This is a genomic window from Pseudonocardia autotrophica, from assembly GCF_003945385.1.
Classification (GTDB): Bacteria; Actinomycetota; Actinomycetes; order Mycobacteriales; family Pseudonocardiaceae; genus Pseudonocardia; species Pseudonocardia autotrophica.
This window is the reverse complement of sequence record NZ_AP018920.1, coordinates 1245689-1301770: the sequence shown is the minus strand read 5'-3', so window position 1 is coordinate 1301770 and position 56082 is coordinate 1245689. Positions and strand designations below refer to the sequence as shown.

The following is a 56082-nucleotide window of genomic DNA, read 5'->3' as shown; positions in this document are numbered from 1 at the left end:
CCAGTACTCGGGCACTGCCGGGCGGGTGGAGAATTGCCAGCTCGGGGTGTTCTGTGCCTATGCCACGAGCAAAGGCCGCACGTTGATCGACCGGGAGCTGTATCTGCCGAAGTCCTGGGTCGGTGACCGCGAGCGCTGCCGGGAAGCGGCGGTACCCGACGAGGTCGAGTTCGCCACCAAGGCGACGCTGGCCAAGAGCATGCTCGCCCGAGCCCTCGACGCCGGTGTCCCCGCGTCCTGGGTGGCCGCCGACGAGGCCTACGGACAGGACTGCAAGTTCCGTTCCTGGTGTGAGCAGCGCCGGATCGGCTATGTCGTTGCCGTACCGCGTAGCCAGTCCATCCCGCTCTCGCCCGGTGCCGACCTCACAGCTGACATCGCTGGGTTGGTCGGGTCACGACGTGCTGATGACCTGGTCGCACGGGCCCCAGAGCAGGCGTGGAAGCGCCGCTCTGCCGGGCCCGGAGCCAAGGGCGAGCGGCTCTATGACTGGGCGGTGGCCGGCCTGCACCCGCCCCCGGATGCGCCCGCTGGGTGGGGACGCTGGCTCTTGGTCCGGCGCCAGATCCTCACCGACACCCAACTCGAGTCCGGTATGGAGCCGGAGTTGGCCTACTACCTGTGCGCCGGCCCGCCCGGCACCACCGACGACGACCTCATCCGGGTCGCCGGCGCCCGCTGGGCGATCGAGGAGTGCTTCCAGACCGCGAAGAACGAGGTCGGGCTCGACCAGTACCAGGTCCGCCGCTACGACGCCTGGTACCGCCACATCACCCTGGTCATGCTCGCCCACGCCTACCTCTCGGTCACCGCGGCGATCGCCCCAAAAGACCTGGTAACGGGCTCATCCCGCTCACCCTCGCCGAACTCCGACGTCTCCTGGCGCCCCTGATCCACACCCCCGCCCGGGCCGTGGGCTGGGCCTGGTCGATCTGGCGCCGCCGTCACCAACACCGAGCCCGCGAAAGCCACTACCGACGAAGACGGATCAGATAACAAACTGCGGCTGGAGTACTAAGCCGCAGCGTGATCTACGAGCAGCTCCGCAGCGGCCGCCTCCGGTCGGTCCGTGTGGGGCGCACCCGGCTCATCCCGAGGTCGGCGATCGCCGAGTACGTCGCTCTCCTGGAGCGCGAAGCCGCTGACGCCGACCACTTCCAAGCCGCGTCATGACCGCCCGGAGAAGCCGCGGAGAGGGGGGACTGCACTGGGACGAGTCCCGCCAGCGCTGGATCGCCACCGCCACACTCGGGTTCGACGGGCGGGGCAAGCGGATCACGCGCAAAGCCAGCGGCACCACCAAGACCGCCGCCAAGGCGAAGCTGCGCGAGATTCTGCGTGACCAGGAGAACGGCACTGTTGTCCCTGCCGGCAAGTACACCGTGGCCGACGCCGTACGCGACTGGATCGCCTACGGGCTCACAGGTCGCTCCCCCGCGACCCTCTCGAACTACACGACGATCGCGAACAAGCATATTGTCAGCCAGCTCGGCGCCCGCAAGCTGCGCGATCTGACGGCTGATGACGTCGATCGTTGGCTTCGTGCCGAATCCCGGGTCGTCAGCACTCGGACCCTCCGGTTGATGCACTCGTTGCTGAACCGGGCCGTCCGTCACGCGATGGCCCGGGACAAGGTCATGCGCAATGTCGTCGAGCTGTGCTCGGTCCCGACCGGGCGCGAGGGACGACGGTCCAAGTCGCTGACCTTCACCCAGGCCGAGAAGCTGCTCAGGGCCGCGGAGGCCAGCTCAATGCGCGCCTATGTCGTGCTGTCGCTGCTCACCGGAGCACGGACGGAGGAGCTGCGCGCGCTGCGTTGGGAGGATGTCGACCTGGTCGGGTCACCTGATGAGGATCCACCGGTGCCGCCGTCGATCTCCGTTCTGCGCTCAGTACGCATGGACGGCGACACCAAGACCCGCAGGTCCCGACGTCGTCTGGCGGTGCCGTCCCGGGCAGTCCGCGCGCTCGCTGCACACGCCGAACGGCCGGAGGTCTCCACGGGGCAGGCCGATCTCGTGTTCGCCTCCCGCAACGGCACGGAGTTGGACGCGCACAACGTCCGCCGGTCGTTCCGACGCGTCGCCGCTGACGCAGGCCTCGATGCGGCCGAGTGGACGCCACGCGAGCTACGCCACAGCTTCGTCTCGCTGCTCTCCGATTCCGGAGTGCCGCTGGAGCACATCTCTCGGCTGGTCGGCCACAGCGGCACGGCCGTCACCGAGGCTGTCTACCGACAGCAGCTCCGCCCGGTACTGGAACACGGCGCCATCGCGATGGACGGGATCTTCCCTTCCGACGATCACGCAGACGACCGCTGAACACCCCTGTAGATGAGCACGCCCAGATAGACGCTCATCACGAGCGCGATCATGATGCTCAGGCTGATTCGGCCGGCGTCGAGCGGTGCGTCGCCCCACAGCAGCGCCGGGCCGAGCTGGGCCAGAATAAGCAGCGACATCGCGAACGCCCTGGCCCCACAGCGACACGGTCGGGAACTGCTGCCGCACCTTCCGCTCCATCCGACGCACTGCCCGATCGTCCGCGGTCCCAGCGACGATCGCCGTCACCAGCGGAGCCACCTGCCTACCGTGATTGATGCCGACCCTCAGCGGATCCTCGCGCCCCTGCGCCTCGATGCACAGCACGCGATAGCTGCCCCACGTCGTCGGTCTACGCGCGCTCCGGCGCTCGACCGCTACCGACCGGACGTCGCGTGCCGGGACCGAGAAGACGTCGGCGTGAAGCCGCTTCTCGGCCGCGTTCGGCTCGAAGGCCACTTCATCCGGGGTCACCGTCAGGACACCAGTGCGCGGCCATCGACCGACGTAGCTCGTCGCCGGAACCCGCACCCTCTGCACCTCCAGCAGATCACGGACCCTGTCCGCCCATCGGTGCACCATGATCTCGTCGGGGGGGGGGCGGCACGAGTCAGCCGCCGATCGGACCGCCCGACATAGACACTCAGCTAGTCACTCGCCACGACTGCGTCCTGGCAAGAAAAAAGCCAGGACCGAAGTCCTGGCCTGGTGAAGAAGGGTGGAGCTGAGGGGATTCGAACCCCTGACCCCTTGACTGCCAGTCAAGTGCGCTACCAGCTGCGCCACAGCCCCTTGCGACATGCAGAACAGTACACGGCGCCCTGTGGGCCCCGGACAGGGGGGTGCCCGTCCGGACGCGACCACCTAACGTCCTCCCGGTGCTGCCCTCCGACATCGGACGACTGGTCACCCTCGGCTCTCCCGCGGTCTCCCCGGACGGCGCATCGGTCGCCTTCACGGTCCGCCGGGTCGATCTCGAACGCAACAGCTACCCGACCTCGGTCTGGCTGGCCGCCGTCGACGGGAGCTCCGCGCCGCGCCGGCTGACCGGCTCCGAGCACGGCGACCGCTCCCCCGCCTGGTCGCCGGACGGGACCCGGCTGGCGGTCGTCACCGGCCGCGCGGACGGCGGATCGGTGCTGCGGGTGCTGCCGATCGGGACCCCGGGTGAACCGGTCCCGCTCTGCGAGCGGGACGAGGCCGTCAGCGAGCCGGCATGGTCACCGGACGGGACCCGGATCGCGTTCGTCTCCCGGGAACGCACGGCCCGCTGGTCCACCGGCGACGACGACCGCGCACGCGAACCGCGCCGGATCGACCGCCTGTTCAGCAGGCTGGACGGCGAGGGCTGGATCGTGGACCGTCCCTCCAGCGTGTTCGTCGTGGACGCCGCGGGCGGCGGGGCACCGTGGATCGTCGCCGGTGGGCCGTTCGAGCACTCGGGGCCCGCCTGGTCACCGGACGGTCGCACGCTCGCCGTCGTCTCGTCCCGGGAACCGGACTGGGATCTGTCCTCCGCGACCGGGATCTACCTGGCCGACGCCGACGGCGCCGCCGAGCCCCGCAGGCTGACCGCCCCGGGCCCCACCCACCACTCGCCGTCCTGGTCGCCGGACGGCAGCCGGATCGCCACCCTGGCGGCTGACGAGCATCTCGCCGCGCCCGCGCACGGACACCCCTGCGTCGTCGACGTCGGCACCGGCGCCGAGCGCGTCCTCGCGACCGCTCTGGACCGGCAGTGCAGCCCGATCCCGGGCGCCCGCGCTCCCGTCTGGGACGGTGCCGACCTGCTGTTCACCGTGGAGGACCGCGGCGGGGTGCACCTCTACCGGGTCGGTACCGGCGACCACGACGCCCCGCAGCCGCTGCTCACCGGGGACCGTGTGGTGGCCGCGTTCGACCGGGCGGGCGGCAGCACGGTCGTGCTGCTCGGTGACCCGGCCCGCATCCCGCAGCTGCACGTGCTCGACGACGGTGCCACCCCCGGCGCCGCCCCACGACGGCTGACCGGACTCGCCGACCCGTTCCACGCGGCCGTCCCCGCGCCGGCCCCCGCCCACCTGGCCGTTCCGTCGCCGGCCGGGGACGGCGACATCGACACCTGGGTGTTGCTCCCCGAGCACGTCGCGGACGGTCCGGTCCCGGTCCTGCTGTCGATCCACGGCGGCCCCGCGACCCAGTACTCGTCGGTGTGGTTCGACGAGTTCCGGCTCTGGGCGGCCGCCGGGTACGCGGTCGTCTGGTGCAATCCGCACGGCTCGACCGGCTTCACCGAGGCGTGGTCCCGGGCGATCCGGGCTCCGGAGGCCGAAACGGCACCCGGCACCGGCTGGGGCGGGATCGACGCCGACGACGTCCTGGCCGCGCTGGACGGCGCGCTGGACGCGTTCGGCGAGCTCGACCGCGACCGGGTCGGGGTGCTGGGCGGCTCGTACGGCGGTTACCTGACGACCTGGCTGTCGGCCCGTCACCCCGGCCGGTTCCGCGCCGCCTGCAGCGAGCGCGCGGTGAACAACATCGAGTCCAACGAGTGGCACTCCGACGTCGCGGGCTGGTTCCACGAGCAGTTCGGGGTGACCCACCTGCGCGACCCCGGCCGGTACCGGGCGATGTCGCCGGTGTCGTACGCGGCCGACATCGACGTCCCGATGCTGCTCCTGCACTCCGAGGACGACCTGCGGTGCCCACCGGAGCAGGCCGACGCGCTGTTCGTCGCGCTCCGGATGCTCGGGAAGCCGGTGGAGTACTGGCGGTTCCCGCAGGAGAGCCACGGGATGTCCCGCGACGGGTCACCGCGGCACCGGATGCAGCGGGCCCGGATCATCCTGGACTTCTTCGGCAGGCACCTCGGTGGCACCCGCCCGGACGAGGTGCCCCGCGGCTGACCGGCCGGCCGGGACGATCAGCCGGTCCGTTCCCGGCTCGGGTCGGCGGTGCCGCGCAGCAGCCGCAGCGCGTGATCGTCGGACCAGAACTCGTCGAACCCGTGCTCGGCGTAGCGGTCGGCCACGACGTGCATCGCGATGTCGTGCCGCACGTAGTCGAGCGCGAGCAGGACGGCCGCCGGGTCGTCGGTGTACAGGCCCCAGGTGCGGTCGGTGGTCAGCCCGCCGATCACGGCCTGGCTGCGGTCCGCGACGACGACGAGCAGCCGCTGCCCCAGGTTCGCCTCGACCGTCTCCGGGCTGGAGTAGCGGTGCTCGGTGGTCCAGCCGACCCGATCACCGTCGTGGCCGAACACCACTCGGCGCACGGCGACGCCACGCTCCTCGGCGCGCCGGGCCCCCGGCGTGAGCACGTCGAGATCCTCCGGCCAGCCCGACATGTACAGCTCGCCCTCGGCAACGGTGACGATGTCCTCGGCCCGCTCCAGCAGCGTGCTGCGCTCGCCCAGCGAGTGCACCAGCCGCGCCGGCGGCGGCGACGCCAGGCGGGGCAGCTCGTCCTCCAGGACCCCGATGGTGCGGTCGAACTCGCGGCGCATCCGTTCCAGCAACGACCGGGGCGGGAGCGGGACGTAGCCGATCGCGTCGTCGTCGGTGCGCACCTCGTAGGCCGCACCGCGCCCGACCAGCTTGCCGAGGGTCTCGTACACGGTGCTCCGCGGAACCCCGGAGCGCTTGGCCACCTCGTAGCCGTTGACCGGTTCGGCGGCGAGGACCAGCGCCACATAGGCCTTGGCCTCGTAGCCGGACATGCCGAGGCGTTGCAGCTCCCCCGTCACGTTGTGCACGGCCATTTGCGAGATCATCTCAATCGTTCGACGGCATCGTGCGTCCGGTGACGCCACCGCGACGCGCCCCCCGGCAGTGTGGGGGCCCGCGGGTGAATCGATCGTGAACGATCGAATGCTACGGGACCCCCGCCCCTTCATCACAATCATCGATCCCGCGCGTCCCCGCTGTCCATCCTCGTCGCCGACGCGGCCCCGCTGTCCATCCTCGTCGCCGACGCGGCCCCGCTGTCCATCCTCGTCGCCGACGCGGCCCCGCTGTCCATCCTCGTCGCCGACGCGGCCTCGGTGTCGATCCTCGTCGCCGACGCGGCCTCGGTGTCGATCCTCGTCGCCGACGCGGCCTCGGTGTCGATCCTCGTCGCCGACGCGGCCTCGGTGAGGATCGCGCGCATCGCCGTCTCGGCAGCGGTGCCGTCCCCGCACCGGATCGCATCGGCGACGTCGCCGTGCAGCCGGATCGCCGAGGGCTCCGGATGGGCAGGCATCAGGTGGTGCCGGATCCGCCCGGCGAGCACCTCGGCGACCGTCCCGCCCAGCGCGGCCAGCATCTCGTTGCCGGACGCGGCGAGCAGGGTCCGGTGGAACCGGATGTCGGCCTCGAGATAGGCCGCGAGATCCCCGCTGCGGGCGTACACCGCCATGTCCATCACCGCGCCGACCAGCTCACCGCACTGCTCGGGGGTGGCCCGGGCGGCCGCCAGCGACGCCGCGACCGGCTCGACCCCGCGGCGCAGCTCGGCCAGCGACCGCAGCTGCTCGGCCCGCTCCGAACCGTCCAGCCGCCAGCGGATCACCTGCGGATCGTGCACGTTCCAGCGTTCGCGGGGAGCGACCGTCGTGCCGACCCGGCGACGGCTCTGCACCAGCCCCATCGACTCGAGGACCCGCACGGCCTCCCGCACCACGGTCCGCGAGACCCCGTAGCGCTCGCCCAGCTCGTCGGCCCGCAGGACGGTTCCCGGCGGCACACCACCTCCGGCGACGAGTGCGCCGATCCGGTCCACGACGTCGGCGTGCAGGCCCGCTCCGTTGCCTTCGATCCCGACGTTCATCCGGCGCATGATCGCATAATCGGCATATCTGAATCGATCCGTTCTTGAATACGTACTACCAATGCCGCAGGCTGGCGTCGCCGGCCGGGCAGGCCGGATCGCGTGCCCAGGCCGCCACCCCGAGGAGACGTTGCAGTGACGCACCCGCCGCACGACCTGCAGCGACCGCCGTTGATCGTGGCGATGGGTGTGTCCGGATCGGGCAAGTCCACGGTCGGCGAGGCGCTCGCCGAGCGGCTCGACATCGCCTTCACCGACGCCGACGGCCTGCACCCCCCGGCGAACGTCGCGAAGATGAGCTCCGGTGTCCCCCTCACCGACGACGACCGGTGGCCCTGGCTGGATCTGGTGGGCGCCGAGCTCGCCGCGCACGACGCCGACGGCCTGGTCGTCGCGTGCTCGGCGTTGCGCCGGAGCTACCGCGACCGGATCCGGTCGCACGCCCCGCGCACCGCGTTCCTGCACCTGGCCGGTGCACCCGAGGTCCTCGCCGCCCGGATGGCCGGGCGGGCCGGTCACTTCATGCCGCCCGCGCTGCTGTTGTCCCAGCTCGACACCCTCGAACCGCTCACCGCCGGGGAGACCGGGGTCACACTGGACATCGACGCACCGGTCGACGAGCTGGTCGCGGCCGGCGCCGCGGCCCTCGCCTGAGGCACTACACGACGAGCCTGGCCGGCTCACCCGTCCGGCCGGCGTCGACCGGCGTCCCGACGACATCGTCCAGCACCCGGCGGAGCCGCCGGACCGCTTCGGTGAGCACCGGCTCGGGATGGACGAAGGGCAGCCGCAGCCGATCCTCGAAGGCGTAGCCGGTACCGAACCTCGGGCCCGGCGCGAGCGTCAGGCCGTGCCGCGGCGCGACCGCCGTCAGCGCCGTCGACAGGTCAGCACCGAGATCGCACCAGAGGACCAGACCTCCGTCGGGGACGACCGGCCGCCACTCGGGAAGCACCACCGCGAGCTCGCCGACCAGCCGGTCCCGGCGCAGCCGCAGCTCGGCGGTCCGCCGGCCGCGGATCTCGTCGAGCGCGTCCAGCACCTCGACCGCGATCAGCTGTTCCAGCACGGGCTGCGCGATCTGGGCCCGGGCCAGCCGCCGCCGCATCCGCGCGGCGGGTTCGCGGGCCGCCCGGATCCAGCCCAGCCGCAGCCCACCCCAGGCGATCTTGCTCGCGCCGCCGACGGTGACGACGTCGTCCTCCCGCAGCGCGTGCGCCGCGCACGGCAACGGCGCCGTCGCCCCCTCCCGCAGGTCGAGCTCGGCGAACGTCTCGTCGACGATCGCGACGGTCCCCTGCCGGGCGAGCCGGTGCAGCAGCCGGGCCCGGACGTCGTCGTCGAGGAGCCGGCCGGTGGGGTTCTGGAAGTCCGCCATCAGGTAGGCGGCCCGGGCGGCCGTCTGCCGGGAGGCCCGCGGCAGTGCGTCCTCGATCCCGGGGCCGAGCGCCACCGGGACCGGCCGGACACCGGCGTCGGAGAGCACGTCGAGCACCGCGGGATAGGTCGGGTGCTCGACCAGCACCCGGTCACCGGCTCCGGTGAGCTCGGCGACCGCGATCCCGATCGCCTGCAACGCCCCACCCGTGACGACGATCCGATCCGGGTCGGTCGGGACGCCGCGGGCGGTGAACCGGGCGGCGATCCGTTCCCGCAGATCGGGATGGCCGTCCGGACCGTAACCGTGCCCGGCCAGCTCACCGTCGAGCCGTCGCGCCGCCCGCCGGACCAGCTCGGACATCCCCGGAGGCGCAACGGGCGCGGCATGCGCCAGGTCGATCACCCCGCCCCGGGCCGGGCCGGGCACCCAGGCCCCGTCGACGCGGGCCGGGCCGTCCGGGAGCCGGACCCAGGTGCCCGAGCCCTGCCGGGCGTCCACCCAGCCGTCCTCACGCAGCTCGCGATAGGCGTGCGTGACGGTGATCCGGCTGACCCGCAGTCGTTCGGCGAGCGACCGCTCGGCCGGGAGCCGGGTGCCGGCCGGCAGACGCCCGTCGCCGACGAGCACCCGGATCGCATCGGCGAGCGTGCGATACACGGGCCCACGACCACGTCGGACGTCGCCGCACAACCCGGCCAGCGCGGCCGCGCCGATTCCGTCCATCCTTCAGTCCACTTCTGCTCGATTGGATCGCAGACGACAAGCCAATTCAGAGGCAGGATGCCGTGATGTGACGATCGAACGGAAGGGCGGCACCCTGTGGTCGCTGCGGATGCCACGCCGGCGTCGGCGGCTGATCCAGCTCCTGGTGGGTCTGGTCGCGTACGCGTTCTCGATGGCGCTGATGATGCGGGCCGGCCTCGGCTCGATGCCGTGGGACGTGCTGCACCAGGGCGTCGCGCTGCGCACCGGGCTTCCGATCGGGACGGTCATCGCCGCGACCGGAGTGGTCGTGCTGCTGCTGTGGATCCCGCTGCGGGAGCGGCCCGGCATCGGGACGGTCGCGAACGTCGTCGTGATCGCGCTGGTGATCGACAGCGCGCTGGCCGTCGTGCCCGAGGTGGACGGGCTCTGGGCGCGGGCCGGGCTCGCGGTCACCGGGATCGTGCTCAACGCCGCGGCGACCGCCGCCTACATCGGGGTCGGCCTCGGCCCCGGCCCGCGGGACGGTCTGATGACCGGCCTCGCGGCCCGTACCGGGCGCTCGGTGCGCGTGGTACGGACCGCGATCGAGGTGGCGGTGGTGCTCACCGGATGGCTGCTCGGCGGCACGTTCGGTGTGGTGACGGTGGCCTACGCGCTCGGCGTCGGACCGCTGATCCAGTGGTTCCTGCCCTGGTTCACCGTCCGGACGCCACGCTGAGCGCCCTCAGGTGATGTTCGACAGCCAGTCCGCGTTCGCGAGGTCGGCCATCACGCCGTCGACCAGCACGGTCGGGGTCGCGAACCGCCCGCCCGGGGCCGCGGCCGGATTCGCCACAGCGGCGTCCGTCGCATCGACGATCGACTGGGCCCCCGCCTGCCCGGCGACACATCCGCCGAAGTCCCCGGTCGCCCCCAGCTCGGTGCCGAGGGCGGTCAGCTGCTCCACCGACAGGCCCGCGGCGCCCTGGCGCGGCTGGTCGACGTAGAGCCGGGAGTGGTAGGCCGGGTAGATCCCGGCGTCGACCGCGCAGAGCGCGGCGTTGCCGGCCCGGGTGGAGTAGCCGGGCGGCGCCGAGCGGTCGTCCAGGATCGCGATCGTGTGATAGTTGACCTTGATCTTGCCGTCGTTCATGCCCCGCGCGAGCTGGTCGCGGTAGATGCGCTCGAACTGCTGGCAGGTCGGGCAGAGGTAGTCCTCGTAGACGTCGACGGTGACCGGCGCGGCCTGATCACCCGCCCGGACCACGGCGCCCTCCCGGGTGACCGGGTACGCCGGTTCCGCGCCGGTGGAGTAGTTCTGCCAGGCCAGGTAGAGGCCCGAGGCCAGTGCGAACACCAGGACCACGGCACCGATCATCAGGCCGCGGGCCGCGCCGCCGCGCCCCTGGGGCGGGGTGATCCCGGCGGCGTGCAGCCGCGCCTGCGCGGCTGCACGCCGCTCCCGCTCCGACTGTCCCATCGCTGTTCCCTCTCCGCGCCGCCGGCTCCCGCCGGACGTGTCACCGGCTCCGGGGCGCCGGCCGGCGGCGGTTCCGTCCGCTACCGGTCCCGCTCCGGACCCGTTCCTGCTCTGCTCACCTATCGGGCCCGCACCGCACCCGTCTTTCCCCGGCCAGCCGGCCCGTGACCGGCACGCACCCCGCTCCTGCTCTGCTCACCAGCACCGCACCCGACGGGCTCGTCACCTGCCCCGCTCGTCCCCCGTGTACTCCCGGCGCCCCGATCCGGGCTCTGCGCCCGCGGTGTCCGCACCCGGCCGGTCGTCGACCGCCGTGCCGTCCACCTCGGGACCCACGCCGGCGGGTGCGCCCCGGCCGACGACCGTCTCGTCGGGCACCCGGTCACCGTCCGCGCCGTCACCGCCCACACGCCCACCGCCATCCCAGACCCGATCCACCGCCAGCAGTGTGCGCGGACGCACCGACAGCCAGAGCGCCAGTGCCAGGAAGCCGAGATCGCGCAGCAACGACGACAGGTACCGCTCCTCCCCCGCTTCAACCGGGCCACCGGCGCCGAAGCACCCGCAGTCGATGGACAGACCTCGCGCCCACGCCTGCACGAGACCCGCGACGAACCCGATCAGCAGCAGCACGCTCACCACCGCGGCCAGCCGGGTACCGACGCCGAGCAGCAGCAGCCCACCGAGCGCCAGTTCCAGCAGCGGCAGGACTGTCGCGACGAACGGGACCGCAGCCGGGGGCAGGATCTCGTAGGCGTCGACCGCGACGGCCGCCTGCAGGGGATCGGCCAGCTTGGCACCACCGGACACCAGCCACACGACCGCCAGAGCGAGCCGCACTGCGGTGCCCACTATGTCGCGCAGGCGGGCGGATCTCACGGCGGGAGCCTAGCGAGGGGCCCGTGCCGCGCGGTTCACACGTCCGGGCGGACGACGACCGTGTCTCCCGACCGACGGTCGCTCGGCCGGGCCGCTCCGGTATCCACAGCCATCGGAGTCACGCCCACGACCCCATGCTCCATCAGGGTGAACCAGCGCCGAGTTGTCCACAGCCTGCCGAATCGCGCCGAAACTGTCGGAACCATCCGCAACAATCGACCGCATGTTCGAGACATGGGGTTCTGCCAGCAGTGACGGGACCGGCAACGGATCCGGAGCCGGTCACCTCACCCCTGCCCCTGCCCCTGCCCCTGCCCCTGCCTGTGATCGTGACCGTCCCGCTGCCGCTGCCGCTGCCGCCGAGCCCGTCCGCTGGGCCGAGCGCGTTCCCGACACCGCACTCGTCGCGGTCCTGGCACGGTCGCCCGACCGATCGGCATCCGACACCGAGCGCCTGGAGCGGATCGGTGCCTTCGAGCGCGTCATCGGCTGGCTGCAGACCTTGCAGGATGCCGAGATGTGCTCCTTCGTCACCGACGCGGAGGGCGCCATGGCCCGGTTCCTCGATGATCGGGATCCGGCCGACGGCCCACCCGGGCCCTTCGACACGGTCGGTCACGCCTCCCGGTCCGCGACTGCCGAGATCCAGCTGATGCTGCACCTGACCGGTGCCGCGATGCTCCGGCGCATCGAGCACGCCCGCCGCCTGCACGAGCCGGTGCACGGGCCCACCATCGCGCTGGCCCGATCCGGGCTGCTGACCCTCGCGAAGACCCGCTCGATCCTCGACGGCACCGCCGACCTGACCGACGAACAGGCCGCGCGACTTCAGGCCGCCGTACTCCCGGCGGCACCACAGAAGACGGTCGGTCAGCTGCGCGCGGCGATCGACCGTTTCCTGACCGCACTCGCCGATCGTGAGATCCCGGTGCGGCGCCGCGACCGGGCGATCGGCTCGCGATCGGTCGAGCTGCAGAGCGAACCACAGGGGATGGCGACGCTGCGAGTGTTCCTCCCGGCGGCGGCCGTGGTCGGCATCTATGCCGTGCTCGACGAGCACGCCCGTCGGTGTGGGAGCAGCGATCCACGCACGATGGACCAGCGCCGCGCGGATGTACTGACCGATCTCGTCCTGCGCGAGACGGGGTGGACCGGCACGAGCGCCGGTACCGCGGGAGAGCACCCGGAGTGCGGCGCGGCCACGGCCGGCGCCGAGCCGACCGGCACCGGGCCGGCCACCACCGGGCCGACGTGCGCCCTCCCCGGCGGTTACGACGCCGTCCGCAACTCGGTTTCGGTACGGGTCAACGTCACCGTCTCCCTCGATGCGCTCCTCGGCCGGTCCGACGATCCGGCCGAGCTCGCCGGGTACGGGCCGCTGCCCGTCGCCGACGCCCGCGCGCTGGCCTTCGACCCGGACAGCGTCTGGTACCGGCTGCTGACCGATCCGGCCGGGCACGTCGTCCACCGGGACACGACCACCTACCGGCCGGGCGCCGCCCTGACCGAGCTGGTTCGCGCACGGCACGGGAGGTGCGCACATCCGGGGTGCCGGGTCCCCGCCCACCGCTGCGATCTCGACCACGTGGTTCCGCACGATCCGCGGACCGGCGCCGGGCCGACGAGCGCCGACAACCTGCATCCGCTGTGCCGTTCGCACCACGTCCTCAAGCACATGCCCGGGTGGCGCACCGTGCTGCTCCCGGACGGAACGACGGAGTGGACCACCCCGTCCGGGCACGTCCACCGGTCCGAACCGGAACCGGCCGGATCCGGCGGGATCGGTGGGACCGGTGGGGCCGGCGAGCCCGGCCGGCGTGGTCCGAGCGTGCTCGCGTTGCTGCGTGACCCCGGACTGGCCGACCGGCTCGCCCGGAGCACCGCCGAGGCACCGTTCTGATGCCCGGGTCACGAGCGACACAGCGCAGGCACCCTCCGCCCACGCCCTACTGCCACGGCCACTGCTCGGCTACGGCTACGGCTACGGCTACGGCTACGGCTACGAGCCTCAGTACCGCTCGCGGGCGGATTCCTGTTCCAGCAGCTCGTCGAGGTCCTTCAACCGATCCATCGTGGCGACGGCCCGCGCGGTCCGGTTGTTCGACGCCATCAGGTCGCGGTGCCGGTGCACGAACTGCCAGTAGCCGGCGGTGTAGGGGCAGGCGTTCTCCCCGACCCGCACCTTCGGGTCGAACGCGCAGCCCCCGCAGAAGTCGGTCATCCGGTCGATGTAGGCGCCGCCCGACGAGTACGGCTTGGTGGCCATCCGGCCACCGTCCGCGTGCTGGCTCATCCCGATCACGTTGGCCGGCATGACCCAGGCGAAGCCGTCGACGAACCGGGTCGCGAACCACTCGTTGAGCTCCACGGGCCGGTATCCGCGTTGCAGGGCGTGGTTGCCGAGGATCATCAGACGCGGGATGTGGTGCGTCCAGCCGCGATCCCGGACGTCAGCGAGTGCCGACGACAGACACCGCGCGGTGACCGCGTCGGCGTCGAGATCGGTCCACCAGTCCGGCAGCGGCGAACGTGCCCGTAGCTGGTTGCGACGGGTGTAGTCGCGCCCGAACCTCCAGTACAGCTGCCACACGTACTCACGCCAGCCGAGTACCTGCCGGACGAAGCCCTCGACGCTGGCCAGCCGTGCGGTGCCGTCGTGGTAGGCGCGCTCGGCGGCGCGCACCGCATCGAGCGGATGCAGCACACCGAGGTTCATCGGGACCGACAACAGCGAGTGCGCCATCGCCCAGTCCCGGGCCAGCACGGCGTCCTCGTAGGGGCCGAACGTGTCGAGCCGGTACCGGACGAAGTGCTGCAGTGCCGCCGTCGCCTCGCCGTGGGTCACGGCGAATCGCCGGGGCCCGTCCACACCGGACATCTGCCACGGTGCGGCGTCGAGCTCCGCCCGGACCTGTTCGTCGATCCCGTCCTCGGACGGCTGCCACGGTGGTGTGAGGTCGAGCGACGTCGCGCCCTTCGGCGGGGGTTCGCGGTTCTCCCGATCGAGATTCCATGTTCCGCCGACCGGTCCGTCGCCGTCGACGAGCACCTCGAACCGCTCGCGCTGCGCCCGGTAGAACTCCTCCATCCGGAAGGTGTCCCGATCACCGGCCCAGTCGTCGAACTCCTCTTTCGACAGGGCGAACGTCGGTGTCGGCCGGATCTCGGCGACGAGGCCCTCCTGCCGGAACCGGCGCACCATGTCCGACGCCGGGAACGAGGTCGGCTGATGCACGACGACGGGCCTGCCGATCCGTTCCAGCGCCTCGCGGTAGGTCTCGGTACGCAGGTAGGTCACCCGGTCACCGAGCTGGTCGGCGAGATGCCGCATCCCGGACAGGACGAGGTGCAGTTTCTGCCGGTGATGGGGTCGGCGGCCCAGTGCGCGCGCCGACTCGACCAGGACGATCTCCCGCCCGGCGTGCTCGTCGGTGTCCCACACGTGCGGCCCGAGCTGGTCGGCGAACAGCCACAACGGTGCCCGGTCGTCGACCGGGCCGGGCCCCCGCCGACGCCGCGGGGTACGGGGTGTCGCCATCGGTCCAGTGTCGAGCGGGCCGCCCGCAACCGCGCGCCGAGCCGCCCCGGGCCACCGCCACCCTCACGTCCGGTGTGCCCGCGGTGGTGTGGCACCACGACAGCAGCCGACGCCACCGGCAGGCCCGCCGTCATCGGAGCCACCGGCGGCACGGCCGACACCGGCGACCGGAGCAGGGCAGCCACCACCCTTCCGTGCCGTCCGGTTCCGGCGTGTTCTCGACCTTGTCCGTGCAGGTCACCGGCATATCATCACAACTCATGGAGGATCCGGAGCTGGCCGCGGAGCTGGCCGAGCACCAGCACGACCACGGCCATCGGGACGTGTCCGGCGGCTGGCTGCGGGCGGCGACGTTCGGCGCGATGGACGGGCTCGTCACCACGATCGCGCTGATCGCGGGAGTGGGCGGCGGCGGTGCGGACCGCGACCTGATCGTGCTGACCGGGATGGCCGGGGTCGTCGCCGGCGCGTTCTCGATGGCGCTCGGCGAGTTCGCGTCGGTCGGCACCCAGAACGACGCCGTCGACGCCGAGGCGTCGGTCGAGCGGCGGGAGCTCGCCCGGCATCCCCGGGCCGAGCAGTACGAGCTCGCCCAGACCTACCGCGAGATGGGCCTCTCCGAGCAGACCGCCGCCGCCGTGGCCCGCGAGGTGCACGCCGATCCGGAGCTGGCCCTGCGGGTGCACCTCACCCAGGAGCTGGGCGTCAGCCTGGACAGCAAGCCGTCTCCGTGGGTGGCGGCGACGTCGTCGTTCGCGGCGTTCGTGGTGGGCGGGATCATCCCGCTGGTGACGTTCCTGCTCGGGTACTCGTCGCTGGCGCTCGGCCTGGCGGTCGGCGGGATCGGTCTGCTGGTCGCCGGGGCGCTGACATCGCGGTTCACCTCGCGGACGTGGTGGGGTGCGGCACTGCGCCAGCTCGCGTTCGGTGCGATCGCGGCCGGCGCGACCTACCTGGTCGGCATGCTGATCGGCGTCAGCGTCGGCTGAGGACACAGCGCAACACGGCACGGCACGGCCCGAGCCCGACGGCGCCGAGGCCGCGACCGCCGAGGGTGCCTGCTCAGCCCTCGACGGCGATCACCCTCGCCGGGCAGACGTGCTCGGCCTCCCTGACCGCGTCGTGGTCGGTCTCGGCCGGGTGGTCGGTCAGCAGCTCGACGATGCCGTCGTCGTCCTGGTCGAACACGTCGGGTGCGGTGACGACGCACTGCCCGGCACCGATACAGAGATCCTTGTCCACGGAGACATGCATGCCCCCAGCTTCTCACCGCACCACCCCGCCCCGCAGAACGACGGCGGCCCCGTCCCGGATGATCCGGGACGGGGCCGCCGCAGTGGTGGTGGAGGTGCCGGGAATCGAACCCGGGTCCTCCGTCGGTTCACGAGGGCTTCTCCGTGCGCAGTTCGCTACGTCTCTACTCGGATCCACCGGTCACGCGAACAAGCCGGTGTGACGATCCCAGCCGCTGTGAGATGTCCCCTGCGGCTCCGCGGCCGAGCCGCAGGGTGAGTCCCCTTAATGATGCCGGGATCCGGAGCGGGGACGCCTCCGGCCCGACAGCCCCTACCTGGTAATCAGGCAGCGAGCGCGTAAGCGCTCTGCGGGGCAGTGCGACTGTTGTCGGCACTTATTTTTTTGCGACGCATGGTTAACGAGATCATCGTCGCCTTCCTCGGCACGCTTCACCTCGATCAACGATCGGAGTCGAAACCGTTCACCCCCTGGGCAGGTAGGTGACCACCTGTGTCCGCCCGGGCGTACCCGCGCGGACGTCCAGCATAACGCCTCGCGGCCCGCGGATCATTCCGGTTCCGTTCCGGGCGCGGCGCGGCGCCCCGGAGACCGGGTGCGACGGCGCAGCAGGCGGGTGGGCAGGCGGGAGGCTGCACGGTGCGGCGCGAGCAGGCGGCACCCTCCAACGCAGGCAGGCGGCACCCCCTGCGACACGCGAGCAGGCGGCACCCTGCGGCGCGAGCAGGCGACCCCCTGCGACGCAGGCAGGCGCAGCCGGCACCGCGCGACGAAGGTTGGCCGGCACCGCGCCGCGCAAACCGACGGCGCCGTGCGACGCGGGCGGGGAGCACCGCCCGGCCAGCGGCGACCGCACCGCAGCTCAGCCCGGCGTCACCCGGTAGGTGTGTGCCCGGCGGGCGGCGACCGCGCCGCAGCTCAGCCCGGCGAGACCCGGTAGGTGTGCCCGGCTGCCCGCAGCCGGTCGACGAGCACGTCCCCCATCGCGGTCGCCGGGGTCAGCGAACCGGCCCGGCCGGGCAGCGCCGAGCCGCCGGTGGCGAGTGCGAGCCCGCTCTCGCCCAGCATCACCGCGGTCGCGGCGTACCCGGGATCGCCCGGCCCGGAGACCGTCACCCGGTAGCTCCGGCCCGACTCGGTCCGGGCCCGGACGTCCATCCGGAACCACCCGCGCTCCCGGGTCCGCTCCGACGGGCCCGCACCCGGCGACGGCAGCACCCGGTCGAGGAGCGGGCGGATCGCCGGCACCGTGAACGCACCCACCAGCGCGCCGATCCCCCCGGTGACGCCGGCGGCGGTGACCGCACCGACCGGCCCCGTCCCGCAGCCCTGCAGCTCGCCGTAGCGCAGACCCGGCCCGTAGGCGTGGCCGAGCAGTGCATTGGAGCGGCGCACGATGCGGGTGTTGTGCGACGCCATCACGAACGGTGCGGTCCAGGTCCCGTCGTCGAGCCGGGCCGGCCACCCGGCGTCGGCCGGCTGGGACGGCGTCGGCTCGGCGGCGCGATCCGGGCTCAGCGTGTGCGGATCCGCCGCCAGCCGGCGCTGCCTGCGATCGGTACGGACAGCGTCGATGTGGCCGCGCAGCGAGTCGACCGTGCCGCCGCTGACCCCGCCGCGCAGCGTGGCGACCGTCCGGACCTCGGTGAGCCCGCCGGCGTCGTCGGCCGCCGCCGCGCGGTGCGCGAGCCACACGCCCAGGTCGGACGGGATCGAGTCGTAGCCGCAGGAGTGCACGATGCGGGCCCCGGTGGACTCGGCGACACCGTGCCAGCGGTCGATGGTGTCCCGCACGAACAGCACCTCGCCGGTCAGGTCCGCGTAGTGCGTGCCGGCCCGGGCACACGACTCGACGAGCTGCCTGCCGTACTTCGCGTACGGACCGACCGTGGTCAGGACGACGCGGGCGGCGGCGGCCAGCCGGTCGGTGGCCGCCCGGTCCGAGGAGTCGGCGACGATCAGCGGCCACTCCCGGGCGGCGCCGGGCAGGCTCGCCCGGGTCGCGGCGAGCTTCGCCTCGGACCGGCCGGCGAGCGCGATCCGGACCCCGGGCGGGGCGTGCTCGGCGAGATGGCGGGCGGTCAGCGCCCCGACGAAACCGGTGGCCCCGTAGATCGCGATGTCCACCGGCTCCGACGGCGCGGCCCCGCCGGTCGGGTCGTGCTGCGGGTTCACCACGGGGACTCCTGGATGCTCGGGGACGGCAGCCCGTCGCGGACGCCCAGCAGTTCGGCCGGCGCCTCGTACAGCACCGAGCGCAGGAACGACTGCCCGAGGCGCGGCTCGGCGGTGGCCCAGTCGTGGATCGCCGCCAGCTGCTCCGCGTACGGATAGGGGATGTTGGGGAAGTCGGACCCGAGCACGATCCGGCCCGGGAACCGCGCGAGCTGCGCCGGCCAGTCCGCGGGCAGCGGGGCGATCCGCTCGCTGAACGCGGTGCCGACCATCGTCGTGTCCAGCACCAGGTTCGGGAACCGCTCCAGCAGCTCCAGCGCCCCGCGGAAGTCCGGCATGCCCGCGTGCGCCAGCACGATCCGCAGCGACGGGTGTGCCTCGAGCACCTCGGCGAAGATCCCGAGACCGGTGTGCCGCCCCGGGATCGGGCCGTCCCCGCAGTGCACGACGGCCGGGATCCCGGCGTCGGCGAGCAGCCCCCAGGCGTCGCGCAGCAGCGGATCGCGTGGATCGAACGCGCCGACCTGCACGTGCACCTTGACCATCCGGGCGCCGGCCTCGACGGCCCGGCCCAGGTAGTCGGCGACCGAGGGCTCCGGGAAGAGCGTGGCGGTGCGGACGGCGCGCGGGTGGGCGTCGGCGAACTCGCCGGCCCAGCCGGTCAGCCACTCCCCCATGCCCGCCTTGTGCGGGTAGGTCAGCGGCGCGAACGCGAGCACACCGAGCTGTTCCAGCACCTCGTAGCGCTGCTGTTCGGGTAGCCGGTACTGCACCGGCCAGTCGGTGCCGTAGTGCGTCCTGGCCTCGTCGAAGTAGGCCCACACCTTGTGCAGCATGCGCTCGGGCAGGAAGTGCACGTGCACGTCGACCAGGCCGGGCAGGCCCAGCTCGGCGGTCCAGCGCGGGACGTCCGCGTCGTCGCGGGGTGGCACGGGGAGATCCACGGTGCCCACCCTAGGCGGACCGGCCGGGGCCGGCCGGGCCACCGGCGGCCCGGAGGTGCCGGGACCGGCGCCGCTCACCCCAGGCTGCGGGCCCGGCCCTTCGCGGCGCGGCCGACGGCACGGGCGATCTCCCGCTGTGCGTCCTTCTTCGCGAGGTCGCGGCGCTTGTCGTAGTCCTTCTTGCCGCGGGCCAGCGCGATCTCGCACTTGACCTTGCCGTCGTTGAAGTACAGCGACAGCGGGACGAGCGTGAGCCCGCCCTCCCGGGTCTTGCCCATCAGCCGGTCGATCTCGCCGCGGTGCAGCAGCAGCTTGCGAGTGCGCCGCGGCTCGTGGTTGGTCCAGCTCCCGCGGACGTACTCCGGGATGTGCAGACCGCGCAGGAAGATCTCCCCGTCGTCGATCGTGGCGAATGCGTCGACCATCGACGCCCGGCCCAGACGGAGGCTCTTCACCTCGGTCCCCTTCAGCGCGACCCCGGCCTCGAACTCCTCCAGGATCGCGTAGTCGTGCCGGGCCCGACGGTTCTGCGCGATCACCTTCCGGCCCTTTTCCTTCATGCGGCCAGGGTACCCGTGAGCACGGTGGTCAGACCTTCACATAAGCGCGCAGCGTCACGTACCCGGTGACACCCGCGACGACGGCACCGACCGGCACCAGCAGGACCGACACCAGCAGCACGTCGGTCAGCCGGACCGGCGGGATCACGCCGGCCTGCCCGATCGCCGCGACGAGATCGTCGACGACCGCGTACTTGGCCGCCACCAGCCCGGCCCCGGCGAGCGCGCCGCCGATCGCGCCGGCGATCGCCGCCTCCACCAGGAACGGCAGTTGCGTCGTCCACCGGGTGGCCCCGACCAGGCGCATCACCCCCACCTCGGTGCGCCGGGTGAACGCCGACACCTGCACCGTGTTGGAGATCAGCAGTACCGCCGCGAACGCCTGCACGACGGCCAGCGCGAACGCCACGTTCCGCACGCCGCCCAGGAAGTCGAACAACGTCCCGACGACGTCGCGCTGGTCGATCACCCCGCGCACGCCCGGCCGTTCGGCGACGGCGGCGCGGACGGCGGCCGGTCCCGCCTCCTGGTCGGTGAGCGTCACCCGCAGGGTCGCGGGCAGCGACTGCGGGCGCGCGACGTCGGCGACCGACTGCCCGGCGAACAGCTCCCGGAACCGGGTGTAGGCCTCCTCCTGGGACTCGAACGTCACCGCGGCGACGCCCGGGGCGGTCTCGACGGCCGACCGCAGCGACGCGCACGTCGGCTCGGAACAGTCCTGGTCGGAGCCCGAGACGTCGGCGGTGAGCGCGACCTGGATCTCCAACCGGTTCGTGTACAGCGTGGAGATGTCGTCGATGGTGCGCAGTACGAGCAACCCGGCACCGACCGACATCAGGGTGACGGCGGTGGTCAGCACCATCGCGACGGTCATCGTCACGTTCCGGCGCAGGCCCGAGGAGACCTCGCGGGTGAGCAGTGCGGGCCGCATCTACCGGCCCGCCCCGTACACCGCGTGCGACTCGTCGCGCAGCACGGTCCCGTCGGACAGCTCGATCACCCGGCGGCGCATCGCGTCCACGATGGAGTCGTCGTGGGTGGCCATCAGCACGGTCGTCCCACCGCGGTTGATCCGCTCGAGCACCTGCATGATCTCCCGGCTGGTGTCCGGGTCCAGGTTGCCGGTCGGCTCGTCGGCCAGCAGCAGCGGCGGCCGGTTCACCGACGCCCTGGCGATCGCGACCCGCTGCTGTTCCCCACCGGAGAGCTCGTGCGGCATCCGCTCGGCCTTGCCCTGCAGCCCGACCATCTCCAGCAGCTCGGGGACCGCGGTCCGGATCTCGGCGGGCTTGCGCCCCAGCACCTCGAGCGCGAACGCGACGTTGCCCGCCACGCTGCGCTTGGGCAGCAACCGGAAGTCCTGGAACACGCAGCCGATCCGCTGGCGCAGCCCGGGCACCTTGCGCCGCGGGAGCCGGGCGACGTCGCGGCCGTCGACCCGGATGATCCCCGAGGTCGGCACGTCCTCCCGGAGCAGCAGCCGCAGCAGGGTCGACTTGCCCGATCCGGACGGCCCGATCAGGAAGGCGAACTCACCGGCGGCGACGGTCAGCGAGATCCGGTCCAGCGCCGGACGCCCGGACGCCGGATAGCGTTTGGTGACGTCCTGCAGCTCGATCACGGAGCGGGACGGTACCGCCGCCCGCTGTGCACGAGCGGTGACGACACGCGGGGATCAGGGCGCCGTCACGTCGACCGGCAGGCCGGGCTCGGCGAACGTCAGGGTGACCGTGCCGGTGGCGGCCTCGGCCGGCTCCAGGCGCAGCTGCAGCAACCGGCCGTCCTGCTCGGTGCCGGGGGCGCCGATCCAGGCGCCGAACCCCGGATTCGGGGAGACCAGCCCGGCGAGCTCGTCCAGCCGGGTCGCCTCGGCGGATCCGGGCGCGGCGTCGCGGGCCGCGGTCAGGTCCACCGTTCCGGCGTAGCGCACCGCCGGGACGCCGTTGACGTCCTCCGGGCCCTGCTCGGTGACGTCGCGCAGCCCGGACGTCGCGTGCAGTGCCCCGCTCAGCGCGCCGATCGGCAGCAGGTCGGTGGAGACCCGCTGCCACTGCTCGGCCCCGCCGAGCCGGAGCCAGGCGTCGTCGTCGAGCACCCGCACGTGCGCACCGCGGGTGCCGAGCGCGACGGTGAGGTCCGCGGCGAACGGATCGAAGCGGACCGGGCCACCGCCGCTGAGCGGACCGGTCGGCCCGTCGAGGGTGACGGTCACCCGTGCCGTCCCGGCCTCGACGAGCGCGGTCCCGGCCCCGGTCACGACGTCCTGCGGGGTCGGCGACGGGTCCGGCCCCGCCGCGGAGTCACCACCGGTGCAGCCGGCGAGCAGCACCGCCAGCACCGCACCGAGTACGACGAGCGACGCCCGGGAACCCCGGATCACGACGCGTCGGCCTGCTGACGGCGCCAGCGGATGCCGGCCTCGATGAACTGGTCGATCTCGCCGTCGAGCACCTGGGAGGGGTTGCCCTCCTCGTGGTCGGTGCGCAGATCCTTCACCAGCTGGTACGGGTGCAGCACGTAGTTGCGCATCTGGTTGCCCCAGGACGAACCGGCGTCCTTGAACGAGTCACGCAGCTCGCGCTCCTCCTGCCGGCGCCGCTCCAGGAGCTTGGCCTGCAGCACCGTCATCGCGGACGCCTTGTTCTGCAGCTGCGACCGCTCGTTCTGGCAGGCGACCACGATCCCGGTCGGGATGTGGGTGAGCCGGACCGCGGAGTCGGTCGTGTTGACGCCCTGGCCGCCCGGGCCCGAGGCCCGGAACACGTCGACCCGCAGGTCCTTCTCGTCGATCTCGACGTGATCGGTGACCTCGACGACCGGGGCCACCTCGACACCGGCGAACGAGGTCTGCCTGCGGCCCTGGTTGTCGAACGGGGAGATCCGGACCAGCCGGTGGGTGCCCGCCTCGACCGAGAGCGTGCCGAAGGCGTACGGCGTGTGCACCGCGAAGGTGGCCGACTTGATGCCTGCCTCCTCGGCGTAGGAGGTGTCGTAGACGTCGGTGCCGTAGCCGTGCCGCTCGGCCCAGCGCAGGTACATGCGGAGCAGCATCTCGGCGAAGTCGGCGGCGTCGACGCCACCGGCCTCGGCGCGGATCGTCACCAGCGCCTCGCGCTGGTCGTACTCGCCGGAGAGCAGCGTCCGGACCTCCAGCGAGGCGATCTCGGTACGCAGCCGGGTGCGGTCGGCGTCGGCGTCGGCGATCGCGGAGCTGTCGTCCTCGTCCTCGGCGAGCTCGTAGAGCACCGGGAGGTCGTCGAGCCTGCGGCGGAGGTCGTCGAGCCTGCGCAGCTCACCCTGGGCGTGCGCGAGCCTGCTGGTGATCTTCTGGGCGGCGTCGACGTCGTCCCAGAGGTCCGGCCGGCCCGCCTGCTCGGACAGCTCCTCGATCTCCTGCCGCAGCGCGGGCACGTCGGCGACGGCCTCGATGCTGGACAGCGTGGTGTCGAGGTCCTTCAGGTCGGCCTGGACGTCGGGGTTCACGCCGACCGAGGGTACGCGGGGTACGGCGCCGCTCAGTCCTCGGGCACCGCGTCGATCAGCTTGATCATCGCGCGGGTGTGCGCGACCGCGAAGTCGGCGACCGGCCTGCCGTACGGGTCGGTGGTGGCCTTCGCGGCGGCTCGCGCTGCGGCGAGCCGCTCGGCGTAGGCCTCGCGGGCCGCACGCAGCAGCTCGGTGCGCTGCTTCACCGTGAGCGATCCGGCGTGCAGCAGCCGCAGCACCAGCGGGCTGCGCACCGCGTCGGCGTCGCCGCCCGCGGCCAGCCACGCCTTGAACGCGCGCTTGCCCGCCGCGGTGACGACGTACTGCTGGCTCGCCCGCGGGCCCTGCTTGCCCAGCCGGAGCAGTCCCTCCTCGGTGAGCGCCGGCAGCTCCCGGTAGACCTGGCTGCGGGTGACCGAGAAGAACAGACCGAACCGCTCACCGGCCGCGGTGACCAACTGGCCGCCGGTCATCGGGCCGCCGTGCAGCAGACCGAGCAGTGCGGCGGCGGTCGCATTGACCGGTGTGACAAGGGCCATGACATTGACGGTCCCACGGACCGGGCCGCTCCGCGAGTCCATCTTGCACCCGATCCGGGGACGACGGCCCCTCCGGCCCATCCGGTGCCGCCGTTCGCCACAGTCGATTTCGGACACCGCGGGCGAACGGACGGATCCGGGCCGGGTGCGGGATCGACGACGGAGCCAGGGCCGGTGGCTGTGGCGGTGGCGGTGGCGGTGGCGGTGGCGGATCCGAGCCCGGCGTCAGCTCCGGGCCGATCCCCGCCGCCGAGCCGGTCCACGCTCGGATCAGTCCGCACTCGGATCGAGCCCGCTGCCGGATCGAGCTCGCTGCCGGATCGAGCCCGCTCGCGCCCGGTCCACTGTCGTGCCGGGCCCGGTCCGGTCCGCGCCGGTCCGGTCCGCGCCGGTCCACTGTCGACGCGGACCGGGCCGGCGCGAACGGGTCACATCGTGAGCGCCGCGATCCGCTCCCGGGCCACCGTGAGGTCGCCCCACTGGCCGGCCAGCCGGCGGGCGCGCTTGTAGAAGAAGTGCGCCTCGTGCTCCCAGGTGTACCCGATCCCGCCGTGGTACTGGATCATCGCCGCGGTCGCCTGCAGCGCGACGTCGTTGGCCTTGGCCTTGGCCACGGCGACGGCGAGGTCCGCTCCGTCGAGCCCCTCCTGCACGGCGTACGACGCGTACAGCGCCGCGTGCTCGGCCATCGTCACCCCGACGTGCAGGTCGGCCAGTGCGTGCTTGATCGCCTGGAAGGATCCGACCGGGACGCCGAACTGCTCCCGCTCCCGGTCGTAGCCGACGGTGCGCGACAACGCCTCGCGGGCGATGCCGACCAGATCGGCCGCCACCAGCACGGTCGCCCGGTCCGCCAGCTCGCGCGCCACCTCGACCGTCGCCCCCGGCAGCACCTCGGCGCTCCCGCCGGTCAGCCCGGCCAGCCGGGTGGTGCCGTCGTAGGAGCCGACCGGTGTCGCCGAGGCGCCGGTGATCAGCACCAGGCCCGGCACACCGTCCTCGGCGGGGGCCACCACGACGTCGGCGGTCGCGCCGTACTCGACGGCGGGCAGGCCGTCGGCCGCCGAGCCGCGGGACGCGAACGCCCCGACGACCTCCCCGGCCGCCAGCCGGGGCAGCCACGTCGCGCGCTGGGTGTCGGAGCCGGCGAGGCGGATCGCCTCGGCCGCGAGCACGGTGCCCCGCCAGGGCCCCGGCGCCACCCCGGCGCCGAGCGCCCGGGCGATCACCTGCGCCTCGACCAGGCCGAGCCCGAGCCCGTCGTACTCCTCGGGGACGGTCACGGCGAGCCAGCCCTGCTCGCCGGCGGCGGCCCACAGCGAGGCCGGGTTGCCCCCGGATCCCGCGGAACGCTCGGCGCCCGCTGCGCCGTCGGAGTCCCCGGAGCCCTCGGAGCCACCGGATTCGTCGGCGCTCTCGACGACCTCACGGACGGCCGCCAGGTCGAACCGCTGCGCCAGGTAGTCGCGCACGGCCCGGTCGAACTCGCGCTGGGTGTCGGTGAGTGCGAAGTACACGGTGCCCCCTATCGCGGCAGGCCGAGCACGCGCTCGGCGGTGATGGTGCGCTGGACCTGCGAGGACCCACCCCAGATGGTCACCGAGCGGGACCACATGGCCTGCGCGTGCAGCGGCCGCAGGTCGGTCCCGTCCGGCAGGGTGTCGAGGGTGGCGTCGGCACCCAGGATCTGGTCGTAGACCTCCCAGAGGTCCTGGAACGTCTCCGACCACTGCAGCTTGGTCATCGAGGCCTCGAAGCCGAGATCACGGCCCTGCTCGACCTGGGTGAGCACGTGCATCGAGTGCAGCCGCAGGCACTCCAGCTCGGTGAGCACCCGCGCGAGCTCGTTGCGGATCACCGGATCGGTGTCCCGGCCCAGCGTCCGGGCGACCGCGACGATCTCGTCGTACTGCCTGCGGAACTCGGTGTACTGGGAGATGCCGGACGCGCCACGCTCGAAGGACAGCAGCAGCATCGCCGTCCGCCAGCCGTCGCCGATCTCGCCGAGGCAGTCGACGGCCGGCACCCGGGCGTCGTCGAAGAACACCTCGCCGAACTCGCTGGCCCCGCTCATCTGCCGGAGCGGGCGTGCGGTGACCCCGGGCTGGTCCATGTCGATCAGCAGCATGCTGATCCCGCGGTGCTTCGCCGATCCGGCCTCGGTGCGGACCATGGTGAAGATCTTGTCGCCGTGCACGGCGTTGGTGGTCCACACCTTCTGCCCGTTGACGACGAAGTCGTCGCCGTCGCGGATGCCCTTGGTGGACAGCGCCGCCAGATCGGACCCGGCACCGGGCTCGGAGAAGCCCTGGCACCAGATCACCTCGTTGCGCAGCAACGGGCCGATGATCTCCTTCTTCTGCGCCTCGGTGCCGATCGCCATCACGGTCGGGGCGAGGAACGCCAGCCCGAGCGGGTTGACGGTGCGCGGAGCGTGCGCGCGGACGGTCTCCTCGTCGTAGATCGCCTTCATGCCGGGGGTGCCGCCGCGGCCGCCGTACTCGATCGGCCACTGGATTCCGGCGAAGCCCGCGTCCGCCTTGTCGCGCTCCCAGTCGCGGCGCAGCCGGAAGCTCTCGTCGTCGTCGAGCGACTCCCAGAATCCGGGCCGGGTCCACTCCTGCGGGATGTGCGCCGAGAGCCAGGAGCGCAGCTCGCTGCGGAACTCCTCCTCGGCGGGGGTGAAGGTCAGGTCCATGTGTCGCACCCGTTCTGCGTGAGTCGCCGATGTCCCTCGCCGCAATCTTGCATACCCGTCGGTAACCTGCCACCCCGGCGTGCCGCATGGCCGAGCGAGTATGCAGCTAGTACCATTCCGGTATGCGCAGCGAGCGGGTGACGGTCACGCTGCCGGCCGAGCTGGTAGCAGAAGCGCGGGACGCGGTGTCCCGCGGATCAGCGGCGAGCCTGTCCGCCTACGTGGCGGAGGCGGTCCAGGCCCGGCAGCACCGGGACCGGTCGCTGGCCACACTGGCGAGCCTCTACGGCGGTCCACCGCCGGCCGATGAGCTGGATGCGGCGCGGCGTTCGCTGCGTCCGATCCCGCCCGTGGCCGTCGGCTGATCCGCGCGATGATCGGCGGACGAGTTCTCGATGCTTCGGCTCTGGCGGCCTTCGCAACCGGCCGCCCCGTCTACATGCGGGCCCTCGTCTGGGCCGCAGTGGAGGAAGGCATCGTGCTCGCGGTGCCCAGCACGGCTCTAGGCCGGGCCTGGTCGATGGTCGATGCCGAGCACCACGCGGCCCTGCAGGTCCTGCTCGGGCTGCCGAACACGGTGATCCACGACCTCTCCCCGGAGGTCGCACAGGAGGCCGGACTGCTGCTCGCCTCCCAGGGGCTCGACGACATCGCCACCGGCCAGGTCGTCTCGGCCGCCCGGCGGCGCGGCTGGCCCGCGGTCACCGGCGATCCGGGCACCTTGCGCAAGCTGGATCCGCTCGTCCCGATAGAAGAGCTCCCCTGAGCCCCTGCGCTTCCGATCTCCTGAGTCCTGACCTCCTGAAGCCCTGATGTCGTGCGCCCCGATGTCGTGCGCTGATGTCGTGCGCTGATGTCGTGCGCTGATGTCGTGGCCCGACGTCGTGGCCGCACAGCGTGGCCCGACGTCACGGCCGCGCGGCGGGATCCGACGAGACCCTTGACCTGACGTCGGCTTCAGGTCGCACGCTCCTCCGGTCAACCCGACACAGCCGGAGGTCCACATGCTCGCCATCGTCCAGCACCACCACGGAGGCCCCGAGGTCCTCGTCCCCCGCGAGATCCCCGATCCCGAGCCCGGCGCCGGCGAGGTGCGGATCCGGGTCGAGGCGGCCGGGGTACACCTGGTGGACGCCACCCTGCGGGCCGGCGGCGCCGGCCCGTTCCCGGCACCCGCGCTGCCCACCGTCCCCGGCCGGGAGGTCGCGGGGATCGTCGACGCCCTCGGTCCCGGCAGCCGTCCGGACCTGCTCGGCGCCCGGGTCTGCGCCCATCTCGGCCCGGGCGGCTCCGGTGGCTACGCCGCGGCCGCGATCGCCGCGGCGGACGGGTTGCACCGGCTGCCGGACGGCGTCGGTGCCGCAGCCGCAGTGGCGGTGCTCGGGACCGGGCGGATGACCGAGGGCCTGCTGGAACTGGCCCGGCCCCGCGCCGGGGAGACCGCACTGGTGACCTCCGCGGCCGGCGGCATCGGGACGCTGCTGGTGCAGGCGCTGGCCGCCGAGGGGCTGACGGTGCTCGCCGCGGCCGGATCCGGCCGGCTCCCCGGGCCGCTACCGGCCGGGGTCACCCCGCTGGCCTATGACCGGCCCGGCTGGACCGACGACGCCCGCGAGGCCACCGGGGGGCGCGGCGTCGATCTGGTCTTCGACGGCGTCGGCGGCGACGCCGGGCGCGGCGCGTTCGACCTGCTGGCCCCAGGGGGCCGGGTTCTGCTGCACGGCTGGTCAGCGGGCACCCCGACTCCATTCGGGCCCGACGAGCTGTGGGAGCGAGCGCTCACCGTGAGCGTGGCGCTCGGTCCGCCGATCCTCGCCCTGGGCCTGCGCAGGCTCGAGGAGCGGGCGCTCGCCCGGCTCGCGGACGGCCGTTGGTCGCCGGTGGTGAGCAGCTACCCGCTGGCCGACGCGGCCCGCGCGCACGCTGACCTGGAGGCCCGTCGCACCCGGGGGAAGGTCGTGCTGGTGCCCTGATCCGCACACAGCTCGGGCCGTGCTCCCGTCACCCGTTCTCGTCACGAAGCCGGGAACGCAGGGCGGTCAGTTCGTCGTCGGTGAGCCCGTGCTCCTGCAGCCAGCGGACCGGTCCGCCGTGCCGCTCGTCGAGCAGCCGCAGGAAGGCCTCCATCACTTCGGCCCGCGGCCGGTGCCGGTCGATCTCCTCGGCCGCCGGCATCGGCTGCCCGGCCGCCGTCGTCCAGCGCCGGAACAGGGCGTCGATCCTGGTCGCCGACAGTGCGTAGTCGGCGACCACCTCGGCCCGCGGGACGCCGATCGCCGAGCACACCAGTGCGACCAGCACACCGGTGCGGTCCTTCCCGGCCGCGCAGTGCACCACGGTCGCACCGGTCTCCCGCTCGGCGATCCGGCGGACACCGGTGACCACGTTCGCGCCCCGGTCCCCCAGATAGGCCAGGTAGTGGGCGACCAACGGATCGGCGTCGTCGCCCAACTCCGGCAGGCCGCGCCCGGCGTCCGGGATGAAGCTGAGCCGGTGCACGGTGACCCCGGCGCCGGCCAACGCCCCCGCGCCACTGATCACCAGTTCCTCGTCCTTGCGCAGGTCCAGCACCTGCACGACGTCGAGCTCACCGGTCAGCCGGGCGACGTCGGCCCGGCTCAACCCCTCCAGCGACTCGGTCCGCAGCAGCACACCCGCCCGGACCCGGCCACCGCCCTCCAGCGGGAGGCCGCCGACGTCGCGGGCATTGGCGAGGCCGTCGAAGGTCAGCCAGCGGTCCGGCACCAGATCCGTCACGGTCACCGAGCCTAGGCAGCCCGGCGCCGTCGCGGGCGGTTCCGCGACCGGGCTCACCGCCCGTGCACCGGCGGCCTGCGCAGGGCGGGGGGCAGCCGTCGCGCCCCGTCGCCCTGGACGGCCGCCGCGTCCTCCGGGTTGACCAGCCGGCAGGTCGTCATGGACAGGCAACCGCATCCGATGCAGCCGTCCAGACCGTCGCGCAGCGCGGTCAGCGCGTCGATCTGCTCGTCGAGCCGGTTGCGCCAGGCCTTCGACAACCGCGACCAGTCGGCCCGGGTCGGCGTGCGCTCGGCGGGGAGCGAGTCCAACGCGGCCCGCACCTCGTCCAGCCCGATCCCGAGCGACCGGGCCGCCCGGACGAACGCCAACCGGCGCAGCACGCTGCGGCGGTACCGGCGCTGCCCACCCGAGGTGCGGCTCGCCGCGATCAGCCCCTCCCGCTCGTAGTAGCGCAATGCGGAGTGCGGGAACCCGCTCCGCTCGACGATCTCGCCGATCGTCAGGAGATCACTCGACTCCATCTCCTCCACCCCTCCACCCCTCCGGCCGGTGCCGGCTCCGAGCCCGCTGCCGGCGGCACCGGCAGCGATGCCGACCCGGACGCCGGCCCCCGATGCTGAAGCTCGATTCACTATCATGCCGTTCGGCGCGATCCGGTCACCTGCGGCAACATCCGGTCGTCGGCGTCGATCGGCCGTCCGCCGGGTTGCCCGGCACGCACCCTCAAGATCGATTTCTCGGTGAGCGGTGCCTGCGGCGCGGCGACCGACACCCCCGGGACTGGACCTCCCGGACGGACCCCTCTACGGTGATCTCCGAGTCATCACGGTCCGATCACGAGCGGACCAGGAGCCGGAATCCCCGACCGGCTCGCCCGGGACCCCCGACCCGGCCGCTCGGCGCCCGGTTCCGTCCGTTGATCGTGAAAGGGCAACCCTTGCCAGGACACCGCTCCCCCGGTGGCCGCCGCGCGTTCCCCCGACCCGTGGCGACCCATCCCACCGCAGCAATGACCGCTGCCCGTTCCGTCCGCTCCCCTGGGCCTACACACGCGGCCCGTCGTGCCGGTACCGCGACCGCGGCCACCGGTGCAGCCTTCGGCGTCCTCGCCTCCGGCGCGTTCGCCACGATCGTCCCGGCCACCATGGACGGGACGGCCACCGAGGCCGAGGCCGAGGAGTCGACCACCGCGACGACACTCGCCGCGTACTCGGCGACGATCCCGTCATCGGCCGCCGCCTCCGACGGCAGCCCGTCGGGCTACTTCAGCCCGGTCTCGTTCGACCACTCCGGTGCCGCCGCCGGCGCGCTGCAGTCGGCCGTCCCGGCCGACGACGGCGACATCGCGTCGGTGGGCAAGGCCCGTGAGATCGCCGACCGGATCGCCGAGGAGCACCGCAAGGTGGCCGAGGAACAGGCCCAGCGCGAGGCCGAGCAGGCCCGGCTCGAGAAGCTGATGTCGCAGGGCGGCGTCGATGCCTGGATCGCCGAGGCGCTCGACCACATGGGCATGTCGCAGTCCTACGCCTCCGGACTCAAGCGGATCATCATGAAGGAGTCCAACGGCAACCCGAGCGCGATCAACAACTGGGACTCCAACGCCCTGCGCGGCACTCCCTCCGAGGGCCTGATGCAGGTCATCCCCTCGACGTTCGACGCGTACGTGCACCCGGACTTCGCGCACGAGGACATCACCCACCCGATCGCGAACATCACCGCGGGCGTCCGGTACATGGTCGACCGGTACGGGCTCGACACCCTCGCGGCGGGCGGCCGGACCGGCGCGAACGGCGGCTACATCGGCTACTGACGGGGCCCGACCGCACTCCATCGTGTGGCGTGTCGCTCCGCGGGACATACTGTGACGGCGGCCGGCAGGGGAACCTGCCGGCCGCCGTTCTCGTTATCGAACGTAATATCTTCTTTAATCATCCCTATTTTTGATCATCCGTGGCCGAGAGGAGCTCCCAGCTCGTGACGTCCACCGGTGGAGCTCATGATGCCCGCACCGGCGCCGCCCCGAGCGGTAGCGGTTCGAAAGCCCGGTTCCGGCCCGAGCTCCAGGGCCTGCGCGCCCTCGCAGTGCTCCTGGTGGTCGTCTACCACATCTGGTTCGACCGCGTCTCCGGCGGCGTCGACGTCTTCTTCCTGATCACCGGCTTCCTCATCATCGGTGGGCTGTACCGGGCGGGCAGCAAGGGCCCGATCGACCTGATCGCGACCTGGCGGCGGCAGCTGTCCCGGCTGCTCCCCGCCATCACCGTGGTGCTGGGCGCCGGGATCGTCGCCGGTGCGTTCCTGCTCCCGGAGAGCAGGTGGCTGCCGACGGTCCGGGAGACCGTCGCCTCGCTGCTGTTCGTGCAGAACTGGGAGCTGGCGAACAACGCCGTCGACTACGCCGCGATGAACAACGCGGCGAGCACGGTGCAGCACTTCTGGTCGCTGTCGATCCAGGGCCAGTTCTATCTGCTCGCCCCGCTGCTGGTGGCCGGCGTGGTGGTCGCGGCCCGGCGGGACGGCGCGGACCTGCACGCCCGGCTGACCGGCACACTGCTGGTCGTCGGCGGGGCCTCGCTGGCGTACTCGGTGTTCCTGACGCTGGTCAACCAGCCGCTGGCCTACTTCCACTCGCTGACCCGGCTCTGGGAGTTCGCGCTGGGCGGCCTGCTCGCGCTGTGGATCTCCCGCATCGAGGACCGGCCGGAGCTGACCTCCCCCGCGCGGGCCGCGCTCGGCTGGTTCGGCGTGCTGGCGCTGGTGTCCTGCGGCATCCTGCTCCAGGTGGACCGGGCGTTCCCGGGCTGGGCCGCGCTGTGGCCGACCCTGGCGGCGGCGATGGTGCTGGTCGCCGGGCGTTCCGGGCACCCGCTCGGCGTGGACCGGCTGCTGTCCGGCACCGTGCTGCGCAAGATCGGCGACATCTCCTTCCCGCTGTACCTGTGGCACTGGCCGATCCTGGTGCTGACGCTGGTCTACACCGGCGCCGACCGGCTCGGCGCCGCCGCCGGCACCGCGGTGATCGCGGCATCGTTCGTGCTGGCCTGGCTCACCCACCGGTTCGTCGAGCAGCCGATCGCCGGCCTGGACGTGCGGCGCGCGCTGCGCAACGGTGGCGCGCTCGCGCTGGTCGTGCTGCTCGGCGCAGGCACCTGGTACGGCGTGGCCGTGGCCCGGTCGTCGGTGGAGGTCGAGGTCGGGTCGCAGAGCCATCCGGGGGCAACCGTGCTCACCGCGGGCGTGGAGTACCCCGGGCTCGCCGATGGCGGCGGCTCGTCGATCGCGCTCGCGCCGTCCCTGGTGCAGGCGGGTGACGACTGGAGCTACCGGCGCGGGACCTGGTTGTGCGACCCGATCGAGCGGCCCGAGGTGCACCTGTGCACCATCCCGGCGCCCGGCCCGGATCCCGCCGAGCGGCGGATCGCGGTGGTCGGCGACTCGCACGCCCAGCAGTACGTGGCGTCGTTGATGCCGGTGGCCGAGGAGCGGAACTGGGAGATCATCGGCATGTTCCGCGGGGCCTGCCCGTTCTCCACCGCGGCGGAGTCCGAGTGGGCCGAGAACGGCTGCGCCGAGTGGAACGCCGAGGTCGCCGAGGAGCTGGCCGAGCAGCAGCCCGACGCCGTCGTCACGCTCGCCACCCGCGAGGTCCGGCCCGGTCTGACCGAGTCCACCCCGCAGGGCTTCGTGGACGCCTGGACGAAGATGGACGAGGCGGGCGTCGCCGTGGTGGCGGTCCGGGACAACCCACGACCGCCGTTCTTCGTCCCCGAGTGCATCGACCGGGAGGGCCGGAACTCGGAGCTGTGCGGCATGCCCCGGGACGACGTGTACACCCCGCTGCCGCCGTACGCGCTGCTCCCGGACGTCCCGCCGAACGTGTCGTTCGTCGACACCGCGCCGGCGATCTGTGAGCAGGACTTCTGCCCGAGCGAGGTCGGGAACGTGCTCGTCTACATGGACGACAACCACCTGACCGCGACCTACGCCGAGAGCATGGCCCCGCTGTTCGCCGACCACTTCACCCACCGGCTCGGCTGGTGAGGGCTCACACCGGGCGCACACTCCGGCCGTCGACGGCCACCACGTCGCCCCGGCGCAGCTGAGCGCCGCGCCGGTACTCCGGCTCGCCGTTCACCGTGACCTGGCCGGACTCCAGCAGTTCGCGGGCGTGGCCGCCGTCCTCGGCGAGGTTCGCGAGCTTGAGGAACTGGCCGATCCGGATCGGCTCGTCGCGGATCGGCACGTCGGCCGCAGGAGGCGTCATGCCCCCATTCTGGGGGTCCGTAGCATCGACCGGCGTGGCAGACCACTACTTCACGGCCACGCCGTCGGTCGCGAGCCGGCCGGGCGAGGTCCGGCTGCACGCCGACGGCGTGGACCTGACTCTCGCGACCGACTCCGGCGTGTTCTCCGGCGGCCGGATCGACCGGGGCACCCGGGTGCTGCTGGACGCGGCACCGATGCCTCCGGTTCGCGGGCCGCTGCTGGACGTCGGCTGCGGCTACGGCCCGATCGCGCTCACCCTCGCCGCCCGACGCAGGCGGCTGCCGGTGTGGGCGGTGGACCTCAACGAGCGCGCACTCGGCCTCACCCGGGCCAACGCCGACAGCGCCGGACTGGGCAACGTGACGGCCTGCCGGCCGGACGAGGTGCCCGAGGACGTGGCGTTCGCCGGGATCTACTCCAACCCCCCGATCCGCTCCGGGAAGCCGGCCCTGCACGCCCTGCTGCTGCGCTGGCTGTCCCGGCTGATGCCGGAGGGCCGGGCCTGGCTGGTCGTCGCGAAGAACCTGGGATCGGACTCGTTGCAGCGGTGGCTGGAGCAGGAGCAGGGATTCCCGACGGCCCGGCTCGTCTCGGAGAAGGGCTACCGGGTGCTGGAGGTCGCGCCGCGCGAAGCGTGAGACGACAGCCGGAGACGACGATGGCCCCCGGGAGATCCCGGGGGCCATCGTACAAGTGGTAGCGGGGGTAGGATTCGAACCTACGACCTCTGGGTTATGAGCCCAGCGAGCTACCGAGCTGCTCCACCCCGCGCCGCACGGAACCGGTCTTCGCGACCTCGTGGCTCCGTTTATGTTGTGTCACTACAGTACCTCGCGGCTTCCGGGGCTCGCACAGGGGGGTCCCCCTCGGAGCTGTCGCCCGGGACGGGGATCCGACCGGCGGGGGCTCTGCCCGCCAAGCCCGCCAAGCCCTCGAAGGCCCGTCCATCCCGGTCGCGGCGCGCTCTGCGCGGACTGCACACACCGCGCACACCGCGCACGACGAAGGCCCCCGGGATCTCCCGGGGGCCTTCGTACAAGTGGTAGCGGGGGTAGGATTCGAACCTACGACCTCTGGGTTATGAGCCCAGCGAGCTACCGAGCTGCTCCACCCCGCGCCGCACGGAGCCGGTCTTCTCGACCTCGTGGCTCCGTCTGTGTTGTGTCATCACCATACACCGCGGGCCCGGGACCCCACGCACGGGGGTCCCGGGCCCGCCGGGTGTTGCGACGATCAGCCGCCGGAGTTCTGGAACTCCTGGACCGCGCGGTCCAGCTCGGCCAGCGCGTCGCCCTGGCGGGCGAAGTCACCGGACTGCTGAGCCGACCTGAGGTCGTTCAGCGCGTCCCGGATCCCCTGCGCCGCGGTCGCCTGCGCACCGGTGGGTGCGGCCGGCGGTGCCGGGGTCTCGGCCCCGTTCGGGTCCGGGGGCTCCTGCTGGGCGGGCTGCTCGCCGGTGGTCGGCGCTGCACCACCGGCAGCGTCGCCGGCACCCGCCCCGAACACCTCGTCCAGTGCGGCGGAGAGGCTGGCGTTGTAGCCGACCCGGCCGCCGTAGCTCACCAGGACCCGGGCGAGCTGCGGGTAGGACGAGTCCTGCCCGGCCCGCTCGATGTAGACCGGCTCGACGTAGAGCAGCCCACCGGCCACCGGGAGGGTGAGCAGGTTGCCGTAGTCGATGGTGGTCTGGTTCTGGCGGAGCAGGTTGATCTCCTGCGAGACCTCCGGCGAGCCCAGGAACTGGGCCTGCACCTGCTGCGGCCCCAGCGTCTGGGTCTCGTTGGGCAACTGCAGCACGGTGATCTGGCCGTAGTTCTCCGGATCGGAGGCGGCCGAGACGTAGGAGGCGAGGAACTGCCGGCGCAGGCTCACCAGCGCGCTGGTGAGCTGGAACGACGCGCCGTCCTGGTTCGGCAGCCCGGCGTAGAGGTAGTACGGCGGCTGCGCGTCCTGCGCGCCGCCCTCGGCCCCACCGGGCGCCGTCGGGTCGGACGGGACGTCCCAGAACGACACCGTCGAGAAGAACTCACCGGGGTTGTCCACGTGGTACCGGGTCAGCAGCTCCCGCTGGACCTTGAACTGGTCCTCCGGGTAGCGCAGGTGCGCCTCCAGATCGGGGCTGATCTCCGAGCGCGGGGTCACCGAGCCGGGGAACGCCTTCTCCCAGGTCTTCAGGACGGGGTCGTTCTCGTCGAACTCGTAGAGCTTCACGGTGCCGTCGTAGGCGTCGACCGTGGCCTTCACCGAGTTGCGCAGGTAGCTGATCGTCTCGTTCGGCAGCTGCTGGCCGTCCGGCCCGAGCCGCGAGTCGGCCGTGGCATCGCCCAGCTCGACCCGCTCGGCGTACGGGTAGTCCCGCAGCGTCGTGTAGCCGTCGACGATCCACTGGATCCGCCCGTCGACGACGGCCGGGTACGGGTCGTTGTCCAACGTCAGCCACGGGGCGACGGCCTGCACCCGGTCCCGCGGGTTGCGGACGTACATGATCTTCGACTCGGGGTTGATCGAGCTGTTGAACAGGATGTTCCGCTCGCCGTAGGCCAGTGCGAACACGGCCCGGTTGAACAGCCCGCCGACCGGGACGCCGCCGGCGCCGGTGTAGGTGTACTGCGCCTCGTCCGAGTCGTACTCCCGCGGCGGGGTGCCCTCCTCGGCGCCGACGATCGAGTACTGGTTGTCCAGCAGCTCGCCGTAGTAGATCCGCGGCTGGTCGACCGGGATCCGGCCGTCGCTCTGGGTGTCGCTGACGGTGAACAGCGGCAGACCGCCCTGGCCGCCCGCGTCCTCCAGTGCCTCGTTGACCTGGTTCGCCGGCGCGGCCACGAAGCCGTTGCCGTGCGTGTAGACGAGGTGCCGGTTGATCCAGTCCTGCTGGTTGCCGACGAGCGCGTTCGCGTCCATCTCGCGGGCCGCGACGACGTAGTCCTGGGTCTCGCCGTCGACCGTGTACCGGTCGATGTCCAGGTTCGGCGCGAAGCCGTAGAAGTTCCGGCGCTGCTGGAGCTGGGTGAACGTGCGGTTCAGCTTGCCCGGGTCGAGCAGCCGGATGTTCGGGATGGTGTCGGTGTCGGCGCGGACCTGCGCCGGTGTCGCCTCGGACTCCCCGGCGTAGGGCACGATATTGACGTTGTCCGGCCCGATGCCGAACGCGTCCCGGGTCGCCGCGATGTTCCGTTCGATCGAGGGTGCCTCACGCTCGTTCGCGTTCGGCGCCACCACGAACTGCTGCAGCACCAGCGGGAACGCCGTGCCGACCAGGATCGACGAGATCACCAGCATCACCACCGCGACCGCCGGGATCTGCAGGTTCTGCCGGAACGCCGCGTAGAAGAACGCCAGCGCACACACCACGGCGATGATCAACAGGATCAGTTTCGCCGGCAGCACCGCGTTCAGGTCGGTATAGGTGGCGCCGTAGAACGTCTGCGAGTTCCGGTTCGACCACAACAGGTCGTACCGGTCGAACCAGTAGGCGACCGCCTTGAGCAGCACGAACACGCCGGCCAGCACGGCGAGCTGGGCCCGGGCCGCGGTGGAGACGAAGCCGGACCGGCCGGACAGCCGGATCCCGCCGAAGATGTAGTGGGTGACCAGCGCCAGCACGAAGCACAGCGCGATCGCGACGAACAGCCAGTTCAGCACCATCCGCAGGAACGGCAGGGTGAAGGCGTAGAACGCGATGTCGTTGCCGAACTCCGGGTCCGCCTGTCCGAACGGCGTGCCGTGCAGGAACATCTGCACGGCCTGCCACTGCACCGGCGCGGCCAGGCCGGCGATCAGGCCGATCGCGACCGGCACCCCGACGGCGAACAGCCGGAGCCGCTGGATGATCGTCGTCCGGTAGCGGGCGACCGGGTCCTCCGGGCCGGAGACCGGCACGAACACCGGGCGGTAGCGGTAGGCCAGCCACAGGGTCAGTGCGACGAGACCGCCGACCACCAGACCCACCACGCCGAACAGCACGATCTGGGTGAACAGCCGGGTGAGCTGGACGCCCCGGAACCCGACCTCACCGAACCACTGGTAGTCGACATAGAAGTTCAGCAGCCGCGAGCCACCGAGCAGAAGCACTACGAGGACGCCCGCGGCGGCCAGCAGGATCCGGGTTCGGCGGGTCAGCGACGGCGCTCCCACAGGGGGCCGCATTGACGACACGGGCACGCTCCACAGCTCGGTTACGACATCGCAGAGATCTCGGCCGGCGGGGAGCGACGGCAGGTTCTCCGACTGTCAACTCTACGGCGACCGCGTGAGTTCCCGGTTGAGCCCCGGGCGGTCCCACCATCCCACCACGAAAACGACAGTTCGGACAGGGCACCCGGCACCCAGCCGCGTCCCGGGGTGATCACGACCGTAAGGTGCGCGCGTGGGCCTTCGATCCTCGACGTGGCTGACGGCGCTGCTGGTGCTGTTGGGGCTGACCGTCGTCGGATCGGTGGTGCCCGCCCCGGTCGTCGCACTGGGCCCCGGCCCCACCTTCGACACCCTCGGCGACGTCGACGGCACCCCGGTGGTGTCCGCGGAGGGGCTGCCGACCTACCCCACCGAGGGGCACCTCAACATGACCACCGTCGGCGTCACCGACGGGATCACGACGATCCGGGCACTGGGGCTGTGGGCATCCGGGACGCACCGGCTCGCGCCGCGGTCGTCGCTCTACCCGCCCGGTCGCAGCACCGACGAGGTCACCGCGGAGAACCAGCAGGAGTTCGACAGCTCGATCGCCTACGCCGAGGCCGCCGCGCTCAACCACCTCGGCCTGCCCACCCGGGTGACGGTCGGCACGCTCACCGACGACTCGCCGTCGGCCGGGGTGCTCGAGGTGGGCGACGAGATCCGTGACGTCGGCGGCGCCCCGGTCACCTCGGTGCAGGCACTGCTCGACGCGCTCGCCGGCACCCGGCCCGGTGAGCCGCTGGCCCTCACGATCTCCCGTGACGGCGGCGCGCCGCGCGAGGTCACCGTGACCCCGGCCCCGCACCCCAGCGATCCGGAACGGGCCTTCCTCGGTATCACCCCGGCGACCACGCCGGCCGACGGGCAGCGGCTCTCGATCACCCTCGGCGACGTCGGCGGCCCCTCCGCCGGCCTGATGTTCAGCCTCGCGCTGGTGGACAAGCTGACCCCGGGACCGCTGACCGGCGGACGCTTCGTCGCCGGCACGGGCACCATCAACGCCGAGGGCCAGGTGGGCCCGATCAGCGGCATCCGGTTCAAGATGATCAAAGCGCAGGAGGTCGGCGCGGAGACCTTCCTGGTCCCCGCCGCGAACTGCGCCGAGGCCGCGTCGGACGCGCCCGACGGCCTGCAGCTCGTCCGGGTCGGGACGCTCGACGAGGCCGTCGGTGCGCTGGAGACCCTGGACGCGGGTGGCACGCCCGCGTCCTGCACCGGCTGACCGGACCGACTGATCGACCGAGCCGGTTCACCCGCCGCGAACACGCCCGGCGACCTGTAGCGATACCGGATCGCGATGCCGCCGGCGGCGGCGTCGGGCACCCCGTTCCGCGTACGGTGGGACCCATGAGCGACACCCCGTTCGGCTTCGGCCCCGCCGACCGCGACCGTGACAAGGACGAGGAAGGGCGCGGCCCCGACTCCTCCGCCGGCTCCGGCGACGGGTCCGGTGGCGAGCAGGAGGGGCCGAAGGATCCGTTCGGTTTCGGGTCGCACCCGACCTCCGGGGACACCTCCGGTGGCCAGTCCGGCCAGCAGCAGAACCCGTTCGCCGCGTTCGGCATGGGCGGGCTCCCCGGCATGCCCGGGATGCCGGGAATGCCGGGCGGTGCGGGCGGCAACTTCGACATGAGCCAGCTCGGCCAGATGCTGTCCCAGCTCGGCCAGATGCTCAGCCACGGGGGCAGCGGCTCCGGCGACGGCGGTCCGGTCAACTACGACCTCGCCGCCCAGCTCGCCACCCAGCAGCTCGCGCAGACGACGTCGTCGCTCACCGACGACCAGCGCACCGCGGTCACCGAGGCCGTCCGGCTCGCCGAGATGTGGCTGGACCCGGCCACCGAGTTCCCGTCCGCGGGGGGCGAGGTCAAGGCCTGGACGCCCAGTGACTGGGTGCGGGCCGGGATGCCGACCTGGAAGCGGCTCTGCGACCCGGTCGCCCGACGGCTGTCCTCGGCCTGGGTCGAGGGCCTGCCCGAGGAGGTCCGCAGTGCGGCCGGGCCGATGCTGGCGATGCTCGGCCAGATGGGCGGGATGGCGTTCGGCAGCCAGCTCGGCCAGGGCCTGGCGCAGCTCGGCAAGGAGGTGCTGACCTCGACCGAGCTCGGCATCCCGATGGGCCCGGAGCGCACCACGGCGCTGCTGCCCGAGGCGATCGCCCGGTTCACCGACGGCCTGGACCGCCCGGCCGGCGAGGTGACCCTCTACCTGGCCGCCCGCGAGGCCGCCCACCAGCGCCTGTTCACGCACGTGCACTGGCTGCGGGAGCGGCTGCTCGGCGCGGTCGAGGACTACGCCCGCGGCATCACCGTCGACACCTCCCGGATCGAGGAGCTGGCCCAGGGCATCGACCCGTCGAACCCGGAGTCGATCCAGGAGGCCATGCAGTCCGGCATGTTCGAGCCGGAGGACACCCCGGAGCAGAAGGCCGCACTGGCCCGCCTGGAGACGCTGCTCGCGCTCGTCGAGGGCTGGGTGGACACCGTTGTCGCCGAGGCACTCGGCGAGCGACTGCCCGGCGCGGGCGCGCTGCGCGAGACGATGCGTCGCCGCCGCGCCTCGGGCGGTCCGGCCGAGCAGGCGTTCGCGACGATCGTCGGGCTGGAGCTGCGACCGCGCAAGCTCCGGGCCGCCTCCGAGCTGTGGCAGCTGCTGCGCGACGAGCGCGGGATCGACGGCCGGGACGCCATCTGGGCGCACCCGGACCTGATCCCGTCGGCGGACGACCTCGACGATCCCACCGCGTTCGTCCGCGGTGGCTCCGGTGGCAGCGTCCCGGACGACCCGATCGCGGAGCTGGAGCGTCAGATGGCCGAGGACGCGCGGAAGGAGCAGGCAGGCGCCGCTCCGGATGCCGCGGGCGCCCCGGGCGGGACCGACAGCTCCGGCAGTGCCTCCGACGCCGACGGCACGCCCGGCTCGGACGGGCCCGCCGGTTCCGGCGGCGCTTCCGGCTCCGGCAGCGCTTCCGGCTCCGACGGTGCCTCCGGTGCCGAGGGGCCGGAGTCCGAGCAGGGACCCGGCGAGCCGAAGCGCGACTCCTGATCCGATCCCGGTCGGGGCCGGTGCTCCGGCACCGACCGGGGATCGGCGCGCTGCGGTGTCCGGGGCCGCCGGCTCAGCTGCCCGCGGCGGCCGCCGGAGGATCCGGCAGGGCATCGGCGGCTGCCGGCGGATCCGGCAGTGCGTCCGTGGGCTCCGGGGGCGCGTCGGAGGTCGCCGGGTCACCGTCCACCCCGGTGATCCCGAGCGACGCCGCGGCATTCAGCCCCTCCAGGTAGCCGATGGCGCGCTCGGTACGCGGGTAGCGGTACACCCACGACCAGAAGACGTCGTCGTGCGCGGCGGACAGCAGATGTCCCAGCTCGTGCACCAGGACGTAGTCGACGACCCAGCCGGGGGCGTCCCGGAGCCGCTCGCTGATCCGGATGGTGCGGTCGTCCGGCGTGCACGACGCCCAGCGGGTCCGCATCGTCGGGACCCAGCGCACCGAGACGGGCTGCGCGCGGCCCTCCAGCCAGCGTGTCGACAGCTCGTTCGCCCGGCGGAGCAGCGCCTCGTCGCCACGGCGGCCCGGTGACCGCCGCCGGGCCTCGCTGGCCTCGATCCGCTTGACCATCTCGGCGACCCAGTCACGTTCCTGCTCGGCGGACATCCAGCCGGGGATGAAGACGACGACGCGATCACCCTCGCGGCGCGCGCTGACCATCCGCTTCCGGCGGGCACTGCGTCGGACCTCGACCGGGGAGCTCGCCATGGGACAAGAATAAGCCGCCCTGACATCCGGTGTGAGCCGCCGGTACGGGCCGATCCGGGTAACCTGCACCGCCCCCGCGGGGGGCGTCCGCGGCCCGTCGTCGTCTCCCCCGTGTGCTTCCCCCCGTGTGCTCCTGCGAACGCCGGCCGGGATCCGCCACGCCGGAGCCGGCACACCGCCACCGTGGGCCGATGAGCGAACTCCCCCGCCGGCTGGCGCTCGCGCCGCATCACGCCCTGGTGGCGACCGGGCCCTGCTCCCGCCGGATCGGCAACGGACCGGCCGGGGCGCGTCTGCTCGACGACCTGTCCCCGGTCGCGACCGCGGCACTGGACCGGCTCGCCGCCGGCCCCTGCACGGTGGCCGAGCTGCAGGCGGACGTCCCACCCGGCCGTCGGCGCGAAGCGCTGCCGGTGCTGCTCGGTGTGCTGCTGCGGGCCGGGCTGCTCGTCGACCCGGACCTCGGCGAACGGGTGCGGCGACGCCGGGAGTCCGCGCTGGTGGAGGTCCGCGGGGACTCGGCGCTCGCCGGTGCCGTCGTCCGCGGGCTGGCCGGGAGCGGGATCGGGCACGTGCACCCCCGGGTGACCGGGACGGTCGACGGCGCGGACGTCGCCACCGGCCTCCCGGCCACCGACGGCCACCGGGCGCGGGCGCTGCACGACCTGCTCGCCGCCGCCGGCGTCCGGTCCGGCCCGGCCGGCCGGGTCCCGCCCGATCTCCTGGTCCTCGCCGGCGCCCCGGAAGCGGTTCCGGACGACGCGGTCGTCCAGCTCGTCGTCACGCTGCGCAACGGACGCGGGGTGGTGGGGCCGCTGTTGCTGCCCGGCGGCGGCCCGTGCCGGGGCTGCCGGGACGGCGGCGCGGAGGGGGATCGGGAGATCGGCGTGGACACCGTCGTCCCGGGCCCGCGCACCGCCGAGCCGCACGTCGTCGCCGCGACCGCCGCGCTGGCCGTCGCCCAGGCCCTCGCCGCGCTGGACGGACCCGTCGGCGGGAACCCGCCGCCGGCGTCCTGGCGCACGGAGCTGGAACTCGCCGCGGACCTGGCCTCGATCGGCGTCCACCCGATCCCCGGCCGTCCCGGCTGTCCCTGCGGTGCCGCAACGATTCCGGTGCCGGTTCCCGGGGCGATCCCGGTGCCGATTCCGGCGACGATCTCCGGGACGGCACCCATGACAACTCCCACCGCGAGGTGCGCCGCGCCCCGCACCGGGTGGACAATCGTGGGGTGAGCGACATTCCCCGCCGGACGGCATCGCGTACCGCCAAGCTCGCAGGCATCCCACTCGGCGTCGCGGGGCGGGCCGCGGCCGGTTTCGGCCGCCGGCTCACCGGTGGCGACCGGGACGAGATCTCGGCCCAGCTCGCGGCGAAGGGCGCCGAGCAGCTGTTCGAGGTGCTCGGCGAGCTCAAGGGCGGCGCCATGAAGTTCGGGCAGGCACTGTCCGTGTTCGAGGCGGCGGTCCCCGACGAGTACGCCGAGCCCTATCGCGAGGCGCTGACCAAGCTGCAGACCGCGGCGCCGCCGATGCCGATGACCGACGTCGACCACATGCTCACCCAGCAGTTCGGCCGCTCCTGGCGGTCCCGGTTCAGCGAGTTCGACGAGACCCCGGCCGCCTCGGCCAGCATCGGCCAGGTGCACCGCGCCGTGTGGAAGCGCGACGGCCGCGAGGTCGCGGTCAAGGTGCAGTACCCGGGCGCCGAGGAGGCCCTGCGCTCGGACCTGCGCCAGCTCGGGCGGATGAGCCGCATCCTGCAGCCGCTGGTCCCCGGGATGGAGATCAAGCCGCTGGTCAACGAGCTCCGCGATCGGATGGAGGAGGAGCTCGACTACCGCGACGAGGCCACCTACCAGCGTGAGTTCGCGGCGTTCTTCGAGGACGACCCGGACGTGAAGGTCCCGCGGGTGGTCGGCTCGGCCCCGAAGGCCGTCATCACCGAGTGGGTACAGGCGCGGCGGCTGTCCTCGGTCATCCGGGAGGGCACCCGGGAGGAGCGCGATCACGCCGGCGAGCAGCTGGCCCGGTTCCACTACTCGGCCCCGGACCGCACGCACCTGCTGCACGCCGACCCGCATCCGGGCAACTTCGGCATCCTCGACGACGGCCGGTTGCTGGTGCTCGACTTCGGCGCGGTCGCCCGGATGCCGGACGGTATGCCGCCCGAGCTGGTCGCGATGACCAAGTACGCGCTGGAGGGGCGCGGCGCCGACCTGATGACGCTGATGCGCTCGGCCGGGTTCGTCCGCGAGGGCGCCCGGGTCGACCAGGAGCAGATCCTCGGCTACCTGGCCCCCTTCACCGAGCCGCTGGAGACCGACGAGTTCCACTTCAGCCGGCGCTGGATCCAGTCGCAGGCCGAGCGGGTCGGTGACCTGCGCAGCCCGGACGCCGCGATCGGACGATCGCTGAACCTGCCGCCGCGCTTCCTGCTGGTCCACCGGGTGACGATGGGGACGCTCGGCATCCTCTGCCAGCTCGACGCCCGAGTGCGGCTGCGGGAGATCGTCGAGCGCTGGCAGCCGGAGATGTTCGAGGGGCCCGCGGCCTCCTGAGTCGTCACCCTGACCGGAGGCCGGCCAGGGTCCGTTCGAGTGCGGCCTGAGCCGCGTTCCGGTCGGCGGCGGTCGTCCCCGGCCCGGCGAGCCACATCGCCAGCTCGTTCATCGCGCCGGACAGCAGCCGGGCCAGTGGCTCGACCGGCTGCGGCGCCAGGTCGCCGTGCTCCACCAGTGTCCGCAGCGCCGCGGCGAGATGACGGCCGGATGTCTGCTCGTCGAGATCGCGCCAGGCCGGCCAGCCGAGCACCGCAGGCCCGTCGACCAGCATGATCCGGGCAGCGGCCGGCCCGGTGCTGGCCTCGATGAACGCCCGGCAGCCGGCGAGCAGCTGCTGCCACGGATCGTCCGGGTAGCCGCGGGCCGCGGCTACGACCCGGCCGGCGACACGCTCCTGTACGCGTTCCAGGACGGCCGCGAACAGTCCCGCCTTGCCGTCGAACTGGTGGTAGAGCGCCCCCTTGGTGACGCCGGCGCCGGCGACGACCGCCGGTAGCCCGACCGCGCCGTAGCCGTCCCGAGCGAACAGCCGCTCGGCTTCGTCGAGCAGTGCCCGCCGGGTCCGCTCCCGCTGCTCGGCCCGCACACCCATGCCGCCTCCCCTCATTGACATACCGATGGTACGTCAGTAGCTTTCACATACCGACAGTATGTCAATCTCCGGAGGTACCCGTGCTGACCAGCTGCTATCCCGTCCTCGCGACCGGCGACGTCGCTGCCGCACGCGCATTCTGGACCGGCCCGATGGGCTTCCAGATCACCTTCGACGCCGACTGGTACGTGAGCCTGCGGCGCGAGGGCCACGAGATCGCGGTGCTCGACCGCGACCACCCGACGATCCCCGAGGCGTACCGCGGGCGATCCGCGGCGGGCGTGCTGGTGAACCTCGAGGTCGACGACGTCGACGCCGAGTGGACGCGGCTGGTCGTGCGGGGCGGGCTGCCGGTCGCGCTGGAGCTGCGCGACGAGGACTTCGGTCAGCGGCACTTCATCGTCTCCGGGCCGGACGGGGTCCTCGTCGACGTGATCACCGAGATCCCGCCGTCGCCGGAGTTCGCCGCGGCCTTCGCCGACGGGGTGGGCGCGGGGCCCGCCTGATCGGCGCCTCGGACGCGCCCCGCATACAGCGCTGCGAGACGGCCCTGCGCTGCAAGGCGGCGTTGCACTGCAAGGCGGCGTTGCACTGTAAGAGGGCACTGCCCGAAAAGCCGACGTTGTTCCCGCACGGCGGCACGGCCCCGCAAGACGGTACGGCCCAGCGAGACCGAGCTACCTCGTCAGACCGCACTGCACTGCAAGACCGCACTGCGCTGCGAGTCCGCACTACCCGGCAAGACCGCACTGCCCCGCATACGGCGCTGCCCCGCCCGGAACCGGTCCGGGCGGGGCAGCGTCATGTGCGGGGCCATCTCGTGGGCCCGTCGTGCGACAGGGATCAGGTGACCCGGGCCCGAGCCCGGGCCCGCGCGGCGCGGGCCGAGACCCAGGATGCGAGCCGGGTCCAGCGGCGGGCGGCGCTCAGCCGGCGGGCGAACCGGTACTCAGCCGCCTCGCGTAGCGCCTCCTGCTGATGAGATCTCGCCAGCGCTTCATGGATGAGAGTCATCGCGTTCTCCTGGTTCACCAGAGTGGCGGTGTGGTCGCGGTGGGTGCTCGGTCGCTCGGCCGGCACTGCCGGCGCCATCGTCAGGTTCTTCATCTCGGTCTCCTCGTCGGTCGGGTCTTGTTGTGGCACAGCGGATCAGCCGCTCAGGGCCGGTCCGGGGTGGTTCAGCAGCCGGCGGCCAGCGCGTAGGCGCGGTCGCGTTCCAGGTCGGCCTTGCGGGGACGCCCCCTCGGCCGCTTGCGCGGGATCACCTGACCGCGGTCGAAGATCTCGCCACCCCACACCCCCCACGGCTCACCTCGGGACAGTGCGCCGGACAGGCAGGCGTCCCGCACCGGACAGCCGGCGCAGAGCTCCTTGGCCTGCTCCAGCTCGGTCGGCGACTCGGCGAACCACAGGTCCGCATCGCCGTTGCGGCACGGCAGGGCCGACCACTGCCCGGTGGCGGCTGCTCCGGCCGGCGATTGCTCGCCTGCGGGCGACGAGCAGCCGCCACCGCTCTCGGTCTGGATCACTCCGCCGTCACACGGAGCGGATCTCACGTACACGATCGACCTCCTCGATCGAACTTCTCGGACGGTTGTCGGACCTGCGTTCTGCACAGATCTGCTTTCCTCGGGACGGATGTGCGGACAAAAAAATCGGGGCCGTGGAACCCGTGTGCGTGGGTTCCGCGGCCCCGATCGGGACTCGGCGCGAGCGCTGAGGGTCAGGTTCCCCCTCGGCGCCCGGGAACGGACGCAACTGTGAACTTGTCATCGGTGATCGGAGCGGATCCCATGGCGATCACGGTGGCCGGGCCCGCCGGACGGACGTACACGTCTCCCCGGGTGCGGAACGAGCCGCCGACGGCCTCGGTCCGCTGCCAGAAACGCTCGCCGAGCGTCGCGTGTGCGACGGCGTGCGGGACGATGCTCGCGGGCGGGCACGCCACGGTGAGGTCGGTCCGGGTGATCAGAGCGAAGTCGTTCATTCCGGCCACCTCCTCGGTGTCTCCGTGCGTCCCGCCGGGCGGTCTCCCGCGCGGCGCAGAACTCGATGGAGCGATGTGCTCCACTCGGTGCAGTCGACACTAGAAGTGCCGTGCACAGCGTTGCAACCTGTTTTTCCGAACTCTCTCCGGAAGTTCACCGTGGACTGACCGAAGAGGGGTCCACTACCGCTCGGCGAGCAGGGTCAGCACGGCGTCGCCGTACCGGTCGAGCTTGGCTGCCCCGATCCCCGGGATGCCTACCAGCGCAGCGGGATCGGCCGGGCGCTGCTCGGCGATCGCGGTCAGCGTCGCGTCGGTGAGCACGACGAAGGCCGGCACGTCCTGCTGCTTGGCCTCACCGGCCCGCCATTGCTTGAGCCGGTCGAGCAGTTCGAGATCGACGTCGGACGGGCAGTCGTCGCAGCGCATCAGCTTGGTTGCGGTGCCACCGAACAGCGGGGTGCCGCAGACCCGGCAGCGGGGGCGCGGGCCGCCCGGGCGGCGCTCGCCCGCGACCCGCGACGCCGGGTGCGAGTCCGGGATCAGTCCGTAGAGGAACCGGGAGCGGCGTCGCTTCGACCCGCGCCCGGACGCCCGCGACAGCGACCAGGACATCGACAACACCCGCCGCGCGCGGGTGATCCCGACGTAGAAGAGCCTGCGCTCCTCCTCGATCGCCTGCTCGTCGTCGCCCGCGTGCCCGATCGGCAGCGTCCCGTCGGCGAGCCCGACCAGGAACACCGCATCCCACTCCAGACCCTTCGCGGCGTGCAGCGAGGCCAGCGTGACCCCCTGCACGACGGGTGCCTGCGCGGAGTCCGCGCGGGTGTCCAGTTCGGTGCACAGCCGGGCGAGATCGGCCGCCGGTTCGGCGGCGGCGAGCTCCTCGGCCACCCCGACCAGCGCGAGCAGCGACTCCCACTGGGCGCGCAGGGTGGCACCCTTCGGTGGCTCGTCGCTGAGCCCGGCTCGGGCACCGAGCACGGCGCGGGTCACGTCGACGAGATCGGTGCCGGGCCGCTGCTCGGGCGCCGCTCCGCGCAGCGCGATCATCGCCCGGCGGATCTCCGGGCGGGCGAAGAACCGCTCGCCGCCGCGCACCTGATAAGGCACCCCGGCGTCGGAGAGCGCCTGCTCGAACGCCTCGGACTGGGCGTTGATCCGGAACAGCACCGCGATCTCCGATGGCGGTGTCCCGTCGCGGAGCAGCGTGAGGATCCGGCCGGCGGCCGCGGCGGCCTCGGCAGGCTCGTCGTCGTGCTCGGAGAAGTCCGGGTCCGGGCCGGGCGGGAGTTGCCCGACCAGCTGGAGGCGGGATCCGGCCGGGCGGTGCCGGGCGGCACCGATCAGCTGGTTCGCGCAGGAGACGATCTGCGGGGTGGACCGGTAGTCGCGCTGCAGCCGGACGACGGCGGCGCCCGGGAAGCGGCGCGGGAACTCCAGCAGGTACCGCGGCGAGGCCCCGGCGAAGGTGTAGATCGTCTGGTTCGCGTCGCCGACGACGGTCAGATCGTCCCGGTCGCCGACCCAGGCGTCGAGCAGGCGCTGCTGCAGCGGGGTGACGTCCTGGTACTCGTCGACCACGAAGCAGCGGTAGCGGGACCGGAACTCCTCGGCGACCCCGGCGTGTTCCTCCAGCGCGACCGCGGTGTGCAGCAGCAGGTCGTCGAAGTCGAGCATCTGCGCGGAGTTCTTCAGCTCCTCGTAGCCCGCGTAGACCTGCGCGACCTGCTCGGCCGATCCGGGGACGTCGCGCTTGCGCCGGGCCGCCTCGGCCGGATAGTCGACCGGGGCGATCAGTGAGGACTTGGCCCACTCGATCTCCGAGGACAGGTCGCGCAGCGCGTCCGAGTCGGTGCCGGCCCGGGCCCGGGCGGCGGCCTGGCCGACCAGCCGGAACTTGCCGTCGAGCAGCGGCCACGGCTGCCCGCCGATCACCTGCGGCCAGAAGTAGCGCAGCTGGCGCAGCGCGGCGGCGTGGAAGGTGCGGGCCTGCACGCCCGGCGCGTCCAGCCCGCGCAGCCGGGTGCGCAGCTCCCCCGCCGCGCGCGCGGTGAAGGTGACGGCGAGGACCTGGCCGGCGGCGACGTGCCCCTGCGCGACCAGGTGCGCGATCCGGCGGGTGATCGTGCGGGTCTTGCCGGTGCCGGCACCCGCCAGTACACAGACCGGGCCGCGCGGCGCGGTGACCGCGGCCCGCTGCTCGGGGTCCAGCCCGTCTTCGCTCTGCGGGATCTGTCCGGCGCGGGCGGGGGTTCGGGACGGCACACCCTCATCCTGACACCCGGCCCCGACAGTCCCGCCGGACCCACCGGACTCCCTCCGACCGCTCGGGTTCGCACGGGTTCGGGCCGTCCGCACGGGATCGGATCCCGTGCGGGTGCTGCGAATCCGTGCGAACGGCCGGGACAGCGCGGCGCAGAGCGGCGCAAGGCGGGCGGGGCGGGGCCGCTCAGCACAGGGCGACGCTGCGCGGTGCAGGGCGGGCCGCATTGTGCACGGCGGCGCTGTCCCGGCCGGGGCCGTGCGGGCCGGCGCTGTGCGAGGCGGCGCTGTGCGAGGCGGCGCTGTGCGAGGCGGCGCTGTGCGAGGCGGCGCTGGGTCAGGACGCCGGATCGGGGTCGGTGATCGTGCCGGTGGCGATCCGGCGCAGTTCCTCGACGTGGGCGTCGAAGGCGGCCCGTCCGCTGCGGGTCTGTGCGATCCAGGTGAGCCTGCGGGCGTCGGACCGGGTCGCCGAGCGGGACTTCGTCGTGGTCGCGTACCCGGCGTCGACCAGGATCCTGAGGTGCTTCGAGAGGGTGGCGTCGGCGATGCCGAGGGTGTCCCGGAGCACCGCGAAGTCGATCTGCTCGACGTGCCGCAGGATGCCGCTGATCCGGAGCCGGACCGGGGCGTGGATGGTCTCGTCGAACCCGCGCTCGAGGCCGGGACCGGCCTGCTCAGTGCCCACGGCGCAGCTTCTCCCTGGTCAGCCGCTCGAATGCGACGTTGGCCCACCACACGACGCCGAAGCAGACGACCGCCGGGGCCACCGCCCACCACGGCGACAGCGACGCCACCAGGCCCAACGAGACGCTCAGCAGCAGCAGAACCGCGACGACGGTCAGGCCGCACACCGCCCAGGCCCGGCCCCCGACGGCGCGCGGCCGGATCCCGGTGAACCGCCGGTGCACCCACAGCAGCACCAGGACGACGACGGCCAGCCCCCACACGGACTGCACGCGGGCGGTCTCACCGAAGGCGGGCATCAGTACGTAGGCGGCCGCGACCAGGCCGAACGCGGCATGCAGCCAGGCCGGGGCGGCGATCCGGCCGGCGAGCGCGGAGCGGTCGGTCTCGAGATCCCGCAGCGCGTCGCGGGCGGCTGATTCGTTTTCCATACCGGAAACTGAATCATTTACCAGCACGGCAAGTCAAGTGGCTTGCCGGATCGGAAAGCGACATCGCCGGGAAGAAGCCCGGGGTGTACGCCGTTGTACCGGTCATGGCGGACCTGACCATGTACACGACCAGCTGGTGCGGCTTCTGTCGCAGGCTGAAGCTGCAGCTCGACGAGGCCGGCATCGGCTACCGGGAGATCGACATCGAGCGTGAACCCGACGCGGTCTCCTTCGTCGAGCAGGCCAACGGCGGGAACCGCACCGTCCCGACCGTCGTCTTCCCCGACGAGTCGGTCGCGACGAACCCCAGCTTCGCCGAGGTGAAGCAGCGTCTCGGCGTCTGAGACCAGGCACGGAGTGCGGCGGCGGCCCGGGCATCGGCCCGGGCCGCCGCCGTGCGTCCGGGGTCAGTCCCCGGCGGCGGCCCAGGACTCCAGCATCGTCCGGGCGATCGACACGGTGCCCGGCAGCATGACGACCGGATCGGTGTCGGGCTGCCCGGCGTCGCCGTCGCGGCTCCCCCAGTCTCCGCGGGCGAGTGCTGCTCGCAGCTGCGCACGGGTGATCCACAGCGCCTCGGCGATCTCGCCCTCCGCGAGACGCAGCGGGGCCTCCGGGTCGCCGATCGCGTGGAACCCGACCATCAGCGACCGCGGGAACGGCCACGCCTGGCTGCCCAGGTAGCGGACGTCGGTGACGTCGATCCCGACCTCCTCGGCGATCTCCCGCTGCACGCAGGCCTCCAGCGACTCACCGGACTCGACGAAACCGGCGAGCACCGAGTAACGGCCGACCGGCCAGACCGGCTGGCGGGCCAGCAGGACCCGGTCGGCACCGTCGTGCACCAGGCAGATGATCGCCGGATCGGTGCGCGGGTACTCCTCGTGGCCGTTCTCGCAGCGGCGGGCCCAGCCTGCGTTCTGCGGGCGGGTGCGGGTGCCGTCGACCGCGCAGAACCGGGCCCGCTCGTGCCAGTTCAGCGTCGCGACCGCGCCGGTGAGCAGCCCGGAGCCGAGCGGATCCAGGAACGCGCCGGCCGCCCGCAGGTCGGTCCACTCCCCCGGGCCGCCCGCGAACACGTCGCTGTCGGCGGTCTTGGCGGAGCCGACCCGCACCGCCCAGTACGGGACACCGTCGGCCTCGCCGAGCAGGACCGCCTCGGTGGGCGGCTCCGGGGCGACGTCGGAGCCCGCACGGGTACGGATCCGGCCGTCCCGGCCGGCGGCAGCATCCCAGGCGGCGGCGTCGCCCTCGCGGAACTCCCGGTCCGGGTCGGTCTGCCAGTCCACCGGGGTGCGCCCGGACTCGTCGACGACGACGACCCGGGCCTTCGGCCAGGAGTCGCGCACGTACTCCGGGTCCAGGCGCAGGTTCTCGTCGCGGACCAGCGCGTTGCGGGAGAGCACGGGCTGCTCGGTCAGTGTGAAGTCGCCCCGGGAGGCGGCGGCACCGCTCACGGCAGGCTCACCCCGCCCAGCGCCGCGAGCCGGGACCCGATCGCCTCGGCGTCGCCGACCACCACGCCGGTGAACCGGGCCGGCGCGAACAGCTCCGCGGCCGCCTCGGCGACCTGCTCGACGGTGACCGCCTCCAGCCGCTGCGGGCGATCCCGGAGCCAGTCGACACCGAGCCCGACAGCGTCCAGCGCGGACAGTGTCCCGGCCAGCGCGGACTGGCTGTCCAGCGAGATCAGCAGCGACCCGATCGCGTACCGGCGGGCCGACTCCACCTCCTGCTCGGTCGGCGGGACCGCGATCATCCGGCCGAGCTCGTAGCGGGTCTCGAGCAGCGCGGCGGCGGTGACGTCGGACGCGACGTCGACGTCGAGGCCCAGCACGGCCCCGCCGGGCACGAACTCCTGCCCGGAGTGCGCGCCGTAGGTGTAGCCCTTGTCCTCGCGCACGTTCTCCATCCAGCGCGAGGAGAAGTAGCCGCCGAACACCAGGTTGGCGAGCTGGAAAGCGGTGTAGCGCTCGTCGGTGCGGTCCAGGCCGGGTGCGGTGAGCCGGATCTGGGACTGCACCGAGCCGGGCCGGTGGACCAGCTCGAGATCGCCGGCCGAGGGCATCGGCGGCGCCGTCAACCGGCGCGCCGGGTGGTCGTCGGACCAGCCGCCGAGGCGGGCCGTGACCTCGGCGATCGCGGCCTGCGGGTCGATGTCGCCGACCAGCACCAGCCGGGCACCGCCGGGTACGACGGTGCCGGCGTGCAGCTCCCGGACCCGCTCGGGCGCGATCCCGGCGACCGCTGCCGCGGTCGGCATCTCGGAGACGATCGGATGGTCGCCGAACCGCCTGCGCATCAGCGCCTCACGGGCGACCGTGCGCGGCTGCGCCCTGGCGACCGCGATCCGCTCGGCGAGCCGGGACCGTTCGCGGAACACCTCGTCGTCGGGATGGGTGGCACCGGTGAGCACGTCGGCCAGCACGTCGAGCACGACCGGCAGCCCGGACGCCAGCGCGGAGCCGCCGACCTGCAGCCACTCCGGGTCGACGCCGACGCCCAGCTCGGCACCGACACCCGCCAGTTCGTCGTCGATCCCGACCCGGTCCCGCGAGGCGGTGCCGGTAAGCATGGTCTCGGCGACGAGCTCCATCCCGGCGGTCCAGCCGGCCTCCGCCGAGTCGGCGGGCGACGCCGCCGGGATCCGCAGCACGGTCTCGACCAGCGGCACCCCCGGACGGCGGGCGGCGATCACGGTCAGCCCGTTCGGGAGCGTCCCGGTCACCACCTCGGGCAGCGGCACCGGTGCGGTGCGGCCCAGCGCGGGCAGCTCGCGCGGGCCCCGCTCGGTGCGGCCGATCTCCTCGGCACTGCGGTGGGTGCGGACGGCGGTCACGCGGCGGCTCCCTCTCGGTGGTGGGTGGTGCTCCCGGCGGTCCCGGCTGGTGGATGCCCCGGCGGTCGGCCGCGGTGGTCGGTGCTCACTCGGCGACCCCCGGCGATGCCGGTTCGACGGTCAGCACCGCACGGCCCGCGTTGCGCAGCCGCGCGGCCGCGGCCGCCACGTCGGAGGTGGTGAGCGCGGCCAGCCGGGCGGGCAGCTCCAGGGCGAGCTCCGCTCGGCCGTAGAGCAGCTCCCGGGCGCCGAGCCCCAGCATCCGGAACATGACGCGGTCGTCCTCCCGGTGCAGCGCCGCGGTCCAGCGCGCGGACTGGCGGGCCAGCTCGTCGGTGTCCGGGCCCTGCTCGGCGAGCCGGTCGAGCTCCTCGTCGACGGCGGCCGTCACCCGGTCCGGCGAGACCTCGGCGGGATGCACGGCGGTGATCGTGAACGTGTCCGGGTCGCGGGCGTCGAACGGGCCGCCCATCAGGCCGTTGGACGCCGACACGTCGGTGACCGAGCCGTCCTGATGCACCAGGCGGCGCTGCAGCCGGGCGGCCTCGCCGTCGGTGAGGACGGAGGCCAGCATCGTGTGCGCGAGGTAGCCGCCGGGATCGGTGGTCGGATCCGGCACCCGGTAGCCGATGGCCAGCGCGGGCAGCGGGGCGTGCGCGTCGGTCACGCTCTGCCTGCGCTCGCTGCCGGGCACCGGCTCGGCGAACGAGGGGCGCTGCGGCACCGGGCGGGCCGGGATGTCGCCGAAGTGCCGCTCGACGAGTGCGAGCGTGCCCTCCACCCCGTGCTCGCCGAGATCGCCGTGCACGGTGACCAGCGCGTTCCCCGGGGCGTAGAAGGTGTCGAAGAAGGCTGCAGCGTCGTCGAGGCTCGCCTGCTCCAGCTCGGAGAAGTCGCCGTAGCCGTTGTGCGCGTTGGGGAACGAGTCGTAGAGGACCGGCGGCAGCAGGATCCACGGGAACCCGCCGTAGGGGCGGTTGTGGACGTTGAGCCGGATCTCCTCCTTCACCACGTCGACCTGGTTGCGCAGGTTCTCCTCGGTCAGCTTCGGTGCGCGCAGCCGGTCGGCCTCCAGGAACAGCGCCCGGTCCAGCGCGGCGCCGGGCAGCACCTCGAAGTAGTCGGTGTAGTCCTGGTGGGTGGAGCCGTTGAAGATCCCACCGGCGGACTGCACCTGGCGGAAGTGCTCCAGCTTCTCCAGGCTCTCGCTGCCCTGGAACATCAGGTGCTCGAACAGGTGCGCGAACCCGGTGCGCCCCTCCGGTTCGGAGCGGAACCCGACGTCGACGTGCACGGCGACGCCGACCGCCGGGGTCGCCGGATCCGGCACGACGAGCACCCGCAGACCGTTCGGGAGCGTGGCCCGGTGCAGCGGGAGCGTGGCGGCGGGCTGATCAGTCACGGACACACGGCGAGGCTAACCCGCTGCACCGACAGGATGGCGTCCTCAGGCGGGCGGCAGCACGACGAACTGGCGCAGCCCCAGGTCACGGTAGGTGACCGGGCCGCGCGGGCCGGGCGTGTGATCGACGTTGATCCCGGTCTCGGGCAGGCCGAGCAGCTTGTAGCCGTCGAGCAGCCGGGAGGTGGTGTTCCAGAACACCCCGGTGCCGGTGTAGCGGTCGATGAACCGCTGCGCGACGTCGGCGTCGGCGGCGCAGATGGTCGCCGCCAGTCCCGAGGTCTCCCGGGCTGCGGTGTCGGCGGCGTCGTCCGGGCCGTCGACGGGGGCGACGGTCACGTGCGCCTCGGCGCCGGAGTCCAGCGCCCACTCGTGGCCGAGCCGGTGCGTGTGCGGCGGCTCGGACAGCGTGATGCCGCGGGCGTCGAGGGCCGCCTTCGCGACCGGCAGCAGCGTGTCGTAGACCGGCCGGTCCACCAGCAGCAGGTTCAGCCGGTTGCAGACGCCGAGCCGGTCCGTCGAGTCGGTGACCAGCCGGGTGACCTCGTCGGCGGTCGCGGACGAGTCCAGGTAGAGCACGCCGCCACCGTCGGCGTGCGCGAGGACCCGGGTGCCCGCGGTCGCACCGAGCAGCGTCAGCCTGCGGGTGACCTCGCCGGACCCGCGCACCACGACCAGCGGCACCAGGTCCGGCAGACCGACCAGCGCCTCGGCGCCGGCGTGCCCGGGCAGCGGGACGAGCTGGACCGCATCGGCGGGCAGCCCGGCCTCGATCAGCGCCGGGCGCAGTACCTGCTCGACGAGCGCGGTGGCGCTGGCCAGCGCGGCCGAGCCGGTCCGCAGCACGGCCGCGCTGCGGGCCTTCAGCACCTGGGACGCGACGTCGAGGGTGACGTTCGGCCGGGCCTCGAACACGGCGCCGATGACGCCGACCGGGATCCGCCGCTCGAACACCCGCTCGCCGGTCTCCAGGGTCCGCACCGGCCACTCGGTCGGCGGCTCGGGGGTCGCGGCGAGCACCTCCAGCTGGGTGGCGATGCCGGCGAGGCGCTCCTCGTCGAGCCGGAGCCGGTCGAGCAGCCCGGCGGCCATTCCGTTGCGCTCCGCGGAGGCGACCTCGGCGGCGTTGACCTCGAGCAGTTCGACGGCCCGGTCCCGGATCCGCGCGGCGGCGGCCCGCAGCGCGTCGTCGATCCGGCCCTCCCCCGCGGCCCGCACGGCCGGGGCGGCGGCCCGGGCGCGCTGCGCGGCCTCTCGGACGGCGGCGAACTCCGGAGCCTCGGAGTCTCCGGACAGGGCGGCGTCGGTCGCGGTGGAGGTGCTCACGCAGGTCAGGGTAGGCGCTCGGCGGAGCGGGCCCGGAGCGGGACACCCGGTCAGGCGGGCACGGCGTAGACCACGATGTTCGACTCGTAGCTGCCGGCCGCGGGATCGAACGCTCCGCCGCAGGTGATCAGGACGAGCTGCGGGGGTCCGTCCCGGCGGAAGACCTCGCGGGGCAGGTCGTACTTGCCGTACTCGCGGCGGGCCGCCACCCGGAACGTCGCGGCCCGGCCGTCCGTACCGCGGACGACGACCGGTTCGCCGTCGGTGAGCTGTGGCAGCACCGCCAGTACGCCGACGCCCTGGG

56 protein-coding genes, 3 tRNA genes and 1 other RNA gene (2 of these 60 only partly in view) are annotated in these 56082 nt (G+C 73.0%); 20 read left to right on the top strand and 40 right to left on the bottom strand.

The genetic code is table 11. The features are described from left to right. From Pdca_RS06350 to Pdca_RS06340, 3 genes are all read left to right on the top strand, one after another. Nucleotides 1-892: the 3' portion of an IS701 family transposase gene (locus Pdca_RS06350; protein ID WP_408635061.1), read on the top strand. 377 nt of this gene lie to the left of the window's left edge; 892 of the gene's 1269 nt are visible here — the last part of the coding sequence; the start codon falls outside the window, past its left edge; the stop codon is at nt 890-892. 134 nt (nt 893-1026) lie between these two features. Then, complete coding sequence (locus Pdca_RS37460; RefSeq protein ID WP_125911280.1) at nt 1027-1173, top strand: excisionase family DNA-binding protein; 147 nt, start codon at nt 1027-1029, stop codon at nt 1171-1173. Continuing rightward, the gene (locus tag Pdca_RS06340) at nt 1170-2321 is read left to right on the top strand and encodes a site-specific integrase (protein ID WP_085911757.1); all 1152 of its coding nucleotides are present in this window, start codon (nt 1170-1172) and stop codon (nt 2319-2321) included. The genes Pdca_RS37460 and Pdca_RS06340 overlap by 4 nt, the downstream gene beginning before the upstream one ends. Here the strand turns inward: Pdca_RS06340 and Pdca_RS35370 are convergent. After that, nucleotides 2303-2461, bottom strand: a complete 159-nt coding sequence (locus Pdca_RS35370) for a hypothetical protein (protein WP_158092097.1) — start codon at nt 2459-2461, stop codon at nt 2303-2305. The two genes, Pdca_RS06340 and Pdca_RS35370, sit on opposite strands and share 19 nt — an antisense overlap. Before the next feature lie 579 nt (nt 2462-3040). Beyond that, nucleotides 3041-3113 (bottom strand) — tRNA-Ala (locus tag Pdca_RS06335). 86 nt (nt 3114-3199) lie between these two features. Here Pdca_RS06335 and Pdca_RS06330 point away from each other — a divergent pair. Further along, complete coding sequence (locus Pdca_RS06330; RefSeq protein ID WP_085911756.1) at nt 3200-5206, top strand: S9 family peptidase; 2007 nt, start codon at nt 3200-3202, stop codon at nt 5204-5206. A 17-nt stretch (nt 5207-5223) separates the two neighbouring features. On the opposite strand, the gene Pdca_RS06325 is transcribed toward Pdca_RS06330, so the two are convergent. After that, the gene (locus tag Pdca_RS06325; protein ID WP_085911755.1) at nt 5224-6060 is read right to left on the bottom strand and encodes a TrmB family transcriptional regulator; all 837 of its coding nucleotides are present in this window, start codon (nt 6058-6060) and stop codon (nt 5224-5226) included. A 140-nt stretch (nt 6061-6200) separates the two neighbouring features. Further along, a complete protein-coding gene (locus tag Pdca_RS06320; protein ID WP_085911805.1) occupies nt 6201-7109 on the bottom strand; it encodes a FadR/GntR family transcriptional regulator in 909 nt (302 codons plus the stop codon). A gap of 135 nt (nt 7110-7244) precedes the next feature. On the opposite strand from Pdca_RS06320, the gene Pdca_RS06315 reads away from it, so the two are divergent. After that, nucleotides 7245-7763, top strand: coding sequence for a gluconokinase (locus tag Pdca_RS06315; protein WP_307724093.1), 519 nt, complete (start codon nt 7245-7247; stop codon nt 7761-7763). 4 nt (nt 7764-7767) lie between these two features. Here the strand turns inward: Pdca_RS06315 and yczR are convergent, their stop codons facing one another. After that, on the bottom strand, nt 7768-9213 hold the full coding sequence (gene yczR, locus Pdca_RS06310; RefSeq protein ID WP_085911754.1) for a MocR-like transcription factor YczR: 1446 nt from the start codon (nt 9211-9213) through the stop codon (nt 7768-7770). Nucleotides 9214-9322: 109 nt separating this feature from the next. Here yczR and yczE point away from each other — a divergent pair, with 109 nt between their 5' ends. Continuing rightward, complete coding sequence (gene yczE / locus Pdca_RS06305; RefSeq protein ID WP_085911803.1) at nt 9323-9913, top strand: membrane protein YczE; 591 nt, start codon at nt 9323-9325, stop codon at nt 9911-9913. A 6-nt stretch (nt 9914-9919) separates the two neighbouring features. On the opposite strand, the gene Pdca_RS06300 is transcribed toward yczE, so the two are convergent. Both Pdca_RS06300 and Pdca_RS06295 read right to left on the bottom strand, forming a co-directional pair. After that, entirely contained in the window at nt 9920-10654 is a 735-nt protein-coding gene (locus Pdca_RS06300; RefSeq protein WP_085911753.1) for a DsbA family protein, read from the bottom strand. A 222-nt stretch (nt 10655-10876) separates the two neighbouring features. Further along, on the bottom strand, nt 10877-11533 hold the full coding sequence (locus Pdca_RS06295; RefSeq protein ID WP_085911752.1) for a MauE/DoxX family redox-associated membrane protein: 657 nt from the start codon (nt 11531-11533) through the stop codon (nt 10877-10879). 223 nt (nt 11534-11756) lie between these two features. Between Pdca_RS06295 and Pdca_RS06290 the strand changes: the two genes are divergently transcribed. After that, nucleotides 11757-13433: an HNH endonuclease signature motif containing protein gene (locus Pdca_RS06290; RefSeq protein ID WP_085911751.1), complete on the top strand. Its 1677-nt coding sequence runs from the start codon at nt 11757-11759 to the stop codon at nt 13431-13433. A gap of 108 nt (nt 13434-13541) precedes the next feature. Here Pdca_RS06290 and Pdca_RS06285 read toward each other — a convergent pair whose 3' ends face one another. After that, entirely contained in the window at nt 13542-15071 is a 1530-nt protein-coding gene (locus Pdca_RS06285) for a cryptochrome/photolyase family protein (protein ID WP_085911750.1), read from the bottom strand. A gap of 260 nt (nt 15072-15331) precedes the next feature. Between Pdca_RS06285 and Pdca_RS06280 the strand changes: the two genes are divergently transcribed. Further along, a complete protein-coding gene (locus tag Pdca_RS06280) occupies nt 15332-16060 on the top strand; it encodes a VIT1/CCC1 transporter family protein (RefSeq protein WP_085911749.1) in 729 nt (242 codons plus the stop codon). Between the two features lie 73 nt (nt 16061-16133). Here the strand turns inward: Pdca_RS06280 and Pdca_RS06275 are convergent, their stop codons facing one another. The 12 genes from Pdca_RS06275 to Pdca_RS06220 form a co-directional block, all read right to left on the bottom strand. Next, on the bottom strand, nt 16134-16325 hold the full coding sequence (locus Pdca_RS06275; RefSeq protein ID WP_085911748.1) for a ferredoxin: 192 nt from the start codon (nt 16323-16325) through the stop codon (nt 16134-16136). Nucleotides 16326-16411: 86 nt separating this feature from the next. Then, nucleotides 16412-16796, bottom strand: a transfer-messenger RNA (tmRNA) gene (gene ssrA, locus Pdca_RS06270). 447 nt (nt 16797-17243) lie between these two features. Next, the gene (locus tag Pdca_RS06265; protein ID WP_085911802.1) at nt 17244-18500 is read right to left on the bottom strand and encodes a saccharopine dehydrogenase family protein; all 1257 of its coding nucleotides are present in this window, start codon (nt 18498-18500) and stop codon (nt 17244-17246) included. Continuing rightward, nucleotides 18497-19453 carry an amidohydrolase family protein gene (locus Pdca_RS06260; protein WP_085911747.1) on the bottom strand — a complete coding sequence of 319 codons (957 nt, stop codon included), beginning with the start codon at nt 19451-19453 and terminating at the stop codon, nt 18497-18499. Before Pdca_RS06260 ends, Pdca_RS06265 begins: the two co-directional genes overlap by 4 nt. A 65-nt stretch (nt 19454-19518) precedes the next feature. Beyond that, entirely contained in the window at nt 19519-20004 is a 486-nt protein-coding gene (gene smpB / locus Pdca_RS06255) for an SsrA-binding protein SmpB (RefSeq protein ID WP_085911746.1), read from the bottom strand. 28 nt (nt 20005-20032) lie between these two features. After that, a complete protein-coding gene (ftsX, locus tag Pdca_RS06250) occupies nt 20033-20935 on the bottom strand; it encodes a permease-like cell division protein FtsX (protein ID WP_085911745.1) in 903 nt (300 codons plus the stop codon). Then, the gene (gene ftsE, locus Pdca_RS06245; RefSeq protein WP_085911744.1) at nt 20936-21625 is read right to left on the bottom strand and encodes a cell division ATP-binding protein FtsE; all 690 of its coding nucleotides are present in this window, start codon (nt 21623-21625) and stop codon (nt 20936-20938) included. It lies immediately after the preceding gene. Between the two features lie 54 nt (nt 21626-21679). Further along, complete coding sequence (locus Pdca_RS06240) at nt 21680-22384, bottom strand: LolA-like protein (RefSeq protein ID WP_085911743.1); 705 nt, start codon at nt 22382-22384, stop codon at nt 21680-21682. Further along, nucleotides 22381-23487, bottom strand: coding sequence for a peptide chain release factor 2 (gene prfB, locus Pdca_RS06235; protein WP_085911742.1), 1107 nt, complete (start codon nt 23485-23487; stop codon nt 22381-22383). Before prfB ends, Pdca_RS06240 begins: the two co-directional genes overlap by 4 nt. A 32-nt stretch (nt 23488-23519) precedes the next feature. After that, the gene (locus Pdca_RS06230) at nt 23520-24029 is read right to left on the bottom strand and encodes a PadR family transcriptional regulator (protein WP_085911741.1); all 510 of its coding nucleotides are present in this window, start codon (nt 24027-24029) and stop codon (nt 23520-23522) included. A 428-nt stretch (nt 24030-24457) separates the two neighbouring features. Beyond that, entirely contained in the window at nt 24458-25546 is a 1089-nt protein-coding gene (locus tag Pdca_RS06225) for an acyl-CoA dehydrogenase family protein (protein ID WP_085911740.1), read from the bottom strand. Between the two features lie 8 nt (nt 25547-25554). Next, entirely contained in the window at nt 25555-26727 is a 1173-nt protein-coding gene (locus tag Pdca_RS06220; RefSeq protein ID WP_085911739.1) for an acyl-CoA dehydrogenase family protein, read from the bottom strand. Between the two features lie 122 nt (nt 26728-26849). Here Pdca_RS06220 and Pdca_RS06215 point away from each other — a divergent pair, with 122 nt between their 5' ends. The 3 genes from Pdca_RS06215 to Pdca_RS06205 all read left to right on the top strand — a co-directional run bounded on the left by Pdca_RS06215 (nt 26850) and on the right by Pdca_RS06205 (nt 28700). Next, complete coding sequence (locus Pdca_RS06215) at nt 26850-27092, top strand: hypothetical protein (RefSeq protein WP_085911738.1); 243 nt, start codon at nt 26850-26852, stop codon at nt 27090-27092. A 113-nt stretch (nt 27093-27205) separates the two neighbouring features. Then, on the top strand, nt 27206-27493 hold the full coding sequence (locus tag Pdca_RS06210) for a hypothetical protein (protein ID WP_232021437.1): 288 nt from the start codon (nt 27206-27208) through the stop codon (nt 27491-27493). Between the two features lie 238 nt (nt 27494-27731). Further along, nucleotides 27732-28700 carry a zinc-binding dehydrogenase gene (locus tag Pdca_RS06205; protein WP_085911736.1) on the top strand — a complete coding sequence of 323 codons (969 nt, stop codon included), beginning with the start codon at nt 27732-27734 and terminating at the stop codon, nt 28698-28700. 28 nt (nt 28701-28728) lie between these two features. On the opposite strand, the gene Pdca_RS06200 is transcribed toward Pdca_RS06205, so the two are convergent. The 3 genes from Pdca_RS06200 to Pdca_RS35365 all read right to left on the bottom strand — a co-directional run bounded on the left by Pdca_RS06200 (nt 28729) and on the right by Pdca_RS35365 (nt 30259). Beyond that, complete coding sequence (locus Pdca_RS06200) at nt 28729-29484, bottom strand: tyrosine-protein phosphatase (protein ID WP_085911801.1); 756 nt, start codon at nt 29482-29484, stop codon at nt 28729-28731. Between the two features lie 53 nt (nt 29485-29537). Next, complete coding sequence (soxR, locus tag Pdca_RS06195; RefSeq protein WP_085911800.1) at nt 29538-30008, bottom strand: redox-sensitive transcriptional activator SoxR; 471 nt, start codon at nt 30006-30008, stop codon at nt 29538-29540. Between the two features lie 113 nt (nt 30009-30121). Then, on the bottom strand, nt 30122-30259 hold the full coding sequence (locus Pdca_RS35365; protein WP_158092096.1) for a hypothetical protein: 138 nt from the start codon (nt 30257-30259) through the stop codon (nt 30122-30124). Nucleotides 30260-30496: 237 nt separating this feature from the next. On the opposite strand from Pdca_RS35365, the gene Pdca_RS35990 reads away from it, so the two are divergent. Beyond that, nucleotides 30497-31297, top strand: coding sequence for a lytic transglycosylase domain-containing protein (locus tag Pdca_RS35990; protein ID WP_085911735.1), 801 nt, complete (start codon nt 30497-30499; stop codon nt 31295-31297). A gap of 164 nt (nt 31298-31461) precedes the next feature. After that, complete coding sequence (locus Pdca_RS06185; protein WP_085911734.1) at nt 31462-33528, top strand: acyltransferase family protein; 2067 nt, start codon at nt 31462-31464, stop codon at nt 33526-33528. A 4-nt stretch (nt 33529-33532) separates the two neighbouring features. Here the strand turns inward: Pdca_RS06185 and Pdca_RS06180 are convergent, their stop codons facing one another. Further along, nucleotides 33533-33751 carry an RNA-binding S4 domain-containing protein gene (locus Pdca_RS06180; RefSeq protein WP_085911733.1) on the bottom strand — a complete coding sequence of 73 codons (219 nt, stop codon included), beginning with the start codon at nt 33749-33751 and terminating at the stop codon, nt 33533-33535. Nucleotides 33752-33785: 34 nt separating this feature from the next. Here Pdca_RS06180 and Pdca_RS06175 point away from each other — a divergent pair, with 34 nt between their 5' ends. Next, entirely contained in the window at nt 33786-34391 is a 606-nt protein-coding gene (locus tag Pdca_RS06175) for a class I SAM-dependent methyltransferase (protein WP_197719935.1), read from the top strand. Nucleotides 34392-34447: 56 nt separating this feature from the next. Here Pdca_RS06175 and Pdca_RS06170 read toward each other — a convergent pair. The 3 genes from Pdca_RS06170 to Pdca_RS06160 all read right to left on the bottom strand — a co-directional run bounded on the left by Pdca_RS06170 (nt 34448) and on the right by Pdca_RS06160 (nt 37899). Continuing rightward, nucleotides 34448-34524: transfer RNA gene (locus tag Pdca_RS06170), tRNA-Met, on the bottom strand. Nucleotides 34525-34793: 269 nt separating this feature from the next. Beyond that, nucleotides 34794-34870: transfer RNA gene (locus tag Pdca_RS06165), tRNA-Met, on the bottom strand. 116 nt (nt 34871-34986) lie between these two features. Then, entirely contained in the window at nt 34987-37899 is a 2913-nt protein-coding gene (locus Pdca_RS06160; RefSeq protein WP_085911731.1) for a UPF0182 family protein, read from the bottom strand. Nucleotides 37900-38119: 220 nt separating this feature from the next. Between Pdca_RS06160 and Pdca_RS06155 the strand changes: the two genes are divergently transcribed. Next, nucleotides 38120-39151, top strand: coding sequence for a YlbL family protein (locus Pdca_RS06155; protein WP_179956594.1), 1032 nt, complete (start codon nt 38120-38122; stop codon nt 39149-39151). Nucleotides 39152-39276: 125 nt separating this feature from the next. Continuing rightward, on the top strand, nt 39277-40974 hold the full coding sequence (locus tag Pdca_RS06150; RefSeq protein ID WP_085911730.1) for a zinc-dependent metalloprotease: 1698 nt from the start codon (nt 39277-39279) through the stop codon (nt 40972-40974). 73 nt (nt 40975-41047) lie between these two features. Here Pdca_RS06150 and Pdca_RS06145 read toward each other — a convergent pair whose 3' ends face one another. Next, nucleotides 41048-41686, bottom strand: coding sequence for a M48 metallopeptidase family protein (locus Pdca_RS06145; RefSeq protein ID WP_085911729.1), 639 nt, complete (start codon nt 41684-41686; stop codon nt 41048-41050). 191 nt (nt 41687-41877) lie between these two features. On the opposite strand from Pdca_RS06145, the gene Pdca_RS06140 reads away from it, so the two are divergent. Together Pdca_RS06140 and Pdca_RS06135 are read left to right on the top strand one after the other, a co-directional pair. Then, nucleotides 41878-42921 carry a hypothetical protein gene (locus tag Pdca_RS06140; protein ID WP_085911728.1) on the top strand — a complete coding sequence of 348 codons (1044 nt, stop codon included), beginning with the start codon at nt 41878-41880 and terminating at the stop codon, nt 42919-42921. Further along, nucleotides 42918-44246, top strand: a complete 1329-nt coding sequence (locus Pdca_RS06135) for an ABC1 kinase family protein (RefSeq protein WP_085911798.1) — start codon at nt 42918-42920, stop codon at nt 44244-44246. Before Pdca_RS06140 ends, Pdca_RS06135 begins: the two co-directional genes overlap by 4 nt. A 4-nt stretch (nt 44247-44250) precedes the next feature. Here Pdca_RS06135 and Pdca_RS06130 read toward each other — a convergent pair whose 3' ends face one another. Next, a complete protein-coding gene (locus Pdca_RS06130; RefSeq protein ID WP_197719934.1) occupies nt 44251-44841 on the bottom strand; it encodes a TetR/AcrR family transcriptional regulator in 591 nt (196 codons plus the stop codon). Nucleotides 44842-44921: 80 nt separating this feature from the next. Here Pdca_RS06130 and Pdca_RS06125 point away from each other — a divergent pair, with 80 nt between their 5' ends. Next, complete coding sequence (locus Pdca_RS06125) at nt 44922-45347, top strand: VOC family protein (RefSeq protein WP_085911726.1); 426 nt, start codon at nt 44922-44924, stop codon at nt 45345-45347. 337 nt (nt 45348-45684) lie between these two features. Here Pdca_RS06125 and Pdca_RS06120 read toward each other — a convergent pair whose 3' ends face one another. The 6 genes from Pdca_RS06120 to Pdca_RS06095 form a co-directional block, all read right to left on the bottom strand. Further along, the gene (locus Pdca_RS06120) at nt 45685-45948 is read right to left on the bottom strand and encodes a hypothetical protein (RefSeq protein WP_125911279.1); all 264 of its coding nucleotides are present in this window, start codon (nt 45946-45948) and stop codon (nt 45685-45687) included. A gap of 71 nt (nt 45949-46019) precedes the next feature. After that, nucleotides 46020-46403 (bottom strand): WhiB family transcriptional regulator, encoded by a 384-nt coding sequence (locus Pdca_RS06115; protein WP_269462843.1) that lies wholly within the window; start codon nt 46401-46403, stop codon nt 46020-46022. A 161-nt stretch (nt 46404-46564) separates the two neighbouring features. After that, nucleotides 46565-46828 carry a hypothetical protein gene (locus tag Pdca_RS06110; RefSeq protein WP_085911724.1) on the bottom strand — a complete coding sequence of 88 codons (264 nt, stop codon included), beginning with the start codon at nt 46826-46828 and terminating at the stop codon, nt 46565-46567. Between the two features lie 183 nt (nt 46829-47011). Then, nucleotides 47012-49096 carry an ATP-dependent DNA helicase UvrD2 gene (locus Pdca_RS06105; protein ID WP_269462842.1) on the bottom strand — a complete coding sequence of 695 codons (2085 nt, stop codon included), beginning with the start codon at nt 49094-49096 and terminating at the stop codon, nt 47012-47014. Between the two features lie 334 nt (nt 49097-49430). Further along, entirely contained in the window at nt 49431-49781 is a 351-nt protein-coding gene (locus Pdca_RS06100) for a transcriptional regulator (RefSeq protein ID WP_085911723.1), read from the bottom strand. After that, nucleotides 49771-50211 (bottom strand): hypothetical protein, encoded by a 441-nt coding sequence (locus Pdca_RS06095; protein WP_085911722.1) that lies wholly within the window; start codon nt 50209-50211, stop codon nt 49771-49773. Before Pdca_RS06095 ends, Pdca_RS06100 begins: the two co-directional genes overlap by 11 nt. Nucleotides 50212-50294: 83 nt before the next feature. Between Pdca_RS06095 and Pdca_RS06090 the strand changes: the two genes are divergently transcribed. Next, complete coding sequence (locus Pdca_RS06090; RefSeq protein ID WP_269462841.1) at nt 50295-50555, top strand: mycoredoxin; 261 nt, start codon at nt 50295-50297, stop codon at nt 50553-50555. Between the two features lie 63 nt (nt 50556-50618). Here Pdca_RS06090 and nudC read toward each other — a convergent pair whose 3' ends face one another. The 5 genes from nudC to Pdca_RS06065 all read right to left on the bottom strand — a co-directional run. Beyond that, nucleotides 50619-51668: an NAD(+) diphosphatase gene (gene nudC / locus Pdca_RS06085; protein ID WP_085911720.1), complete on the bottom strand. Its 1050-nt coding sequence runs from the start codon at nt 51666-51668 to the stop codon at nt 50619-50621. Then, nucleotides 51665-53050: a M16 family metallopeptidase gene (locus Pdca_RS06080; RefSeq protein WP_085911719.1), complete on the bottom strand. Its 1386-nt coding sequence runs from the start codon at nt 53048-53050 to the stop codon at nt 51665-51667. Before Pdca_RS06080 ends, nudC begins: the two co-directional genes overlap by 4 nt. Nucleotides 53051-53135: 85 nt before the next feature. Beyond that, nucleotides 53136-54458, bottom strand: a complete 1323-nt coding sequence (locus Pdca_RS06075) for a M16 family metallopeptidase (protein WP_232021436.1) — start codon at nt 54456-54458, stop codon at nt 53136-53138. 39 nt (nt 54459-54497) lie between these two features. Next, nucleotides 54498-55748 (bottom strand): aldehyde dehydrogenase family protein, encoded by a 1251-nt coding sequence (locus Pdca_RS06070; RefSeq protein WP_085911794.1) that lies wholly within the window; start codon nt 55746-55748, stop codon nt 54498-54500. Between the two features lie 80 nt (nt 55749-55828). After that, nucleotides 55829-56082 carry the 3' portion of a class F sortase gene (locus Pdca_RS06065; RefSeq protein ID WP_085911718.1) on the bottom strand. The gene runs 529 nt beyond the window's last position, so 254 of the gene's 783 nt are visible here — the last part of the coding sequence; the start codon falls outside the window, past its right edge; it ends in the stop codon at nt 55829-55831.

Bases quoted from the DNA above. Each gene is read 5' to 3' on its own strand.
- Pdca_RS06340 (WP_085911757.1), top strand. From the start codon at position 1,170: ATGACCGCCCGGAGAAGCCGCGGAGAGGGGGGACTGCACTGGGACGAG.
- Pdca_RS35370 (WP_158092097.1), bottom strand. From the start codon at position 2,461: ATGTCGCTGCTTATTCTGGCCCAGCTCGGCCCGGCGCTGCTGTGGGGC.
- Pdca_RS06325 (WP_085911755.1), bottom strand. From the start codon at position 6,060: ATGGCCGTGCACAACGTGACGGGGGAGCTGCAACGCCTCGGCATGTCC.
- Pdca_RS06320 (WP_085911805.1), bottom strand. From the start codon at position 7,109: ATGAACGTCGGGATCGAAGGCAACGGAGCGGGCCTGCACGCCGACGTC.
- yczR (WP_085911754.1), bottom strand. From the start codon at position 9,213: ATGGACGGAATCGGCGCGGCCGCGCTGGCCGGGTTGTGCGGCGACGTC.
- yczE (WP_085911803.1), top strand. From the start codon at position 9,323: ATGCCACGCCGGCGTCGGCGGCTGATCCAGCTCCTGGTGGGTCTGGTC.
- Pdca_RS06300 (WP_085911753.1), bottom strand. From the start codon at position 10,654: ATGGGACAGTCGGAGCGGGAGCGGCGTGCAGCCGCGCAGGCGCGGCTG.
- Pdca_RS06290 (WP_085911751.1), top strand. From the start codon at position 11,757: ATGTTCGAGACATGGGGTTCTGCCAGCAGTGACGGGACCGGCAACGGA.
- Pdca_RS06285 (WP_085911750.1), bottom strand. From the start codon at position 15,071: ATGGCGACACCCCGTACCCCGCGGCGTCGGCGGGGGCCCGGCCCGGTC.
- Pdca_RS06280 (WP_085911749.1), top strand. From the start codon at position 15,332: ATGGAGGATCCGGAGCTGGCCGCGGAGCTGGCCGAGCACCAGCACGAC.
- Pdca_RS06275 (WP_085911748.1), bottom strand. From the start codon at position 16,325: ATGCATGTCTCCGTGGACAAGGATCTCTGTATCGGTGCCGGGCAGTGC.
- smpB (WP_085911746.1), bottom strand. From the start codon at position 20,004: ATGAAGGAAAAGGGCCGGAAGGTGATCGCGCAGAACCGTCGGGCCCGG.
- ftsX (WP_085911745.1), bottom strand. From the start codon at position 20,935: ATGCGGCCCGCACTGCTCACCCGCGAGGTCTCCTCGGGCCTGCGCCGG.
- Pdca_RS06230 (WP_085911741.1), bottom strand. From the start codon at position 24,029: ATGGCCCTTGTCACACCGGTCAATGCGACCGCCGCCGCACTGCTCGGT.
- Pdca_RS06220 (WP_085911739.1), bottom strand. From the start codon at position 26,727: ATGGACCTGACCTTCACCCCCGCCGAGGAGGAGTTCCGCAGCGAGCTG.
- Pdca_RS06215 (WP_085911738.1), top strand. From the start codon at position 26,850: ATGCGCAGCGAGCGGGTGACGGTCACGCTGCCGGCCGAGCTGGTAGCA.
- Pdca_RS06205 (WP_085911736.1), top strand. From the start codon at position 27,732: ATGCTCGCCATCGTCCAGCACCACCACGGAGGCCCCGAGGTCCTCGTC.
- soxR (WP_085911800.1), bottom strand. From the start codon at position 30,008: ATGGAGTCGAGTGATCTCCTGACGATCGGCGAGATCGTCGAGCGGAGC.
- Pdca_RS35990 (WP_085911735.1), top strand. From the start codon at position 30,497: ATGACCGCTGCCCGTTCCGTCCGCTCCCCTGGGCCTACACACGCGGCC.
- Pdca_RS06180 (WP_085911733.1), bottom strand. From the start codon at position 33,751: ATGACGCCTCCTGCGGCCGACGTGCCGATCCGCGACGAGCCGATCCGG.
- Pdca_RS06160 (WP_085911731.1), bottom strand. From the start codon at position 37,899: ATGCGGCCCCCTGTGGGAGCGCCGTCGCTGACCCGCCGAACCCGGATC.
- Pdca_RS06150 (WP_085911730.1), top strand. From the start codon at position 39,277: ATGAGCGACACCCCGTTCGGCTTCGGCCCCGCCGACCGCGACCGTGAC.
- Pdca_RS06145 (WP_085911729.1), bottom strand. From the start codon at position 41,686: ATGGCGAGCTCCCCGGTCGAGGTCCGACGCAGTGCCCGCCGGAAGCGG.
- Pdca_RS06140 (WP_085911728.1), top strand. From the start codon at position 41,878: ATGAGCGAACTCCCCCGCCGGCTGGCGCTCGCGCCGCATCACGCCCTG.
- Pdca_RS06130 (WP_197719934.1), bottom strand. From the start codon at position 44,841: ATGGGTGTGCGGGCCGAGCAGCGGGAGCGGACCCGGCGGGCACTGCTC.
- Pdca_RS06120 (WP_125911279.1), bottom strand. From the start codon at position 45,948: ATGAAGAACCTGACGATGGCGCCGGCAGTGCCGGCCGAGCGACCGAGC.
- Pdca_RS06110 (WP_085911724.1), bottom strand. From the start codon at position 46,828: ATGAACGACTTCGCTCTGATCACCCGGACCGACCTCACCGTGGCGTGC.
- Pdca_RS06095 (WP_085911722.1), bottom strand. From the start codon at position 50,211: ATGGAAAACGAATCAGCCGCCCGCGACGCGCTGCGGGATCTCGAGACC.